Origin of the sequence: Variovorax sp. OK212, assembly GCF_900112425.1 — a bacterium.
Taxonomy (GTDB): domain Bacteria; phylum Pseudomonadota; class Gammaproteobacteria; order Burkholderiales; family Burkholderiaceae_C; genus Variovorax.
In genome coordinates, this window is the sequence record NZ_FOLP01000005.1 from 112,939 (window position 1) to 169,119 (window position 56,181).

53 protein-coding genes and 1 riboswitch (2 of these 54 cut by a window edge) are annotated in these 56,181 nt (G+C 68.4%); of the genes, 34 read left to right on the plus strand and 19 right to left on the minus strand.

The features are described 5' to 3' along the window. Positions 1 to 201, plus strand: partial view of an SDR family oxidoreductase gene (locus BM004_RS17065; RefSeq protein WP_093128840.1) — the 3' end only. Its footprint begins 582 nt before the window's first position; the window shows 201 of its 783 coding nt (coding positions 583-783); its start codon lies off the left edge, out of view; the stop codon is at positions 199 to 201. A gap of 105 nt (positions 202 to 306) precedes the next feature. Here the strand turns inward: BM004_RS17065 and BM004_RS17070 are convergent, their stop codons facing one another. Further along, the gene (locus BM004_RS17070) at positions 307 to 876 is read right to left on the minus strand and encodes an RNA recognition motif domain-containing protein (RefSeq protein WP_093215176.1); all 570 of its coding nucleotides are present in this window, start codon (positions 874 to 876) and stop codon (positions 307 to 309) included. 260 nt (positions 877 to 1,136) lie between these two features. Then, positions 1,137 to 1,302: riboswitch (yybP-ykoY riboswitch) on the plus strand. Between the two features lie 34 nt (positions 1,303 to 1,336). Here BM004_RS17070 and BM004_RS17075 point away from each other — a divergent pair. The 4 genes from BM004_RS17075 (at position 1,337) to BM004_RS17090 (ending at position 4,390) form a co-directional block, all read left to right on the plus strand. Continuing rightward, the gene (locus tag BM004_RS17075) at positions 1,337 to 1,900 is read left to right on the plus strand and encodes a TMEM165/GDT1 family protein (protein WP_093128842.1); all 564 of its coding nucleotides are present in this window, start codon (positions 1,337 to 1,339) and stop codon (positions 1,898 to 1,900) included. A gap of 132 nt (positions 1,901 to 2,032) precedes the next feature. Further along, the gene (locus BM004_RS17080) at positions 2,033 to 3,196 is read left to right on the plus strand and encodes a homoserine O-succinyltransferase MetX (protein WP_093128843.1); all 1,164 of its coding nucleotides are present in this window, start codon (positions 2,033 to 2,035) and stop codon (positions 3,194 to 3,196) included. After that, positions 3,193 to 3,783, plus strand: coding sequence for a methionine biosynthesis protein MetW (gene metW / locus BM004_RS17085; protein ID WP_093128844.1), 591 nt, complete (start codon positions 3,193 to 3,195; stop codon positions 3,781 to 3,783). The genes BM004_RS17080 and metW overlap by 4 nt, the downstream gene beginning before the upstream one ends. A gap of 19 nt (positions 3,784 to 3,802) precedes the next feature. Continuing rightward, positions 3,803 to 4,390 (plus strand): IMPACT family protein, encoded by a 588-nt coding sequence (locus BM004_RS17090; RefSeq protein ID WP_093215179.1) that lies wholly within the window; start codon positions 3,803 to 3,805, stop codon positions 4,388 to 4,390. On the opposite strand, the gene BM004_RS17095 is transcribed toward BM004_RS17090, so the two are convergent. Continuing rightward, the gene (locus BM004_RS17095) at positions 4,335 to 5,300 is read right to left on the minus strand and encodes an ion transporter (RefSeq protein ID WP_093215181.1); all 966 of its coding nucleotides are present in this window, start codon (positions 5,298 to 5,300) and stop codon (positions 4,335 to 4,337) included. The two genes, BM004_RS17090 and BM004_RS17095, sit on opposite strands and share 56 nt — an antisense overlap. Positions 5,301 to 5,414: 114 nt before the next feature. Between BM004_RS17095 and BM004_RS17100 the strand changes: the two genes are divergently transcribed. Continuing rightward, complete coding sequence (locus BM004_RS17100) at positions 5,415 to 5,936, plus strand: bactofilin family protein (RefSeq protein ID WP_093128847.1); 522 nt, start codon at positions 5,415 to 5,417, stop codon at positions 5,934 to 5,936. A 28-nt stretch (positions 5,937 to 5,964) separates the two neighbouring features. Here BM004_RS17100 and BM004_RS17105 read toward each other — a convergent pair whose 3' ends face one another. Next, entirely contained in the window at positions 5,965 to 6,747 is a 783-nt protein-coding gene (locus BM004_RS17105) for a DUF72 domain-containing protein (RefSeq protein ID WP_093128848.1), read from the minus strand. A 92-nt stretch (positions 6,748 to 6,839) separates the two neighbouring features. Between BM004_RS17105 and BM004_RS17110 the strand changes: the two genes are divergently transcribed. Both BM004_RS17110 and BM004_RS17115 read left to right on the plus strand, forming a co-directional pair. Further along, the gene (locus tag BM004_RS17110) at positions 6,840 to 8,351 is read left to right on the plus strand and encodes a M20 family metallopeptidase (RefSeq protein ID WP_093128849.1); all 1,512 of its coding nucleotides are present in this window, start codon (positions 6,840 to 6,842) and stop codon (positions 8,349 to 8,351) included. Beyond that, on the plus strand, positions 8,348 to 9,217 hold the full coding sequence (locus tag BM004_RS17115; RefSeq protein WP_093215183.1) for an alpha/beta hydrolase: 870 nt from the start codon (positions 8,348 to 8,350) through the stop codon (positions 9,215 to 9,217). Before BM004_RS17110 ends, BM004_RS17115 begins: the two co-directional genes overlap by 4 nt. Here BM004_RS17115 and BM004_RS17120 read toward each other — a convergent pair. The 6 genes from BM004_RS17120 to BM004_RS17145 form a co-directional block, all read right to left on the minus strand. After that, positions 9,214 to 10,371, minus strand: coding sequence for an MFS transporter (locus tag BM004_RS17120; protein ID WP_093215185.1), 1,158 nt, complete (start codon positions 10,369 to 10,371; stop codon positions 9,214 to 9,216). The genes BM004_RS17115 and BM004_RS17120 overlap by 4 nt on opposite strands. After that, positions 10,368 to 13,304, minus strand: a complete 2,937-nt coding sequence (locus tag BM004_RS17125; RefSeq protein ID WP_093215188.1) for a DUF4132 domain-containing protein — start codon at positions 13,302 to 13,304, stop codon at positions 10,368 to 10,370. The genes BM004_RS17120 and BM004_RS17125 overlap by 4 nt, the downstream gene beginning before the upstream one ends. Positions 13,305 to 13,446: 142 nt before the next feature. Next, positions 13,447 to 13,908, minus strand: coding sequence for a YidB family protein (locus BM004_RS17130; RefSeq protein WP_218152702.1), 462 nt, complete (start codon positions 13,906 to 13,908; stop codon positions 13,447 to 13,449). Positions 13,909 to 14,009: 101 nt separating this feature from the next. After that, a complete protein-coding gene (locus BM004_RS17135; protein WP_093215190.1) occupies positions 14,010 to 15,380 on the minus strand; it encodes a M20/M25/M40 family metallo-hydrolase in 1,371 nt (456 codons plus the stop codon). Positions 15,381 to 15,525: 145 nt separating this feature from the next. Beyond that, on the minus strand, positions 15,526 to 16,245 hold the full coding sequence (locus BM004_RS17140) for a 16S rRNA (uracil(1498)-N(3))-methyltransferase (RefSeq protein ID WP_093215192.1): 720 nt from the start codon (positions 16,243 to 16,245) through the stop codon (positions 15,526 to 15,528). Positions 16,246 to 16,315: 70 nt separating this feature from the next. Beyond that, complete coding sequence (locus tag BM004_RS17145) at positions 16,316 to 17,458, minus strand: aminoglycoside phosphotransferase family protein (protein ID WP_093215195.1); 1,143 nt, start codon at positions 17,456 to 17,458, stop codon at positions 16,316 to 16,318. Positions 17,459 to 17,698: 240 nt separating this feature from the next. Between BM004_RS17145 and BM004_RS17150 the strand changes: the two genes are divergently transcribed. The 3 genes from BM004_RS17150 to rsmA are packed head-to-tail and all read left to right on the plus strand — an operon-like array spanning position 17,699 to position 22,492. After that, complete coding sequence (locus tag BM004_RS17150) at positions 17,699 to 20,287, plus strand: LPS-assembly protein LptD (protein WP_093128857.1); 2,589 nt, start codon at positions 17,699 to 17,701, stop codon at positions 20,285 to 20,287. Between the two features lie 23 nt (positions 20,288 to 20,310). Continuing rightward, positions 20,311 to 21,720, plus strand: a complete 1,410-nt coding sequence (locus BM004_RS17155; protein WP_093215198.1) for a peptidylprolyl isomerase — start codon at positions 20,311 to 20,313, stop codon at positions 21,718 to 21,720. Positions 21,721 to 21,727: 7 nt separating this feature from the next. Then, positions 21,728 to 22,492 carry a 16S rRNA (adenine(1518)-N(6)/adenine(1519)-N(6))-dimethyltransferase RsmA gene (gene rsmA, locus BM004_RS17160; RefSeq protein ID WP_093215200.1) on the plus strand — a complete coding sequence of 255 codons (765 nt, stop codon included), beginning with the start codon at positions 21,728 to 21,730 and terminating at the stop codon, positions 22,490 to 22,492. 86 nt (positions 22,493 to 22,578) lie between these two features. On the opposite strand, the gene BM004_RS41995 is transcribed toward rsmA, so the two are convergent. From BM004_RS41995 to BM004_RS17175, 4 genes are all read right to left on the minus strand, one after another. Beyond that, the gene (locus BM004_RS41995; RefSeq protein ID WP_177206518.1) at positions 22,579 to 22,725 is read right to left on the minus strand and encodes a hypothetical protein; all 147 of its coding nucleotides are present in this window, start codon (positions 22,723 to 22,725) and stop codon (positions 22,579 to 22,581) included. A 77-nt stretch (positions 22,726 to 22,802) separates the two neighbouring features. Next, positions 22,803 to 23,228 (minus strand): barstar family protein, encoded by a 426-nt coding sequence (locus BM004_RS17165; protein ID WP_093129139.1) that lies wholly within the window; start codon positions 23,226 to 23,228, stop codon positions 22,803 to 22,805. Between the two features lie 50 nt (positions 23,229 to 23,278). Further along, the gene (locus tag BM004_RS17170; protein WP_093128860.1) at positions 23,279 to 23,692 is read right to left on the minus strand and encodes a guanyl-specific ribonuclease; all 414 of its coding nucleotides are present in this window, start codon (positions 23,690 to 23,692) and stop codon (positions 23,279 to 23,281) included. A gap of 183 nt (positions 23,693 to 23,875) precedes the next feature. Further along, positions 23,876 to 26,233 carry an NADP-dependent malic enzyme gene (locus BM004_RS17175; protein ID WP_093128861.1) on the minus strand — a complete coding sequence of 786 codons (2,358 nt, stop codon included), beginning with the start codon at positions 26,231 to 26,233 and terminating at the stop codon, positions 23,876 to 23,878. 189 nt (positions 26,234 to 26,422) lie between these two features. Between BM004_RS17175 and BM004_RS17180 the strand changes: the two genes are divergently transcribed. The 12 genes from BM004_RS17180 (at position 26,423) to BM004_RS17235 (ending at position 45,173) form a co-directional block, all read left to right on the plus strand. Then, positions 26,423 to 27,472 carry an SPFH domain-containing protein gene (locus BM004_RS17180; RefSeq protein ID WP_093128862.1) on the plus strand — a complete coding sequence of 350 codons (1,050 nt, stop codon included), beginning with the start codon at positions 26,423 to 26,425 and terminating at the stop codon, positions 27,470 to 27,472. A gap of 124 nt (positions 27,473 to 27,596) precedes the next feature. Next, on the plus strand, positions 27,597 to 29,078 hold the full coding sequence (locus tag BM004_RS17185; RefSeq protein WP_093215203.1) for a DUF4178 domain-containing protein: 1,482 nt from the start codon (positions 27,597 to 27,599) through the stop codon (positions 29,076 to 29,078). 69 nt (positions 29,079 to 29,147) lie between these two features. After that, positions 29,148 to 29,366, plus strand: coding sequence for a DUF350 domain-containing protein (locus BM004_RS17190; protein ID WP_093128864.1), 219 nt, complete (start codon positions 29,148 to 29,150; stop codon positions 29,364 to 29,366). A 100-nt stretch (positions 29,367 to 29,466) separates the two neighbouring features. Beyond that, a complete protein-coding gene (locus tag BM004_RS17195; protein WP_093215205.1) occupies positions 29,467 to 31,017 on the plus strand; it encodes a polyamine aminopropyltransferase in 1,551 nt (516 codons plus the stop codon). Between the two features lie 6 nt (positions 31,018 to 31,023). Continuing rightward, positions 31,024 to 32,673: an FAD-dependent oxidoreductase gene (locus BM004_RS17200; protein WP_093215208.1), complete on the plus strand. Its 1,650-nt coding sequence runs from the start codon at positions 31,024 to 31,026 to the stop codon at positions 32,671 to 32,673. Beyond that, entirely contained in the window at positions 32,670 to 33,800 is a 1,131-nt protein-coding gene (locus BM004_RS17205; protein ID WP_093215210.1) for a saccharopine dehydrogenase family protein, read from the plus strand. Before BM004_RS17200 ends, BM004_RS17205 begins: the two co-directional genes overlap by 4 nt. A 7-nt stretch (positions 33,801 to 33,807) precedes the next feature. Next, positions 33,808 to 34,287: an SRPBCC family protein gene (locus BM004_RS17210; protein ID WP_256219929.1), complete on the plus strand. Its 480-nt coding sequence runs from the start codon at positions 33,808 to 33,810 to the stop codon at positions 34,285 to 34,287. Further along, the gene (locus BM004_RS17215) at positions 34,284 to 34,658 is read left to right on the plus strand and encodes a DoxX-like family protein (RefSeq protein ID WP_093215215.1); all 375 of its coding nucleotides are present in this window, start codon (positions 34,284 to 34,286) and stop codon (positions 34,656 to 34,658) included. Before BM004_RS17210 ends, BM004_RS17215 begins: the two co-directional genes overlap by 4 nt. Beyond that, on the plus strand, positions 34,655 to 35,131 hold the full coding sequence (locus tag BM004_RS17220) for a DUF2269 family protein (protein ID WP_093128870.1): 477 nt from the start codon (positions 34,655 to 34,657) through the stop codon (positions 35,129 to 35,131). The genes BM004_RS17215 and BM004_RS17220 overlap by 4 nt, the downstream gene beginning before the upstream one ends. 135 nt (positions 35,132 to 35,266) lie before the next feature. Then, entirely contained in the window at positions 35,267 to 41,296 is a 6,030-nt protein-coding gene (locus tag BM004_RS17225) for an alpha-2-macroglobulin family protein (protein WP_093215218.1), read from the plus strand. A 79-nt stretch (positions 41,297 to 41,375) separates the two neighbouring features. Beyond that, positions 41,376 to 43,751, plus strand: coding sequence for a penicillin-binding protein 1C (gene pbpC, locus BM004_RS17230; RefSeq protein WP_256219930.1), 2,376 nt, complete (start codon positions 41,376 to 41,378; stop codon positions 43,749 to 43,751). A 69-nt stretch (positions 43,752 to 43,820) separates the two neighbouring features. Next, a complete protein-coding gene (locus BM004_RS17235) occupies positions 43,821 to 45,173 on the plus strand; it encodes an esterase-like activity of phytase family protein (RefSeq protein WP_093215221.1) in 1,353 nt (450 codons plus the stop codon). 51 nt (positions 45,174 to 45,224) lie between these two features. On the opposite strand, the gene BM004_RS17240 is transcribed toward BM004_RS17235, so the two are convergent. From BM004_RS17240 to BM004_RS42480, 6 genes are all read right to left on the minus strand, one after another. Next, a complete protein-coding gene (locus BM004_RS17240; RefSeq protein WP_256219931.1) occupies positions 45,225 to 45,692 on the minus strand; it encodes a Mor transcription activator family protein in 468 nt (155 codons plus the stop codon). Between the two features lie 20 nt (positions 45,693 to 45,712). Next, positions 45,713 to 46,333 carry a DUF3164 family protein gene (locus BM004_RS17245; RefSeq protein ID WP_093128874.1) on the minus strand — a complete coding sequence of 207 codons (621 nt, stop codon included), beginning with the start codon at positions 46,331 to 46,333 and terminating at the stop codon, positions 45,713 to 45,715. Between the two features lie 70 nt (positions 46,334 to 46,403). Next, the gene (locus tag BM004_RS17250; protein WP_093215223.1) at positions 46,404 to 46,811 is read right to left on the minus strand and encodes a hypothetical protein; all 408 of its coding nucleotides are present in this window, start codon (positions 46,809 to 46,811) and stop codon (positions 46,404 to 46,406) included. Further along, positions 46,808 to 47,047, minus strand: a complete 240-nt coding sequence (locus BM004_RS17255) for a hypothetical protein (RefSeq protein WP_093215226.1) — start codon at positions 47,045 to 47,047, stop codon at positions 46,808 to 46,810. Before BM004_RS17255 ends, BM004_RS17250 begins: the two co-directional genes overlap by 4 nt. Next, positions 47,044 to 47,445, minus strand: coding sequence for a hypothetical protein (locus tag BM004_RS17260; RefSeq protein WP_093215228.1), 402 nt, complete (start codon positions 47,443 to 47,445; stop codon positions 47,044 to 47,046). The genes BM004_RS17255 and BM004_RS17260 overlap by 4 nt, the downstream gene beginning before the upstream one ends. Before the next feature lie 190 nt (positions 47,446 to 47,635). Then, entirely contained in the window at positions 47,636 to 47,851 is a 216-nt protein-coding gene (locus BM004_RS42480; protein ID WP_218152703.1) for a helix-turn-helix domain-containing protein, read from the minus strand. A gap of 167 nt (positions 47,852 to 48,018) precedes the next feature. Here BM004_RS42480 and BM004_RS17270 point away from each other — a divergent pair, with 167 nt between their 5' ends. From BM004_RS17270 to BM004_RS17315, 11 genes are all read left to right on the plus strand, one after another. Next, the gene (locus tag BM004_RS17270) at positions 48,019 to 48,741 is read left to right on the plus strand and encodes an XRE family transcriptional regulator (RefSeq protein ID WP_256219932.1); all 723 of its coding nucleotides are present in this window, start codon (positions 48,019 to 48,021) and stop codon (positions 48,739 to 48,741) included. A 113-nt stretch (positions 48,742 to 48,854) separates the two neighbouring features. After that, positions 48,855 to 49,436 (plus strand): lysozyme, encoded by a 582-nt coding sequence (locus BM004_RS17275; protein WP_093215231.1) that lies wholly within the window; start codon positions 48,855 to 48,857, stop codon positions 49,434 to 49,436. Continuing rightward, positions 49,433 to 50,059 (plus strand): hypothetical protein, encoded by a 627-nt coding sequence (locus BM004_RS42000; protein WP_256219933.1) that lies wholly within the window; start codon positions 49,433 to 49,435, stop codon positions 50,057 to 50,059. Before BM004_RS17275 ends, BM004_RS42000 begins: the two co-directional genes overlap by 4 nt. Next, a complete protein-coding gene (locus BM004_RS17280; protein ID WP_256219934.1) occupies positions 50,056 to 50,325 on the plus strand; it encodes a UPF0500 family protein in 270 nt (89 codons plus the stop codon). Before BM004_RS42000 ends, BM004_RS17280 begins: the two co-directional genes overlap by 4 nt. 163 nt (positions 50,326 to 50,488) lie before the next feature. Continuing rightward, positions 50,489 to 50,968 carry a hypothetical protein gene (locus BM004_RS17285; protein WP_093215233.1) on the plus strand — a complete coding sequence of 160 codons (480 nt, stop codon included), beginning with the start codon at positions 50,489 to 50,491 and terminating at the stop codon, positions 50,966 to 50,968. 71 nt (positions 50,969 to 51,039) lie between these two features. Further along, entirely contained in the window at positions 51,040 to 51,969 is a 930-nt protein-coding gene (locus BM004_RS17290; RefSeq protein ID WP_093128882.1) for a phage tail tube protein, read from the plus strand. A 34-nt stretch (positions 51,970 to 52,003) separates the two neighbouring features. Then, a complete protein-coding gene (locus BM004_RS17295; protein WP_093128883.1) occupies positions 52,004 to 52,354 on the plus strand; it encodes an SAM domain-containing protein in 351 nt (116 codons plus the stop codon). A gap of 17 nt (positions 52,355 to 52,371) precedes the next feature. Then, positions 52,372 to 52,722: a DUF1799 domain-containing protein gene (locus tag BM004_RS17300; RefSeq protein ID WP_218152704.1), complete on the plus strand. Its 351-nt coding sequence runs from the start codon at positions 52,372 to 52,374 to the stop codon at positions 52,720 to 52,722. A 90-nt stretch (positions 52,723 to 52,812) separates the two neighbouring features. Then, entirely contained in the window at positions 52,813 to 55,401 is a 2,589-nt protein-coding gene (locus BM004_RS17305) for a phage tail tape measure protein (protein WP_177206522.1), read from the plus strand. After that, positions 55,398 to 56,024, plus strand: coding sequence for a hypothetical protein (locus BM004_RS17310; protein ID WP_093128885.1), 627 nt, complete (start codon positions 55,398 to 55,400; stop codon positions 56,022 to 56,024). Before BM004_RS17305 ends, BM004_RS17310 begins: the two co-directional genes overlap by 4 nt. After that, positions 56,021 to 56,181, plus strand: partial view of a hypothetical protein gene (locus tag BM004_RS17315; RefSeq protein WP_093128886.1) — the 5' end (the start) only. It continues 457 nt past the right edge of the window; 161 of the gene's 618 nt are visible here — the first part of the coding sequence; its start codon is at positions 56,021 to 56,023; its stop codon lies beyond the right edge, outside the window. The genes BM004_RS17310 and BM004_RS17315 overlap by 4 nt, the downstream gene beginning before the upstream one ends.

Below are 56,181 nucleotides of genomic sequence, written 5' to 3' on the forward strand. Positions count from 1 at the left end.
AACCGCTATGGCATGCCCTTCCTCATGACGGCCGAGGACTTCGCGGCCCAGGCGCTGCGCGCCATCGAGGCGGGCACGAGCTACCGCGTGATCCCGTGGCAGATGGGCGTGGTCGCCAAGATCATGCGCATGCTGCCCAACGCCGTGCTCGACCGCGCCGTGCAAGGGCGCGAGCGCAAGAAGCGCAGCGGCGAAGCCTGAGGGCGCGCCGGACCAAGCGGGGCCTGGCGGGCCGCACGGGCTGCCGGCCATGAAAAAAGGCTCCCGAGGGAGCCTTTCGTCTTTGGGTGCCTGGAAGCGCAGGGCTCAGTAGCCACTGTTGCCGCCGCCATAGCCGCCACCACCACCGCCGCCGCTGCGACCACCGCCGCCACCGCCACGGGGGCCGGCACCGTAGGGGCTGCGGAAACCGCCATCGCCACCACCGCCGCCGCCGCCACTGCGGCCACCGCCACCGCCGCCGTAACCGCCACCGCCGGAGCGGCCACCGCCGCCGCTGCGATCGCCGCCACCACCACCGTAGCCACCACCGCCGCCGCCGTAGCCACCGCCACCACCGCCGCCATAACCGCCGCCGCCACCACCGTAGCCGCCGCCACCACCGCCACCGCTGCGCGGGGGACGTGCTTCCATGGGACGTGCTTCGTTGACGACGACGCTGCGGCCGCCCAGGGGCTGGCCGTTCATGCCGGTGATGGCTGCCTGTGCTTCCGCGTCACTGCCCATCTCGACGAAGCCGAAGCCCTTCGAGCGGCCGGTGTCACGTTCCATCATGACCTTGGCGCTGGTCACTGCGCCGAACTGCCCGAAGGCCTGTTCGAGATCTCCGTCGCGCACCGAGTAAGGCAGGTTGCCGACGTACAGTTTGTTGCCCATCGAGGGACTCCTATAAACACATCAAGAAAAGCGATGGAGTCCCGAAAGCATCACTCAAACGAGAGCCGTCGAGTCGCGCGAAACTGACCGATCACCGAACTGACTCCCGACCAAAATGAAGAGGGAGGCTCGTGCATTATGGGGGAAATATCGAAAATGCAAGCGGGAAATTGCGTCTTGAGGTAGCACCTTCAAAAGTACCTGGAAGCTAGCGCACGCTTACGGTTTGGAGAGGCGCTTTCGATGCGGTGTGTAGAATCCGCCCCGTCATTGGGGAGTAGCCGCCTTCCGATCTGCGAGAAGGGCCCGCGTCAACAGACTTGTCCTGCCCCACACGGGACATGGCGCGTGCAGTGAACATACCTGGCGAGACCTTTGACCATGCAACTTCGGAAAAAAATGGCCGAAGGGTGTTGCATGGTCAATTGCGTCCTTCGGCCTAAGGAACCCCACGTTCATCATGGAAGCTTTTCTCGTTGCAACCGGCGTAGTTGCGCTCGCCGAAATGGGCGACAAGACCCAACTCCTGGCACTCTTGCTCGCGGCCCGTTTCAGGAAACCCTGGCCCATCGTCCTCGGCATCTTCGTTGCCACCATCATCAACCACGCGTTGGCGGGTGCGGTCGGCAACTACATCACGCGCTGGCTCGGGCCCGAGGTGCTGCGCTGGATCCTCGGCGGCTCGTTCATCGCCATGGCCGCCTGGATGCTGATTCCCGACAAGCTCGACGACGACGACGCCCCCGGCGTGTCGAAGTTCGGCGTCTTCGGCACCACCGTGATCGCCTTCTTCCTGGCCGAGATGGGCGACAAGACCCAGATTGCCACCGTCATGCTGGCCGCGCGCTTCACGCACGACTACTTCTGGGTGGTGGCCGGCACCACGCTGGGCATGATGCTGGCCAATGCGCCGGTGGTGTGGCTCGGCGAAAAGATCGTGCGGCGCGTGCCGATCAAGCTGGTGCACGGGATCTCGGCCGCGATCTTCCTGGTGCTGGGCATCATCATGATCATCGGCTGGTAGGCTGCCGATGAGACGGGGCGATATACTGCCCCTCGCGCCGATTTGCTACAGCTTGCGGGCGCTTTATAAATTCAGCTAAAGACAGGCGCGGCAGACCCGGCTCGTTTTTGGCGAGGCCGGGTTTTTTCATTCATGTCGTCGTCACCACCTTTGGTCGTCACCTCGCAGTCGATGCAGTTCGCGGGCCCCCTGGCCTTGCGCAGCGGCGCATCGATCAGCGACTACACGCTCGCCTACGAAACCTACGGCACCCTGAACGCCGAGCGCAGCAATGCGGTGCTGGTGTGCCATGCGCTCAACGCCTCGCACCACGTCGCGGGCGTCTACGAGGGCCAGGCCCGCTCTGAGGGCTGGTGGGACAACATGGTGGGGCCGGGCAAGCCGGTGGACACCGACCGCTTCTTCGTGATCGGCGTGAACAACCTCGGCTCCTGCTTCGGCTCGACCGGCCCGATGCACGTGAACCCCGCCACCGGCCGCGTCTACGGTGCCGACTTCCCGGTGGTGACCGTCGAAGACTGGGTCGACGCCCAGGCCGAGCTGCTGAACGCGCTGGGCATCGAGACGCTTGCGGCCGTCATGGGCGGCAGCCTCGGCGGCATGCAGGCGCTGTCTTGGACGCTGCAGTACCCGCAGCGCGTGCGCCACGCCGTGGTGGTGGCCAGCGCGCCCAACCTCACGGCCGAGAACATCGCCTTCAACGAGGTGGCGCGCCGCGCCATCGTGACCGACCCCGACTTCCACGGCGGCCACTTCTACGAACACGGCGCGATCCCCAAGCGCGGCCTGCGCATCGCGCGAATGATCGGCCACATCACCTACCTGAGCGACGACGTGATGAACACCAAGTTCGGCCGCATCCTGCGTAGCGCCGTCGAAGGTGAGGCTGCGGCGCTCGACTACCGCTATTCCACGCAGGACGTGGAGTTCCAGATCGAGAGCTACCTGCGCTACCAGGGCGACAAGTTCAGCGAGTACTTCGACGCCAACACCTACCTGCTGATCACGCGCGCGCTCGACTACTTCGACCCCGCGCGCAGCCATGGCGGCAAGCTCAGCACCGCCTTCGCGCAGGCCAGCGCCAAGTTCCTGCTGGTGAGCTTCAAGACCGACTGGCGCTTCTCGCCCGCGCGCAGCCGCGAGCTGGTGAAGGCGCTGCTCGACAACCGCCGCAACGTGAGCTACGCGGAGATCGACGCGCCGCACGGCCACGACGCCTTCCTGCTCGACGACGTGCGCTACATGGGCGTGGTGCGCTCCTACTTCGATCGCGTCGCCAAGGAGTTCCAGCAATGAGCGACCTCGACCACCAGCGGCTGATTGCCGAACTCGTGCCGCAAGGCGCGCGCGTGCTCGATCTCGGCTGCGGCGACGGCGCCCTGCTCGACCTGCTGCAGCGCGAGCGCGGCTGCACCGGCTACGGCGTGGAGATTGCCGACGGCAACGTGCTGCAGTGCATCCGCCGCGGCGTCGACGTGATCCAGCTCAACCTCGACGAAGGCCTCGCGATGTTCGACGACGCCTCGTTCGACGTGGTGCTGCAGATCGACACGCTGCAGCACCTGCGCAATGCCGAGGTGATGCTGCGCGAGACCGCGCGCGTGGGCCGCATCGGCATCGTCGCCTTCCCCAACTTCGCGCACTGGCCCAACCGGCTGAGCATCGCGCGCGGGCGCATGCCCGTGACGCGCCGCCTGCCCTACCAGTGGTACGACACGCCGAACATCCGCGTGGGCACCTTCAAGGACTTCGAGGTGCTGGCCGGCAAGAACAACCTGCGCGTGCTCGACGCCTTCGGCCTGCAGGACGGGCGCGGCGTGCGCTGGCTGCCCAACGCGCGCGCCGGCACGGCGGTGTTCAAGTTCGAGCGCGGCGGCGGCTGAGCCGCTCGCTGAACAGGCGATGAGCTTCACGCTCGCCGAGCCGGTCCACAGCGAGCTGCTCATCAAGAAGAGCCGCTTCATCGGCTGCGTGCAATCCGTGCCCGACCGCGCGGCCGCACTGGCCGTCGTGGCGTCGCTGCGCGCCGAGCATCCCGCCGCGGCGCACGTCTGCTGGGCCCTGATGGCCGGTGGCCAGTCGGCCGCCAACGACGACGGCGAGCCCGGCGGCACGGCCGGCCGGCCGATGCTCGAAGTGCTGCGCCACCAGCAGGTCGAAGGCGCGCTCGCAACGGTGGTGCGCTACTTCGGCGGCGTGAAGCTCGGCGCGGGCGGCCTGGTGCGGGCCTACACCGATGCGGTGGCGCAAGCGCTGCTCGGCGCCACGCTCGTGCCGCTGGTGCGCCAGCGCAGCCTGCGCTGTTCGGTGCCTTATGCGCTCGAAGGCCTGGTGCGGCGCGAACTTGCCGCGGCGGGCGCGACGCTCGACAGCGTGCAGCACGGCGACGACGTGGCCTTCGCCTTCTCGCTGCCCGAGCCCGATGCCGACGCCTTCATCGTGCGCCTCGGCGATGCTGCGCAAGGGCGCGCCGTCTGGCCGCGGGAGTGATGCGTTTCGCGGGCACTGCAGGCACCGCGGGCACCTCGGGCCGAGGCGGCGTCAGCCCGAGAATGCCGCGCGGCGGCACCGCTGCCACCACCGTCTCGTCGTCGTCGGGCCCGCGCCGCGCCATCTCGGCGGTCACGATGCCCGTGGGCACCGCGAGCACGCCCCAGCCCAGCAGCATCATCACCGAGGCGATCGCGCGGCCCAGGTCGGTCTTGGGCACGAGGTCGCCGAAGCCCACCGTGGCCATCGTCGAGATGGCCCAGTAGATGGCCACCGGAATGCTGGTGAAACCGTGCTGCGGCCCTTCGACCACGTACATCAGCGTGCCCATCACCAGCACCACCAGCATCACGAAGCCGACGAACACGATGATCTTGCGCCGGCTCGATGCCACGGCCGAGACCAGCGCGCGGTACTCCACCGAGTAGCGTGACAGCTTGAAGATGCGGAACACGCGCAGCAGCCGCAGGATGCGCACGTCGATCAGGTAGGCCATCTCCGGCGCGAGCGCCACCAGGAACGTCGGCAGCAGCGCGAGCAGGTCGATCACGCCGTAGAAGCTCAGCGCATAGCGAAGCGGCTTGTTCACGCAGCACAGCCGCGCGATGTACTCCAGCGTGAACAGAATGGTGAACACCCATTCGAGCGCGTTGAACAGCGGGCGCCACTGTTCGCGGATCGACTGCACGCTGTCCAGGATCACCACCAGCACGCTGGTGACGATCACCGCGATCAGCGCCAGGTCGAACACCAGCCCCGCGCGCGTGTCGGCCTCGAAGATCACCGTGAACAGCGTGCGGCGCCAACCGTGCGCGGGCTTGTCGAAGCGCGAGTCGGTGGCGGACGAGATGGCGCGCATGGCGGGCGCGGCGGGCGCGCCACTGGAAACTTCGGTGTTCGAACGGGTCATGAAGCGCCATTGTCATGTGTCTGCACGACTTATTCGGTTACGCTTCTTGCGCAATGAAGTGCCGCATGCAGTGAGCGCGTTCTTACGATAGTCCCTTTCTTGAGGAGCTCCCCATTGGCTACACAGTCCCCCTTCTTCGGCAAGCGTGATCGAGACACCGATTCGTTGAATTCCCGCCCCGCGCCGCTGGTCGGCGCAGGCACCAATCTCTCGGGTACCCCCGTGAATCCATCGTCGCTGACCGCACAGCAGGGCGGCCTGAACCCCGCAGCCGCTGCTGCACCCGCCGTCAAGGAAGGCGGCAGCAAGCTCACCGTCGGCCCGAACATCAAGCTCAAGGGCGTCGAGATCACCGACTGCGACACGCTCGTGGTCGAAGGCCTGGTCGAGGCCACGATGGACTCGCGCCTGATGCAGATCGCCGAACAGGGCGAGTTCAAGGGCTCCGCGGAGATCGACATCGCCGAGATCCGCGGCGTGTTCGACGGCAGCCTCACGGTGCGCGAGAAGCTCGTGATCCACTCGACCGGCAAGGTCACCGGCAAGATCCGCTACGGCAAGATCGTGATCGAGGAAGGCGGCCAGCTTTCCGGCGAGATCAGCCACGGCACCAAGCCGTCGCTCCAGGCGGCTTGAGTCCAGGCCGCTCGTTGCTGCTTAGGACTTAAGCAGTCGGCGGGGTCCACCCCAGGCGCTCCAGCAAGGCACCGGCCGCGGCCGGTGCTTTTTCTTTGGCGCCGTTGATGAAGTAGACGAACACGTCGCGCTTCCCGGTTTTCTTCGTGGGTGACGTGGTCCAGCCCTGCGCCCGTTCGGCCCACGTGTCCAGCGCCTTCGGGCCGTAGCCCGTCTTGAGCTTGGCGTCGGCCATCATGAGCCGCGCATAGGCGACGTCGCCCTCGGGCTCCTCGAACGACGGAAACTTGTCGGCGTCGGTGAACACCGTCGACACCTTGTGCTTCTTCGCCAGCGCCTGGTAGGCCGGCGTGATGAAGCTCTCGTGCCGCACGTCCATCACGTGCCGCAGCACGCGGCTGCCTTCCTTCCCGGGCAGCAGCGAAAGAAAAGCCTCGAAGTCTTCCGCATCGAACTGCTTGGTCGGCATGAACTGCCACACGATCGGCCCGAGCTTGTCGCCGAGCTCGGCCACGCCGCTGTCGATGAAGCGCTGGATCGACTCGCCCGCGCCCGCCAGCAGCTTGCGGTTGGTCGAGAAACGCGAGGCCTTGAGCGAGAACATGAAGTCGGCCGGCGTGTCGTCGTGCCACTTCCTGAAAGTCTCGGGCTTGAAGGTGCTGTAGTAGGTGCCGTTGATCTCGATGGAGCTGACCTTGCGGCTCGCGTAGTTCAACTCCTTCGCGTGCGCGAGCCCCTTGGGATAGAAGTTGTCGCGCCAGGGTTCGTAGGTCCAGCCGCCAATGCCCACCTTGATGTCTGCCTTGCTCACATGACCCTCCGGGTTGAGATCGCCCGCACTCTACGCGCGGTCGCCTCAAGGCGCAAAATGCATTTTTTCGTCCACCCGCGGAGAACCCCCCGATGAACGCCCCCCTGCACCGCGAAATGCCCGCCGGCACGCTCGACGCCGCGCGCGCCCTGTCTGACGTCACCGCCCGATGGGACGGCGACATCGTCAAGCAACTCACCGACTACATCGCCATTCCCGCCAAGTCGCCCGGCTTCGACAAGGACTGGTCGGCCAACGGCTACCTGGAGACCGTGCTGCGCAACGCCGCGGCCTGGGTCGAGGCGCAGAAGGTCGAAGGCCTGAAGCTGGAAATCGTGCGCCTCGAAGGCCGCACGCCGGTGCTGTTCTTCGAAGTGCCGGCCACCGGCACCGACATGGGCGAGACCGTGCTGATGTACGGCCACCTCGACAAGCAGCCCGAGTTCACCGGCTGGCGCAACGACCTCGGCCCCTGGACGCCCAAGTACGAGAACGGCCTGCTCTACGGCCGCGGCGGCGCCGACGACGGCTATGCGGTGTACGCCAGCATCGCCGCGCTGCAGGCGCTCAAGGCCCAGGGCGCGGCGCACCCGCGCATCGTCGGCCTGATCGAGACCTGCGAGGAAAGTGGCTCCTACGACCTGCTGCCCTACGTCGACGCATTGCGTCCGCGCCTGGGCAACGTCGAGCTGGTGATCTGCCTGGATTCCGGCGCCGGCAACTACGACCAGCTGTGGCTCACCACCTCGCTGCGCGGCATGGCCAGCGGCACGCTCAAGGTGGAAGTGCTGACCGAAGGCATCCACTCGGGCGACGCCTCGGGCCTGGTGCCCTCGAGCTTCCGGATCATGCGGCAGGTGCTCGACCGCCTCGAAGACAGCGCCACCGGGCGCCTGCTGCCCGCGAGCTTCCACTGCGAAGTGCCGGCCGACCGGCTGGCGCAGGCCAAGGCCACCGCCGCGATCCTCGGCGAAGAGGTCTACAAGCGCTTCCCGTGGGCGCACTACGACTGCGGCGGCTCGACCATGTTCGCGCTGCCCACCACCACCGACCCGGTGGAAGCGCTGCTCAACCGCACCTGGAAGCCCACGCTGTCGGTGACCGGCGCCGAAGGCTTCCCGGCGCTGAAGGACGCGGGCAACGTGCTGCGCCCCTACACCGCGTTCAAGCTGTCGCTGCGCCTGCCCCCGCTGGTCGATGCGGCCGAGACGGTGCAGAAGCTCAAGGCCCTGCTCGAAGACAACGCGCCCTACCAGGCCCGCGTGACCTTCGAGAGCAGCGGCGGCGCCACCGGCTGGAACGCGCCGACCATCACGCCGTGGTTCGAGAACGCGCTCAACAAGGCTTCGCAGGCGCACTTCGGCGCGTCGTGCGGCTACATCGGCCAGGGCGGCACCATTCCGCTCATGAACATGCTCAGCGCCGGCTTCCCCAAGGCCCAGATGATGGTCTGCGGCGTGCTCGGCCCGAAGAGCAACGCGCACGGCCCGAACGAGTTCCTGCATGTGCCCTACGCCAAGAAGCTGACGGCGGCCGTGGCCGAGGTGATCGCCGCCCTGCCGGTGGCGCACCGCGCCGCTGCGTCGGAGCCTGTCGCGGCTTGAGCGAGCCCCAGCCTCTGCCCTTGCCGCAGCGCGTGTCGCTGTCCACCCCGGACGGCGAGACGCTGGCGCTGCGCCGCCTGCCGGCGCCCGGCGCGGCAAGGGCCGCCATCGTGGTGGTGCACGGGCTCGGCGAGCACGCGGGCCGCTACCACGCGGTGGCCGAATGCCTGCACGAGTGGGGCTTTGCCGTGTGGGCGCACGACCACCACGGCCACGGCGAATCGAGCGGCGCGCGCGGCGGCCTGCCGAGCGAACTGCGGCTGGTGGACGACCTCGCGCTGGTCGTCGACGATGCGCGCCGCCTGAACCCGGGCCTGCCGCTGGTGTTGCTCGGCCACAGCCTCGGCGGGCTGGTCGCGGCGAGCCTGGTGGCGCGCGGCGTGCGGCCGGTCGACGGGCTGGTGCTGTCGTCGCCGGGACTCGACCCGGGCCTGAGCGGTTTGCAGAAGGCGCTGCTCGCGGTGCTGCCGCGCATCGCGCCCAACCTGCGCGTGGGCAACGGGCTGGACGACAACTACCTTTCGCACGATCCGGCCGTGGTGCAGGCCTACCGCGACGATCCGCTCACGCACGACCGCATCGGCAGCCGCCTCGCGCGCTTCCTGGCGAGCGAGGGCGCCACGGTGCTGCAGCGCGCCGCAGCCTGGCCCGTGCCGACCCTGCTGCTTTACGCGGGTGACGACCGCCTCGTGGTGCCGGCCGCCAGCCGTGCTTTTGCCGAGGCCGCCGCGCCCGGCGGCAGGGTCGAAGCGCACCGCTTCGACACCCTGTACCACGAGATCTTCAACGAGCTCGACGCCGAGCCGGTCTTCGCCGCCCTGCGGGGCTGGCTCGACCGGCGATTCCCGGCGGCCTCCCCGATCTAGATGGCGCGCTTGCGCGCCAGCCACAGCAGCGCCGCGCCCGTCAGCACCACCGGCACCAGCGAGCCGAAGTTCAGCAGCCGCCAGCCCTGCGTGGTCACCAGCACGCCCGACGCGAACGAGGTCACGGCCAGCGTCGCGAACACGCAGAAGTTGAGCGCGCCCTGCGCGCGGTCGCGTTCCTCGGCGGTGTACGCCGTGAGCGACAGCGTGGTGCTGCCGGTGAACAGGAAATTCCAGCCCACGCCCAGCAGGCACAGCGCCACGATGAAGTGGTGCAACTCCACGCCCGACAGCGCCACGGCGATGCACCCGAGGTTGAGCACCAGCCCCACGCCCATCACCGGCAGCGCGCCGAAGCGGCGGATCAGGTGGCCGGTGAAGAAGCCCGGCGCGAACATGCCGATCACGTGCCATTCGAGCACCAGCGCGGCGTCGGAGAACGGCAGGCTGCAGATTTGCATGGCGATCGGCGTGGCGGCCATCAGCAGGTTCATCACGCCGTAGCTGAGCGCGCCCGCGGCGGCCGCCACGATGAACACCGGCTGGCGCATGATCTCGCCCAGCGGCCGTCCGCCCGCGGCTTCCTTGCGCGTGGCGGCAGCCGGGAATTCGATGAAGCGCATCACGGCCATCGACAGCAGCGCCACCGCGGCCAGCGCCACGTAGGCGCCCGCGAACGGCACGGCAAAGGCTTGCCGCGTGGCCGCCGCGAGGTTGGGCCCGGCCACCGCGCCGATCAGCCCGCCGGCCATCACCACCGACACCGCCTTTTCGCGCCACGCCGGCGCCGCCAGCTCGGCCGCGGCGAAGCGGTAGAGCCCGGCGTTGGCGTTGTAGTAGCCCGCGACCACCGTGGCGAAGCACAGCAGCCAGAAGTTCCTGGTGACCGCCGCGTAGCAGCACAGCAGCGCCGAGGCCAGCGCCACCGCCAGCCCGATCTGGAACGAGCCGCGCCGCCCGAAGCGTTGCTGCGTGCGCGCCACCAGGCCGGTGGTGAGCGCGCCGCCCACCACGTAGCCCATCACCGGCAGCGTGGCCATCCAGCCGTGCGGCGCAATGCCCAGCCCCACCAGCCCGTTGATGGCGATGAAGGTGACGTTGTTCGTGAGGAACAGGCCCTGGCAGATGGCGAGCAGCCAGAGGTTGCGGTTCATGCGGCGTCCCGGATCACGCGCTGCAGGTCGCGCTCGATCTCGCTGAAGGCGATGGGCGCGATGTCGCCCAGCGTGCCGCCGGCCTTGTCGGTGCCGTCCAGCGCCACCGCGCGCACGGTCTGCAGCGTCTTGCCGTCGGGGATGTCCTGCACGAACCAGCCTTCCTCCAGCTGCACGCACAGGCGCCGCCCGCCGGGCAGCGCCTTGTTGAAGCTGTCGACCATGCCGCCCTCGCCCACCTCGCGCAGCCAGCCGCGCGCCTCCAGGCCCATGAGCCCGGCGTTCGACACCTGGCGGCCGGCCCACTGCGGCAGGTCGCGGCGCGTGCGCAGCGCCTCGTCGAGCGCGAAGGTCTGGCGCGTCAGCTGCTCGAAGGGCTGCATGATTTCGTAGTCGGCCAGCACCGCGCCCCAGGCGGCGGCCAGCGACGGGTCGAGCGCCGCGAGTTCCAGCGGGTGCGGCAGGCCGATGCGCGCGGTGCCGGGCAGCTTCACCGGGTCGTCGTGCAGGTCGGTCAGCTCGCCTTCTGCGCTGAGGCGGAAGCTGGCTTCGAGCCGGTTGGACGCATCGAACAAGCCCCACACCAGCGGCCGGCTGAACACCCGCAGCACCGGATGGTTGGCGAAGAAGGGCACGAACTCGCCGGCGCCCCAGCGGCGTTGCGCGCACATGGCCGCTTCGAGCCGCTTGAGCTGCGTGGTGGTGACGGTCTTGGCCAGCTTGCGCAGGTCCCGCAGTTGGGCGGTTGCGGTGGCGGCCTTGCCGGGCTCGTCGTTGGCGCCGGGCTTGGGCAGCGTCTTCAGGGGCTTGCCCCTGGCGTCGTGCACCACGGGCTGGAAGTGGTCGTCCATGCGCACCTCGAAGCTGCGCGGGCCGAAGTCGAGCGTGAGCCGCGCGCGCGCGTCCAGGCCCAGGTCGGGCACGGTGCGGTCGGCCAACTGGTCGAGGCTCAGGCCGCGCTGCTCGGCCACCTCGCCGAGCATGCGGTCGGCGCGGGTGCGCAGGTCGTCGTAGCGGGTCTGGCGCGCGAGTTCGGCCAGGTGCATCAGGGCGGCGTCGCTGCCGATGTCGCCGAGCATCGCCATCGCGTCGTAGGCGCGCACGCGGTCGAGCGCGGCGCGCCACTGGCGCAGCAGGCCGTAGAGCTGGCGCGCGGTTTCGTCGTCGCCCAGGCGGCCCTGCAGCGTGAACATCCAGCGTTCCTTGCTCGGACGGCCGTTGCCGATCCACCAAGCCAGCAGGGCCCGGCCGAAGCGGGCGAGCGAATCGGGCGCGAGCGTCTCCAGCAACGCGGGCAGGCCCGGGTAGGGCGCGTCGGCGCGGCCGAGCATCATCGCCATCAGCACGTCGGGCACGCAGGCTTGCGGCAGCGCGTGGCCCTTGCCTTCGCCGTTGTTCAGCACCAGCCGAGGCAGCGCCGCGAGCGGCAACGCCTTGGGCAGCACGGGCAGCACGTCGGGCAGCAGGTCTTCGGGGGCGATGGCCAGCAGCTGCGCCACGGCCTGCGCGGCTTCCGTGCCGTAGGCCAGGGCCTGGCTGCGCACGGCGTCGGCATGGCCTTCTTCATGCAGCCAGCGCAGCGCGGCCTGGGCGGCTTCGTGCGCGGCACCGGGTTCGCCCAGGGCGGTTGGAATGAGTCCGCGCGCGGCGGCGTCCGGGTAGCGGGCCAGCCAGTCGCCGGCCTCGCCGCGCACCCAGCGGTTGGTGTGGAAGCCCTTGGCGATCCAGTCGGCGAGCTGGTCCCACTCGACGACCGAGGTCAGCTCGAACATCGCGCGCGACCCCTGCCGGAGGTAGCGCGGCAACGCCGGCAGCAGGGCCACGCCGAAGTGCCGCAGCATCGGGCGGATGCGCGTGGCGTCGCCCACGTAGAGCGGCATGGCCGGGCCGTGCGTGAGCACGCCGACGGCCAGCGCCACGGGCAGTTGCCAGAGGTATTCGGAGACGGTCCAGGCTTCGGCGGGTGGTTTGCCGAAGTCGCCGGGCGTGATGGCGCGCCCGGCCGCCACCGCCTCGATGCATTCGGCGTGCATGCCGAGCATCCACAAGGCCTTGCGCACGGTGTCGCCGTGTTGCACCGCCGCCGGTGCCGCGGGCTGCTTGCGCGCGAATTCGCGTATCCAGTCGTCGGAGCGCTCCCGCGCGACGCGCACCTCCTGCGCCAGCCAGTCGGCCGACTCGGCCGCGCCCTGCGTGGCCTGCACGTACTGCGGCGGCGGCAGGTCGTTCCAGTGCAGCACCGCGGTCTGCTGCAGCGGCTGCAGGGCCAGCGTGGGCACCACCGGCAGCGCCTGCCGGTTCTTCCACGGCGGGTGCCGCAGCAGCGCGGGCCAGGCCTCGGGCGCCGCGTCGGTCACGCCGTCGGAGCCGTCTTCCTGCAGCCGCGCGAGGGTCTTGCGCTGGGCGTCGTCGCAGGCGGCTTCGAGCGGCGCCTGCCATTCGGGGTTGGCGGCCAGCAGCTCGAGCACGAGCGCGGCGCCGGCCTGGTGGCGCGCGGGGTTGGCCGAGAGCAACTCGCGCAGCACGAACATCGGCCAGCGCGCGGCCTGCTTGGCCAGCGCGTTCTTGCAATCGATCTGCTTGACCTGCGTCACGAAGAAGCGCACCACGGCCTCGTCGTGGATGGCCAGCAGGTCGGTCACGGCCTCCTTGTGCGGGGACGGCTCGAAGAACAGCTCGGCCGCCGCGGCGCCGTGCATCTCGAGCATGCGCAGCCGCGCCGCGCGTGGCGGGTAGAAGCTGGCGCGGTGGCGGCGATAGAAGTCCAGGCTGTCGGCCAGGTTGCGCTCGGCGGACAGCAGGCCGCCGCAATGGCCGCAGGCCCGGTCGTTGAACCGCGCGAGCGCCTCGCGCATGCCCTTGGACCAGCGGACGGTGCCGTCGGGCTGCGCCGCCAGACCTTCCTCCGCCTTCGATTTGCGACCCACCGCCATGCCACGCTCTCCCTCGAATTGATGCGAGCGGCATTGTCGGCCAATGCGTCGGGCGGCGCGGCGGACCGGGCGCGGTGCAAAACGACGGGCAAAAAAAAGCGCCCTCGCGGGCGCCCGAATTCTCGAAAGAGGCTGCAGCCGTTCAGGGCTGCTTGCCTTGGAGCAAGCTGCTGAGCGAGCCCAGCAGGTCGTCGTGGTTGCCGACGCCCTGCTCGGGCACCTGGCCGTGCGGCGTGAGGTGATCGATCAGCGCCGGCAGCATGGTGGCGAGCATCGGCAGCAGCGTCTGCGCGTTGATGCCGAGCTTGGCGGCGATCGCGGCGATGGTGTCGCCGCCCAGCGCGTTCTGCAACTGGTCGCCCGAGACCGGCTGGTTTTCTCCCTTGCCGATCCACGAGCCGATGACATCGCCCATGCCTGCTTGCTCGAACTTGGTGACCAGCCCTCCCAGGCCGCCTTGTCCACCGTTGTTCGCCAGCAGGCCGCCCAGTGCGCCGGCCAGGCCGCCGAGATCGCCCAGCCCCCCGAGCCCTCCGCCTTGCGGCTGCTGCTGTTGTGCAGCGCCTCCCAGCACTTGACCGAGTACCGAATCGAGCAATCCCATGGCCGTTTCCTTGGTGTGTGACAGAACCGACAGCATTGTTAAATGCCGCGGACCTTAAGGGGAAAGTTGCACAGCCACTTTCAGACTGGCAACGTGACAAATTACTTGGTACGCGCTGTGCGTTTGGGCAGGAGTGCGGGGCTGACCCCTTGCACCCCCACCAGACCGAGCACCGTCACCAGCGAATTCTGCGCGCCTTTCCAGCCGTCTGTCACGTCGATGGACTCGGCGAGCGAATGGGCTCCCGAGGCCTTGCCCCCGCCGCCGACGATGATGGCCGGGATGCCCAGCGAGATCGGCACGTTGGCGTCGGTGCTGCCGCCGCGCAGCAGCGTCCGGTGGCCGAAAGCCGCGTTGGCGCGCGTGGCGGCCTCCACGATCACCGAGTCGGCCGGCGTGCGCCCGCCGGGCCGGTCGCCGATGAGCTTGGTGCTGGCGCTCAGCGAGGTCACGCCCCAGCGCTTGTTTTCCTCGACCACGGCTTCGTCGATGGCGGCCAGGATCTTCTTCTCGGCCTCGAGCAGCGAAGCCATGTCGTCCGAGCGGATGTCGATGGCCATGCGCGCGTCGGGCGCGATGGTGTTCACCGAGGTGCCGCCGCCGACCGTGCCCACGGTGAAGGTGGTCTTGGGGAAGCTCGGCGTGCGCACGTCGGCGATCTTCGCAATGGCGCGGCCCATGCCGTGGATCGCGCTGGGCACCAGGCCGAAGGCGCCGAAGCTGTGGCCGCCCGGGCCCTGGAACGTGACCTCATAGCGGTGGCTCGCGGTGCCGAGCACCAGCACCGAGCCAGCCGGCGAAGGCTCCAGGCCGACCATGCCGTCGATGTCGAGGTGCTCGTTGAAGATGGCCTTCATGCCGCGCAGGTTGCCGAGCTCTTCCTCGCCGACGTTGCCCACGAACAGCAGGTCGCCCACGGTCTGCACCTTGTTGTCGTTGAGCACCTTGAGCCACGACAGCAGCACGGAAAGCCCGCGCGTGTCGTCGGCGATGCCCGGCGCGTAGAGCCTGCCGTCGCGCTCCTTGACCTTCACGTCGGTGCCGGCGGGGAACACCGTGTCCAGATGCGCCGAAACCACCAGCAGGGGGCCGCCGCCGGTGCCCTTGCGCAGGCCGACCACGTTGCCCTCGGCGTCGATCTTGGCGTGGCTCAGGCCCAGCGCCTTCATGCGGGCGAGGAAGGCCTCGGCGCGCCTGTGCTCCTTGAAGGGCGGCGCCTCGATCTCCGTGAGCGTCTTCAGGTCTTCGACCGAACGCTCATGGTCGGCCTTGACCGCGTCCAGCAGCTTCTGGATGGCGGGCGAAGCCATCAGCTGCGCGTAGGCCCTGTCGACCTCGGGGCTGACCTGGGTGGGCGTGGGCGCGACGGGCGGGCTTTGCGCCAGCGCGCCCTGGGCGGTGCACAGCGCGGCAAGAACGAGGGCGACGGAGGTCGTGTGGGCAAGGCGCCGAGCGCCTGGCAAGCGGGGCATGGGGCAAAAGTCCTTCTTTTGTCTTAAAGAAGTAACGATTGTTTCTCATGCTGTACGCGCGCGCGTCGCGGAAAACACCGCCTTTTCGGTCCCAGTTCGGCCATTGGCCGAGCGATTTGACCCGATTTGGCCGATCCGGCCGAAATCAGAGGCCGGCGAGCGACACCAGCGCAGCCAGTGCCGCGGTTTCGGCGCGCAGCACGCGCGCGCCGAGGGTGACCGGCGCGAAGCCGCGGGCGATGGCCTGCTGCTCCTCGGTGCCGCTCAAGCCGCCTTCGGGGCCGCTCAGCACCAGGGCGCCCGCGTTGTCCGCCGCCTGCACGCTGGCGATGCCGCGCGTGCCCTCAGCCAGGCTCAGGATGAGGCGCACCGCGCCGGCCTCGGCCTGCGCCTCGACCCAACCGGCGAACGGCTCCACCGGGTGGATCACCGGCACGCGGTTGCGCCCGCACTGCTCGCAGGCCGCGACGGCAATGGCTTCCCAGTGCGCGCGTTTCTTCTCGGCGCGTTCGCCCGACAGGCGCAGCACGCCGTGCGCGGTGGCCAGCGGCTGGATGCTCGCGACGCCGAGCTCGGTGGCCTTCTCGACCAGCCAGTCCATGCGCTCGTTGGCCGGCATGCCGACCGCGAGGTGCACGGCGCGGGGTGCCTCGCGCTCCACAGGCAGGTGCGCGCCGACGGTCACGGCGACGTCGCTGCGGCCCATGCGCTCGACCGTGGCCGCGTACTCGCCGCCCGCTCCGTCGAACAGCGTGAGCGCGTCGCCGGGCTGCATGCGCAGCACCTGGACGTGGCGCGCGGCGCCGGGCGGCAACGCCAGGCTGGCGCCGGCGGTCAGCGGCACGGAGCAGTGAAAACGGGGCATGCTATCAATTCAGTAGCGACGTGCGCACGTGTGACGTGCGCATGAGCGGTTTTTCAGAGGTGTTTTTGGTTCAGACCCGGCCGTAGGCAAAGCCCGTGAGCGCCGACGTGCCTTCGATCTCGTCGATCACGCGCACCAGCGGCGTCAGTTCCATGTACCGGCCGGCGGTGGCGCGGATGTAGGCGATGAAGCGCGGCGTGTCGGCCAGGTACTTGGGCTTGCCGTCGCGCAGCGTCAGCCGCGCGAAGATGCCGGCCACCTTCAGGTGCCGCTGCAGGCCCATCCACTCGACCGCGCGGTAGAACGCGCCGAAATCCTCGTCGACCGGCAGGCCGGCCTTGCGCGCCGCGGTCCAGTAGCGGATGGTGATGTCGAGCACGAACTCCTCGTCCCAGCTCAGGAAGGCGTCGCGCATCAGGCTGGCGATGTCGTAGCTGATGGGACCGTAGACGGCGTCCTGGAAGTCGAGCACGCCGAGTCCACCGAGCCCGCCGAGCCCGCCGTGCCCGCCGTGCCCGTCGAGAGTTTGGCCGTTGCCGACCATCAGGTTGCGCGGCATGAAGTCGCGGTGCACGTAGACGCTGGGCGACGCCAGGTTGCTGTCGACGATCAGCTTGAAGCTGCGGTCCAGCCGCTCCTTCAGCTTGCCTTCGACGGCGACGCCGCGGTGGCGGCCGATGTACCACTCGGGGAACAGCGACAGCTCGCGCTCGAGCAGCGCGCGGTCGTAGGGCGGCAGCACGCCGGGCCTGGACGCCAGCTGCCACTTGATCAGCGCGCCGATGGCCTGGTCGTAGAGCGGGCGGCTCGCGTCGGGCCGCGCCGGGTCGATCACGTCCAGCATGGTCTGGCGGCCGAGGTCGTCGAGCAGCAGGAAGCCGTTGGCGCGGTCCCAGTCGAGCACCGTGGGGGCCAGCACGCCGGCGCCGGTCATCAGCTGGGCCACCTGCACGAAGGGGTCGCTGTTTTCCTTGTCGGGCGGCGCATCCATCACGATGCGCGTGGGGGCCGCGGGGTCGGTGGTGTCGACGCGGAAATAGCGGCGGAAGCTCGCATCGGCCGAGGCGAGGCGCACGGTGTCGGGCAGCAGGCCCTGGACAGGCGCGAGGCCGGCCAGCCAGGCCCGGAACGCGTCGGCGCGTTGCGGATCGGTCCAGAGAATGGTCTCGGCGGGGCTCGGGGCCAAAGAGGCGGGGGGCAGGGGTGCTGTCATGGATAATCGATTCTACAAATCCGCCTGGCGCGGCATCCCCTCGCGGCCGGCTTCCGGCCGGGCCGGGTTGCTGCCGGCCCCTGCAACCCGCCGGCCTGCCGCGCCGTCCCCCCCGACGATCCTTCGTTCCGAACCGATGCCTACGACCCAACGCCCTCACGCTTGGCACCTTGTGCGCTCGCTGCAGCTTTCCCGCGGGGAGTCGCCGGCTTCCCTCGGAACGCCCGGGCGGGACGCCTGATGAGCCGACGCGTCCGACGTGCCGCCCCGCGGCGCTCCAGCCCGCCGCTGCCGCTCGCCCTGCTGTCTCTGGCCCTGATGCATGTGCATGGCGTGTCCGCCCAGCCGGCCGGCAACCTCGAAGGCCCGCTCACGCTGAAGCGCACGCCGCTGCTGACCGAAACGCTGACGCCCGCCGAGCGCGGCCAGATGCCCAGCCTGGTCACCGGTGACCGCATCTCCGGGCGGCCCGACCTCGAGACCGTGGTCGAAGGCAACGCCACGTTGCGGCGCGGCCCGGTGTCCATCACCGCCGACCGCCTCGAGTACTACCAGCCCGACGACCGGGCCAAGGCCACGGGCAACGTGCGGGTCAACCAGGGCGGCAACATCTACGAAGGCCCCGAGCTGCAGCTCAAGCTCGAGACCTTCGAGGGCTTCTTCAACAACGTGCGCTACCAGTTCCTCGTGAACGAAGCGCACGGCGAGGCCAAGCGCATCGACTTCGTCGACGCCAACGTGTCGGTGGCGCGCGAAGCCACCTACACCACCTGCCGCCGCGAAGACTTTCCTGGCTGGATGCCGGCCTGGATGCTCACCGCCGCCACGCTGACCACCGACACCGAAGAAGACGAAGGCGTCGCGAAGAATGCGCGCCTGAGCTTCATGGGCATCACCACGCCGCCGTTCCCCAGCGTGAGCTTCCCGCTGTCGAACGAGCGCAAGAGCGGCCTGCTGCCGCCCACCATCGGCATCGACAACGTCAACGGCATCGAGATCGCGCAGCCGTACTACTGGAACATCGCGCCCAACCGCGACGCCACGATCACGCCCACGGTCATGAGCAAGCGCGGCGTCAACTTCAGCAACGAGTTCCGTTACCTCGAGAAGGAATACAACGGAACCGTCCGCTTCGACCTGATGGGCGGCGACCGGCTCGTGGGCCAGCGCTACAACGAACTGCGCACGAGCCAGCTGCAGCAGCTGGCGAATGGCGAGATCCAGGCCAAGGATCTGACCAGTGCGCCTGGAAGCAGCAAGCGCTGGGGCCTCTGGCTCACCCACCACCAGGATTTCGACGCCAAGGCGCTGGGCCTGGATTCGCTGGCGGCCAACATCACCATCAACCGGGTGAGCGACAACGACTACTGGCGTGACTTCACGCGCACGCCGTCGCTCACGCAGCGCCAGTTGGGCAATGACGCGTCGCTCAGCTGGGTCAAGGGTGACTGGAGCGGCAGCATCCGTGCGCTGAAGTACCAGAACCTGCAATACAACCTGTCGCCGATCGTTCCCGCGTACGACCGGATGCCGCAGATCACGGCCAACTACAGCAAGTACGACTGGCACGGTTTCGACGTGTCGCTGAACCTGGACTACACGCGTTTCCGGGTCAACACGATCCTGAGCGGCCAGCCAGGTTTCGACATCAATCAACAGTCGCAGCCCGACGGCGATCGCGCATCGGCGGTTGCCTCGATCAGCCGCCCGTTCATCACGCCAAGCACGTTCGTCATTCCCAAGCTGATGCTGAACGCGGCCTCGTACAACTACTACGTGCCGCAGGCGGACATTCCGAAGCTGACGATCAACGGCGTGCAGTACGTCGGCGGCATTCCCTACAACCCGAATTCGCTGTATTTCTTCCCGACCTCCAGCAACCGGACGGTGCCGACCTTCAGCCTGGACAGCGGCCTGATCTTCGAGCGCGACGCCAGTTACTTCGGCCGCGCCTTCCGCCAGACGCTGGAGCCGCGCGCGTACTACGTCTACACGCCGTACCGCAACCAGAGCATGCTGCCGAACTACGATTCGGCGGCCAACGACTTCAGCTTTGCGACCATCTACACCGAGAACGCGTTCTCGGGCGGCGACCGCGTGTCGGACACCAACGCACTCACGCTCGGCGTGACCTCGCGCCTGATCGATCCGGCCACCGGCGTCGAGGCGGCGCGCTTCGGCATCGCGCAGCGTCTGCGCTTCAGCGACCAGAAGGTCACGCTGCCCGGCGGCACGCCTGTCACCGACCGCGCCAGCGACCTGCTGGTGGGCGCCCAGATCAACTGGACGCCCAAGTGGAGCCTGGACACGGTCGTGCAGTACAACCCCGACACCCGCCGCTCGGAGCGCTCGGCCATCAGCGCGCGCTACAACCCCGAGCCGTACCACAACCTGAGCGCGGCCTTCCGCTACCAGGCGCCCACGACCCCGACGGCGACCGACGGCAACAAGTCCATCGACGTGGGCTGGCAATGGCCCGTCAACGACCTGTGGGGCGACAAGGGCAAGAACCTCGGTCCCGGCAAGGGTCAGGGCGGCGGACGCTGGTATGCGGTCGGCCGCCTGAACTACAGTCTGCAGGACAAGAAGCTCACCGACGGCGTGCTGGGCTTCGAGTACGACGGCTGCTGCTGGATCGGCCGCGTGGTGCTGCAGCGCATCACCACGGGCCAGGTCACGGCGAACACCCGCATCATGTTCCAGCTCGAATTCGTCGGGTTCTCCAGCATCGGCTCGAGCCCGATGCAGGCCCTGCGGCAGAACATCCAGCGCTACGAACCCCTGCGCCAACCCGGCGAGGCGCCGAGCCGCTTCACCAATTACGACTGAGTCGATCGACAGAGCCCAGAGCCATGAAACACATCCGTTCCATCATCACCCTCGGTTGCCTTGCGGCAATGGCTGCAACGGCGGGTGCGCAGGGCTTCCGCTCTGGCAGCGGCATCACGGACATCATGCGCGCCGGTCCGCGCCTCGGCCCGCCGGCGGCGCGCCCCCCCGCGGCCGCGCCTGCCGCGGCGCCTGTGCAGCGCTCGGCCGAGTTCATCGTCGCCCTGGTCAACTCCGAGCCGATCACCAACACCGAGGTGCTGACCCGCGTGGCGCGCCTGGTGAAGGAAAACCCCGACGCCGAGCGCGTGCCCCGCAATGAACTCACGCGGCTCGTGCTCGATCGCCTGATCACCGAGCGTGCGCAGCTCCAGCTCGCCAAGGAAGGCGGCATCAAGGTCGACGACGTGGCGATCGACCAGGCCGAGCAGACCGTGGCGCGCCAGAACGAGATCAGCATGACCGAGCTGCGCCGCCGCGTGGCCGCCGAAGGCATCTCGCTGAAGGAATTCCGCAACGACCTGCGCGACCAGCTGCTGCTCACGCGCCTGCGTGACCGCGAAGTCGAGGCCAAGGTCAAGATCAGCGATGCCGAGGCCGACGAGTACCTGCGCGACCAGCGCAACCAGGCCGTCAAGAACGTCGCGCTGGAAAACCTCAACCTGGCGCAGATCCTGGTCGCCGTGCCCGAGAACGCCACCGACGCCCAGATCGCCACCGCGCAGCAGAAGGCGCAGGGCCTGGCCCAGCGCGCCCGTTCCGGCGAAGATTTCGCCAAGCTGGTGCAGGACAACTCCGATTCGCCCGACCGCGCCAACGGCGGCGCCATCGGCATGCGCAGCGCCGACCGCTACCCCTCGCTGTTCGTCGAGGCGACGCAATCGACGGCCGTCAACGGCATCGCGGGTCCGGTGCGCTCCAGCGCCGGCTTCCACGTGTTCAAGGTGCTGGCCAAGGCGCAGATCGGTTCGGGCGATGCCACCGTCACGCAGACGCAGGTGCGCCACATCCTGCTGCTGAACGATCCCAAGCGCACCACCGCGCAGGCGGTCGCGCAGCTGGCGGAATTCAAGCGCCGCGTGCAGGCCGGCACCGCCGATTTCGCCGGGCTGGCCCGTGACAACTCGCAGGATGCGAGCGCCAAGGCCGGCGGCGACCTCGGCTGGTCGCGCCCCGGCCAGTTCGTGCCCGAGTTCGAGGAGGCCATGGACCGGCTTACGCCGGGCCAGATCAGCGATCCGGTGGTGTCGCGCTTCGGCGTGCACCTGATCCAGGTGGTCGGCCGCCGCGATGCCAAGCTCAGCCAGGGCGAGCAGCGCGAAGCCGCGCGTGCCGCGCTGCGTGAACAGCGCATCGAGGAAGCCTTCAGCACCTGGGTGCAGGAAGTGCGTGCCCGCGCGTACGTCGAGTACCGCGAACCACCGCAGTCCTGATTCCCTGATGGCACATATCGCCCGGAAGCGGTTCGGACAGCATTTCCTGTCCGACGGCGGGATCATCGATGCGATCGTGCGGGAGATCGCCCCGCAGCCCGGCGACGCCATGGTCGAGATCGGCCCAGGGCTCGCGGCGCTCACGCAGCCGCTGGTCGAGCGGCTCGGCCGGCTCACCGTGATCGAGCTCGACCGCGACCTGGCCAAGCGCCTGCGCGACCATCCGCAGCTCGACGTCATCGAGTCCGACGTGCTCAAGGTCGACTTCGCCGAGGTGGCCGGACGCTTCCCCGGCAAGCCGCTGCGCGTGGTCGGCAACCTGCCCTACAACATCTCCACGCCCATCCTCTTTCACCTGCTGGACTGCGCCCATCTCGTGGCCGATCAGCATTTCATGCTGCAGAAAGAGGTGATCGACCGCATGGTGGCCAAGCCCGCCACGTCGGACTACAGCCGGCTGAGCGTGATGCTGCAGTGGCGCTACGACATGGAAAACGTGTTGTTCGTGCCGCCCGAGAGCTTCGATCCGCCGCCGCGCGTGGACAGCGCCGTGGTTCGCATGGTGCCGCTGGCCACGCCGCCGGCCGTCGATGCCGCGCGGCTGGGCGAAATTGTGCAGGTTGCCTTCAGCCAGCGGCGCAAGCTGCTGCGCCACACGCTGGGCAAGTGGCTGCAGGAGCACGGCTTCTCGGGTGATTTCGACACCCAGCGGCGGGCCGAGGAAGTGCCCGTCGACGAATATGTCGCGTTGGCACAATCCGTCGCCCCATGAAAAAAGCCCGTCACAGACGGGCTTTTTTCATGGGGGTTGCGAACTCGTTCGAAGAACCGCTCGCAACGGGCGTTGCCTGATGGTGCTCAGGCGGCGGCGAGCCAGTAACCCGCGTTGAAGGGGCTGCTCATGCGCAGTGCCAGCGGCGACACGTCGACCAGTTTGTCGGTCGGCATCTTTTCGCCTGCCGGCTCGGTGCTGGCGGTAGCTGCTGCTGCGTTGGTGTTGTTCACTTCGATGCCGTCGAGGGTTTCAGCTTTCGGCTGAGCCTCGTTCGCCCGTTCTGCTTGGCTGGTAGATGCAGAACGGGCTACAGAAAAGAATAGAAGCACCGGAACGGGACCTTGCGGTCGCCCCAGTAGTCCGAGGCGTCGCGGAAGATGTCGAGCAGTTGCTCGCGCGCTTCCTTGTCGAACTTGGCGTTGGCCGGAATCTGTTCCAGGACGATGACGAAACCAGGCTGCGGGCCCGATTTATGCAACGGGTCCGTCATGCAGTCGTACAGCGCGTCGAAATTCTTCCCGAAATGGGACGGGAACGTGAACTGCTGCGCAATCAGGTCGAGCACGTCCTGTTTGGTCTGGGCGTTGCCCAGGTTGGCGTACAGGAAGTGCTGGCCGGCTGCGTTGGCAGCGTCCTGCAGGTCGTTCACGCGGAACGCGCGGATCGATTGCACGATGTTCGGGCGTACGGCACGAAGGGATAAAGTCATCTCCGCTGGTCTTTCCATAGTCATCATCATTTCTTCGGGGCGCTTCGGGGCGCCGCTCAGGTCGTTTTCATCGCTCATGGCGCAATCCGTCTGAAACTCGCGTAATGGTCTGCCGTGTACCAGCAGGCCTCGGGCGTGGTGCGTTGTTCACCGCCGCAAACGATCCGTTGTGCACCACGATTGCGCGAGCCCGGTGTCGTCACCGTGTACTCGCGGTAGTGGCCACGCCGGGCCGGCGGCAAGATACGTTCGCGATTGCCGAAAACCGAGCCGTCCTTGTCGTACCGGAAGGGGCCACCGTCGAGGATGGCTCGATAGGTTCGCTGGCCCTGAACCGGCAATTCGGACAGTGCAATCGTTCCTTCGTTGGACGTTTTCCCGGTGCCGAACCATCCGCGGGCCTCGGCCCCGGTCGTCAACGCCGCCAGCATCAGGCCGGTGAGCGCAAACTTTGTGACAGAGGACGTGATCGAGGCGTAAGCCGCCATGGGGCACCACAAGAGAAAAGAGCGGGGGTTCCGAATCGGCGATCAACCTCGGGGTTAACCCGCAAATTCAAGCCCGCGAGTGTGCACCACGCTGGCGAAAATAGCAAGCGACTGCCCAAAGTTTGAGCAGTCGCAGGGGCTTCGAGTGGCGCTTTAAGTTGGCGGCCACTCTCGCCGAAGGGCCTATCTTTCGGCGTTTGCGTCAGCCACTGTCAAGGCTGTCATGTTGACGATGCGTCGAACAGTGGCACTGGCCGTGAGAATGTGCACAGGTTTGGCCGCGCCGAGCAGAACCGGGCCGATCGCGATGTTGCCGCCTGCCGCCGTCTTGAGCAGGTTGTACGAAATGTTGGCCGCGTCGATGTTCGGGAATACCAACAGGTTGGCGTCGCCGGCCAGTGCGCTGTGCGGCATGACGACCGCGCGCTGCTTGCTGTCGAGCGCCACGTCGCCGTGCATTTCGCCGTCCACCTCGAGCCAGGGCGCCTGTATGCGCAGCAGTTCGAGGGTCTTGCGCATCTTGATGGCGCTGGGCTCGTTGCTGGTGCCGAAGTTCGAGTGCGACAGCAGCGCGGCCTTCGGCTTCAGGCCGAAACGCATCATTTCCTCGGCCGCCATCGTCGTGATCTCGGCCAGTTCCTCGGGCGAGGGGTCGTAGTTGACGTGCGTGTCGACCAGGAACACCTGGCGGTCGGGCAGCAGCAGGCCGTTCATGCAGGCGTACACCGGCACGTCCTGCGGCGTGCTTTCGCAGCCGCCGGGGCGCTTGCCGATCACCTGGTCGATGTAGTGCAGGTGGATCAGCGTGGTGCCCCAGGTGCCGCAGATCATGCCGTCCACCTCGTCCTTGTGCAGCAGCATCGCGCCGATCAGCGTGAGGCGGCGGCGCATCTCGATCTTCGCGACCTGGGCGGTGATGCCCTTGCGCTCGGTCATGCGGTGATAGGTCTGCCAGAAGTCGCGGTAGCGGTGGTCCTGCTCGACGTTGACGATGTCGTAGTCGAGTTCTTCCTTCAGGCGCAGGCCGAACTTCTCGATGCGCTGGGCGATGATGGCCGGGCGGCCGATCAGCGTCGGGCGCGCCAGGCCTTCGTCGACCACGATCTGCGCGGCGCGCAGCACGCGCTCTTCCTCGCCCTCGCAGTACGCCACGCGCTTCTTGGCGGCGCGGCGGGCCGTCTCGAAGATCGGCTTCATCGTGGTGCCCGAGGCGTAGACGAAGCTCTGCAGCTTGTCGCGGTAGGCGTCCATGTCCTTGATCGGACGCTGCGCCACGCCGCTTTCCTCGGCCGCCTTGGCCACGGCCGGCGCGATCTTCATCATCAGGCGCGGGTCGAAGGGCTTCGGAATCAGGTATTCGGGGCCGAAGGACAGCTTTTCACCGACGTAGGCAGCGGCCACGCGCTCGCTCTGCTCGGCTTGCGCCAGGTCGGCAATGGCGTGCACCGCCGCGATTTCCATCTCGTCGGTGATCGTGGTCGCGCCCGAGTCGAGCGCGCCGCGGAAGATGTACGGGAAGCACAGGACGTTGTTGACCTGGTTCGGGTAGTCGGTGCGGCCGGTGGCCATGATCACGTCGTCGCGCACCGCGTGGGCGTCTTCGGGCGCGATCTCGGGGTTCGGGTTGGCCAGCGCGAAGATCACCGGCTTGGCCGCCATCTTGGCGACCATGTCGGCCTTCAGCACGCCGCCGGCGGACAGGCCCAGGAACACGTCGGCGCCGACGATCACTTCCGACAGCTTGCGCATGTCGGTCTTCTGCATGTAGGCGCGCTTGTCGTCGTCCATCAGCTCTTCGCGGCCTTCGTAGACCACGCCGGCCAGGTCGGTGACGAACACGTTTTCACGCTTCAGGCCCACCTTCAGCAGCAGGTTCAGGCAAGCCAGGGCCGCGGCGCCCGCGCCCGAGGTCACGAGCTTGACCTCGGCGATGTTCTTGCCCGCCACCTTCAGGCCGTTGACCATGGCCGCCGCCACGGTGATGGCCGTGCCGTGCTGGTCGTCGTGGAACACCGGGATCTTCATGCGCTTGCGCAGCTCGCGCTCCACGTAGAAGCAGTCCGGTGCCTTGATGTCTTCCAGGTTGATGGCGCCGAAGGTCGGCTCCAGCGACGCGATGATTTCCACCAGCTTGGCGGGGTCCTTCTCGTCGATCTCGATGTCGAACACGTCGACGCCCGCGAACTTCTTGAACAGGACGCCCTTGCCTTCCATCACCGGCTTGGAGGCCAGCGGGCCGATGTCGCCCAGGCCCAGCACGGCGGTGCCGTTGCTGATCACGCCGACCAGGTTGCCGCGCGAGGTGTACTTGAACGCGTTGGCCGGGTCCTTGACGATTTCCTCGCAGGGCGCGGCCACGCCGGGCGAGTAGGCCAGCGACAGGTCGCGCTGGTTGACCATCTGCTTGGTCGCCGCGATGGCGATCTTGCCGGGGACGGGAAACTCGTGGTACTCGAGGGCGGCACGGCGCAGTTCGGCGCGTTTGTCTTCGGGCGTGGGAGTCGAGGACGTCGAGGGGGTCGAGGGGGTCGAATCGGACATGTGCCTGTAGCTCCTGGTGGCGCTTCTTCTGGGGGCGCCGATTGTAGACCTCGCTCGGAAGGCCTTGCGCAGAGGCCATACGCCGCATGGTGGGGTCGAGCATGACTAAAAGCACGGGCCCGGCGTCAAGTCGCTGTGGCAATATGCACAGTTCGGACAAAACCTGAAAAAACCTCGAGAGGAGCGACCATGGCGCTGATGGATTTCATCAAGAAACAGTTCATCGACATCATCCAGTGGACGGAGACCGGCGATGGCACGCTGGCCTGGCGTTTCCCGATGGCGGAGATGGAAATCCAGAACGGCGCCTCGCTCACCGTTCGCGAATCCCAGGTGGCCGTCTTCGTCAACGAAGGCAAGGTCGCCGACGTGTTCGGCCCCGGCATGTACAAGCTCACGACGCAGACGCTGCCCGTGCTCACGTACCTGAAGAACTGGGACAAGCTCTTCGAGTCCCCCTTCAAGAGCGACGTCTACTTCTTCAGCACGCGCCAGCAGGTCGACCAGAAGTGGGGCACGCCCCAGCCGATCACCATTCGCGACAAAGACTTCGGCGCCGTGCGCCTGCGGGCCTTCGGCAACTACAGCTTCCGCATCGGCGACGCCAAGCTGTTCCACACCGAAATCTCGGGCACGCGCGACATCTACAGCGTGGCCGACCTCGACGGCCAGCTGCGCGGCCTGGTGCTGCAGAACATCAGCAACGCCATCGCGTCCAGCGGCGTGCCCTTCCTCGACCTCGCGGCCAACCAGATCCAGTTCGCGCAGGCGCTCGCCGCCCAGCTGGTGCCCGAGTTCGAGAAGATCGGCATCAAGCTCGAGAACATCACGGTCCAGAACGTCTCGCTGCCCGAAGAACTGCAGAAGATCCTCGACCAGAAGATCGGCATGGGCATGGTCGGCAACGACATGGGCAAGTTCATGCAGTACCAGACGGCGCAGGCGATCCCCAAGTTCGCCGAAGGCGCGGCGGGCGGCGGCGGCATTGCCGGCGACGCCATGGGCCTGGGCGCCGGCGTGGCGCTGGGCCAGGTGCTGGCGCAGAACCTCGCGCAGGGCCTCAGCCCCAACGTGGCCGCGCAGGCCGCCGCCACGCAGCAGCAACCGGCCGTGGCCGTGGTGAGCCCCACCGACGTGATGACCACGCTCGAGAAGCTCGGCGAGCTCAAGACCAAGGGCATCCTCACGCAGGAAGAGTTCGACGCCAAGAAGGTTGAGCTGCTCAAGAAGCTGGTCTAACCCCCAGGCTTCGCGCGCTTCGTGTCGCTCCTCCTCCCCCCTGGCAGGGGGCGATACCGGCGGCCCGGCTTAGCCGGCTCAACGGTGTCCCCCGCTTCGTTCGTCGTTTTTTCCGCAGCGCACCATGGCTGAGGAAACCGGCAACCAACGCTACTACCGCGCGCCCTGCCCCGGCTGCGGCGCGCCCGTCGAATTCCGTTCGGCGCAATCGACCCACGCGGTCTGCCCGTACTGCCAGAGCACCGTCGTGCGCCAGGGCGAGACGCTCGCGCGCACCGGCAAGATGGCCGAGCTGTTCGACGACTTCAGCCCGCTGCAGCTGTTCGCCGCCGGCCGCATCCAGGACAAGCCGTTCACGCTGATCGGCCGGCTGCAGTACACCTACCCGGGCGGTCGCTGGACCGAGTGGATCGCCGCGCTCGACGCGGACCGCACCGGCGTGCTCAGCGAGGACAACGGCGCCTACGTGTTCGCGCTGCCCTTCGACATCCAGCGCGCCGCGCCGCCGTGGAACGAGTTGCGCGTGGGCGCCACCACCGCCTTCGCCGGGCAGAGCTACACCGTCACCTCGAACGAGCAGGTCGCGCTGACCTCGGCGCAGGGCGAACTGCCGCATCTGCCCGAGCTGGGCAAGTCGTTCGCCATGGTCGAGCTGCGCAACGACAAGGGGCTGGTGCTCAGCCTGGACTACGGCACCGCGCCGCCCACGGCCTACCTGGGCCGCTCGGTGCAGCTGGACGACCTGCAGCTCACCGGCCTGCGCGACGAATCCGCCAAGGACGAGAAGGGCCGCAGCTTCAACTGCCCCAACTGCGGCTCGCCGGTCACCGTCAACCTGGCCGACAGCAAGACCATCACCTGCCGCTCGTGCAGCAGCATCATCGACCTGTCGCAGGGCATCGGCGGCGAGCTCAAGCACGCCACGCAGAACGAGCCCGTACGCCCGCTCATCGCGCTGGGCAGCATGGGCCAGCTGCAGGGCGTGCAGTGGCAGGTGGTCGGCTTCCAGCACCGCATGGGCAGCGAGCCCGGCGACGACGAGATGTTCGGCTGGGACGAGTACCTGCTCTTCAACAAGAAGCGCGGCTTCAGCTTCCTGGTGGACGCCGAGGACGGCTGGAGCATGGTCAAGCCGACCACCGGCGCGCCGGTGATGGCCGAGAACGGCAGCAGTGCCACCTACCTCAGCAAGCGCTACCAGCAGCAGTACGCCTACAACGCCGAGACCACCTACGTGGCGGGCGAGTTCTACTGGCAGGTCGAGCGCGGGCAGAAGACCTTCAACCGCGACTTCGCCAGCGGCGGCGCGCTGCTGTCCATGGAGCGCTCGGCCAACGAGCTCACCTGGTCGTCGGGCAGCAAGATCGACAGCGGCGCCGTGGCCACCGCCTTCAAGCTGGACACCAAGAAGGACATGTTCAAGCGCGGCGACGCGCTGCCCGTGAGCGCCGCCTCGGGCATGGGCTGCGGCACCATCATCCTGATCGTCGTGGTGATCATCATCGTGCTGATCATCCTGAGCACCTGCAGCGGCGGCTCGTCGGGCGGCTCGCGCAGCTCGGGCGGTTCGTATGGCGGTTACTCGAGTGGCGGCGGCCACAAATGACGGCGAAGATGTCCACCGCAGGCGTCACGTTTTTCGCGATGTCTCTCATTACTACGACTGGAGGTCCCCATGGGATTTGAATGGCTGAAACCGGGCGTGGTCCTCGGATCGCTCGTGTACGCGCTGATCGGCGTGATCATCTTCTGGCTCTGCTTCCTGATCATCGACAAGATCACCCCCTATGACCTGTGGGGCGAGATCGTCGAGAAGCAGAACGTCGCGCTGGGCCTCGTCGTCGCGGCGATGAGCCTGGGCATCAGCATCATCGTTGCCGCGGCGATCCACTAGCCTGCCGGCCTTGCCCCTCGCTTCGCTTCGTGTCGTTCGCCATCCCCCGCGGGGGAGGCGCGGGCCGCCTCGGGGCGGCTTGGCGGCGACCGCCTGATCCATGGACATTCCAAACAGCACGGCGTTGCCGCCCAAGGGGCCGCAACCCGTAGAGATCGCGCTGCTCGCCAGCGTCTTCGTGGTCGCGGCCTGCGGCCTGGTCTACGAACTGAGCGCGGCCGCGCTGAGCAGCTACCTGCTCGGCGACTCGGTGCTGCAGTTCAGCACCATCATCGGCACCTACCTGTTCGCCATGGGCGTCGGCTCGTGGCTGTCGCGCTATTTCGACCGCCAGCTGCCCGCGCACTTCCTGCGCATCGAGCTGATGGTGGCGCTCATCGGCGGCGCGCTGCCGGCCATCCTGTTCCTGGCCAACGCCTACGTGCCCAGCGCCTTCCGCCTGCTGCTGTACGGCCTGGTGATGGTGGTGGGCACGCTGGTGGGCCTGGAGATCCCGCTGGTCATGCGCATCCTCAAGCGCAACATCGTGCTGAAGAACCTGGTGTCGCAGGTGCTCACCTTCGACTACCTCGGCGCGCTCGCGGTGTCGGTGGCGTTCCCGCTGATCCTGGTGCCGCAGCTCGGCATGATCCGCACCGGCCTGCTGTTCGGCTTCATGAACGCGGCCGTGGCCGTGTGGGCGCTGTGGCTGTTCCGCCATGAGTTGCGCCGCGTCGGCGCGCACGCCATGGCCTGCTTCCTGGCGCTGGCCGCGCTGGTCGCGGCCTTCGTGTGGGCCGACCACATCACCACGCTGGCCGAGGACAAGTTCTACCAGGACCGCATCGTCTTCAGCGCCACCTCGCCCTACCAGCGCATCGTGGTCACGCGCGGCCTGCTGGGCCACCGCCTGTTCCTGAACGGCAACCTGCAGTTCGCCGAGCGCGACGAGTACCGCTACCACGAGGCGCTGGTGCACCCCGTGATGGCCGCGCAAGGCGCGCCGAAGAAGGTCGCCGTGCTCGGCGGCGGCGACGGCATGGCGGTGCGCGAGATCCTCAAGTACCCGTCGGTCGAGTCGGTCACGCTGGTGGAGCTCGACCCGAACATGACCCAGCTCTTCACCACGCACGAGACCCTGGCCGCGCTCAACGGCCATTCGCTGTCGTCGCCCAAGGTGAAGATCGTCAACACCGACGCCTTCCAGTGGCTGCAGCAGCCCGGCGACATGTTCGACGTGATCGTGGTCGACTTTCCGGACCCGACCAACTTCGCCATCGGCAAGCTCTACACCAACAGCTTCTATTCCCTGCTCGAGAAGCGCCTGTCGGCCAGCGGCTACGCCGTGATCCAGACCACCTCGCCGCTGGTGGCGCGCAAGAGCTACTGGACCGTGGCGGCCACCATCGAGTCGGTCGGCCTCACGGCAACGCCGTACCACGCGCACGTGCCCAGCTTCGGCGAGTGGGGCTACATCATCGCGAGCCGCCGGCCGTACCGCATGCCCGACGCGCTGCCCTCGGGCCTGCGCTTCCTGTCGCCTTCCACGCTGCCGCTGATGTTCGACTTCCCGCTCGACATGGCGCGCGTGCCGGCCGAAGTGAACCGGCTGTCCAACCAGACCCTTGTCACCACTTACGAACAGGAGTGGGGCAAGGTGATGGCGCACTAGCCTCCCATGCAACGGCGCGAATTCCTCGGCGTTGCGGCGGGTGCGGCAGGCGCGCTCGCGCTCGCCGGCTGCGAGTCGCCGCCACCTCCCATCGAAGGCGGCTTCACCGGCATCGACGTGGCGCGCGGCCACGCGATGCGCGACGGCGCGCTCAAGAGCTCGCAGCCCGCCACCGTGAAGCGCACGCGCGTCGTCATCGCGGGCGGCGGCGTCGCGGGGCTGGGCGCCGCGCGGGCCTTGCGGCTCGCGGGCATCGACGACTTCACGCTGCTCGAACTCGAAGACGCCGCCGGCGGCAACGCGCGCGGCGGCAGCGTCAACGGCATTGCCTGCCCGCTCGGCGCGCACTACCTGCCCGTGCCCGGCGACGACGCCCGCGAGGTGCAGGACCTGCTCGAGGAGCTCGGCCTGCGCCGCCGCGTGGCGGGCCGCTGGGAGTACGACGAAGTCACCCTCTGCCACAGCCCGCAGGAGCGCCTGTTCTTCCGCGGCGAATGGCAGGACGGCCTGCTGCCCGTGCACGGCGTGGGCGAGCCCACGCTCGCGCAGTACCGCCAGTTCGCGCAGCGCATCGACGCCCTGCAGCACGCCGCGCACTTCGCCATTCCCACGCTCAAGGTCGCCGTCACGCCCGAGCTGCTGGCGCTCGACGCCCTCACCTTCGCCGGCTGGCTCGACAGCGAAGGCTTCAGCGACGCGCAGCTGCGCTGGTACCTCGACTACTGCTGCCGCGACGACTACGGGGCCGGCATCGCGCAGGTGTCGGCCTGGGCCGGCATCCACTACTTCGCGAGCCGCCACGGCTTCCATGCGCCCGGCGACCCGACCGGCAGCGTGAACGACGCGAGCCCCGAGCGCGACGGCATCCTCACCTGGCCCGAGGGCAACGGCTGGCTCACGAAGCAGCTGGCCAGGCCGCTCGGCGAGCGCCTGCGCACCGGCCAGGTGGTCACGCGCATCGCCGAGGTGCGCGGCGGCGTCGAGGTCGACGCGTGGGACGCGGCCACGAAGTCGCTGGTGCGCTGGCAGGCCGAGCGCTGCATCGTCGCGCTGCCGGTGTTCATCGCCGCGCGCGTGGTGGAGAACCCGCCCGAGGTGCTGAAGACCGCCGCCGCGCACGTGCGCTACGCGCCCTGGCTCGTGGCCAACGTGCACCTGCGCGGCCCGCTGGCCGACCGGGCCGGCGCCGCGCCGAGCTGGGACAACGTGATCTACGGCACGCGCGGCCTCGGCTACGTCGATGCGCGCCACCAGTCGCTCGACCCCACGCCGCGCGGCACCGTGCTCAGCTGGTACCGCCCGCTGGGCCCGAGCGGCTACGACACGGCAGACGGGCGCAAGCTGCTGCTCGAGCGCCCCTGGACCGGCTGGCGCGACGAGCTGCTGGCCGAGCTGTCGGTGCCGCACCCCGACCTGCCTTCGCTGGCCACGCGCATCGACATCACGCGCTACGGGCACGCGATGTCCATTCCCCGGCCGGGCCTGCTCGCGCAGATCGGCCCGCAGCGCACCGCGCCCGACGGCGCGCACCGCGGCAGCGTCGTCGCGGGGCGGCTGTCGTTCGCGCACGCGGACTGGTCGGGCTACTCCATCTTCGAGGAGGCGTTCACGCGCGGCCACGTCGCGGGCACCGGGGTGGCAGGGGTGGCGGCGTGAAGACGCTGGTGCTCGGGGGCTACGGCAACTTCGGCGCGCGCATCTGCCGCGCGCTGGCCGCGGACCCCGCCATCGAGTTGCTGGTGGCCGGACGCGACGCGCAGCGCGCCGCGGCATTCGCCGCGTCGATCGGCGGCAACGCGCGTGGCGTGCGCATCGACGCGCAGGCGCCCGGCTTCGCCGGCAGCTTGCGCGAACTGGGCGCGGAACTCGTGATCCACACGGCGGGCCCGTTCCAGAGCCAGGACTACCGCGTGCCGCAAGCCGTTGCAGAAGCCGGCGCGCACTACATCGACCTGGCGGACGGCAGGCGCTTCGTGTGCGACTTTCCGGCGGCGCTCGACGCGGCCTTTCGCGCCGCGGGCCGCACGGCGGTGAGCGGCGCGAGCACCGTGCCCGCGCTGTCGTCCGCGGTGGTCGACCATCTCGCGGCCGGCTGGCAAGGCATTTGCAGCATCGACATCTGCATCGCGCCGGCGCAAGGCGCGCCGCGCGGCGTGGCCACGCTGGCCGGCGTGCTCGCCTACTGCGGCGAGCCGATCCGCGTCTGGCAAGGCGGCCGATGGACCGAGATGCCCGGCTGGGCCGGCCCGGTGAAGGTCGCGTTCGCGCGCATGAAGCCGCGCCGTGGCGCGCTGTGCGACATCCCCGACCTCGAGCTTTTTCCGTCGCGCTACGCCGGCGTGCAATCGGTCATGTTCCGCGCCGCGCTCGAAGTCGGGCTGGCGCAACGCGCCTTCGCCGTCATGGCGTTCATGCGCCGCATCGGCCTGCTGCCCGCGCCGCAGAAGCTGGCGCCGCTGCTGCATTCGGCCGGCCGCGTGTTCGACGCGCTCGGCACCGCGCTCGGCGGCATGGTGGTGCGCGTCGAAGGCACGGACGCGCAAGGCAAGGCCGCACAGCGCGCCTGGCACATTGCCGCCGACGACAACCACGGCCCCGAGATCCCGTGCATGGCCGCCATCCTGCTGGCGCGCCGCCTTGCGCGTGGTGAGCCACTGCCGGCCGGCGCGCACGCCTGCGCCGGCCTGCTCGCGCTGCCCGCATTCGAACCCGAGTTCGCCCGCTGGGGCATGGTGACAGACGTGGTCGAAGAGAACCCGCGCAATGGCACACCGTCGCTTTGAGTTCGACATGCCGGCACCGTCCGGCGTGGTGTTCGACACCTTCCACTATCACCTCTGGCGCGCACGCTGGGACTCGCTGGTCGGCCAGGCACGCGTGGTGGGCGGCGCGCCCTGCCCCTTCGTCGGCGCGGAAACCGAGAACACCGGCGGCGGCCTGCTGCGTGGCCTGTCGATGCGCACGCGCTTCGTCACGTTCGACCGGCCGCACGTGGCGGCCGCGACGATGGTCGGCCGCTCGTTTCCCTTCAGCCGCTGGGCCGCGTCCATGCGGCACCGCGACACCGCGCCGGGGCACTCGGTGCTCATCTATGTCTACACCATCGAGTCGGGGCCGCGCGCCTTGCGCTGGCTGATGGAGCCGGTGGTCGCATGGGTCTTCGCGCGGCAGACGCAGCGCCGGTTCGCGCGCATGCGGACGTTCCTTGCCGCGAACGCGCACGAGGTCGCCGAGTGGCAACGCGCGCAGCAAGCGGGCAGCGCGGCATGACGGGCCCCGGCGACGACCGCCTGCTGCGCTGGAGCCTGGTCGCCGTCTGGCTGTTCACCGGCATCGCCAGCCTCATCGAACTGAACGGCCAGAGCCGCGAGGTGCTGGCCGCGGCCGGCATCGCATCGCCGCCCTGGCTGGTGCAGTGGCTGATCGCCGGCGGCGCCGCGGCGGACCTCGCCATCGGCCTCGCGCTGTGGTGCCGGCCCGGCCGCGCGAGCTACGCCTGCGCCCTCGCGCTGATGGCCGTCATGACCCTCGTGGCGACCGTGCTGCAACCGGGCCTGTGGCTGCACCCGCTCGGCCCGCTGCTCAAGAACCTTCCCATTGCCGCCGTGCTCTGGCATCTCCATCGACGCGCCGCGCCATGAACACCTACCTCGTCCTCAAGTGGCTGCACATCGTCTCCAGCGTGCTCATGGTCGGCACCGGGCTGGGCTCGGCGTTCTACATGTTCTTCACCAACCGCAGCGGCAGCGTGCCCGCGCAGGCCGTGGTCAGCCGGCTGGTGGTGCGGGCCGACTGGTGGTTCACCACGCCCACCGTCATCCTGCAGCCGGCCACCGGCTTCGCGCTGGCGCACATGGCGGGCTGGCCGATGTCCACGCCCTGGCTCGCCGTGTCGCTCGCGCTGTTCGTGTTCGCGGGCATCTGCTGGCTGCCGGTGGTGTGGCTGCAGATCCGCATGGCGGCCCTTGCGGCGCAGGCGCACCGCGAGGCCACGCCGCTGCCACCGCTCTATGCGCGCTACCAGCGCTGTTGGGAGTTGCTCGGCTACCCGGCATTCGTCGCCATGGTCGTGGTGTTCTATCTGATGGTGAACAAGCCGCAGCTGGCGTTCTGACGTTCCGATTCACGGCGCGGCCCTGCCGGCAGTGGGCCTTGTGCAGTTTTCACGAAGACTTCACACACGGCGCCAGCGCTTCACAGACAGTCCGCACACTCGCGGACGCCAACAAAAACACAGTGGGGAGCATCCATGCTTCAAGTCGCCAATCGAAAACTCGCGTCGCTCAGCGACGTGCTCTTCACCGGACTGGGCCGCGTGCTCGGCTTCCTGCGTCCGGTGGCCCGCGGGCTCATCGGTTCCTGGCGACCCCCGGGGTGGCTGCGCATCGCAGGCGCGTTCGTGCTGCTCGGCTTGCAGTGGCTGCAGCAGCGCCTGGCCTGGCTGGTGTTGCTCCTGCTGCTCGTGCTGGCCGGCTGGATGGCCAGCCCCTCCGTGTTGAAGTGGTGGCACGGCCTCACGCCTGACCGCGTGGAGCCCGTCGTCGCCACCGCGAAGACCGAGCCGCCGCAGCGCACGCAGATCGAATTCGACCGGGGGCCCAACCCCTTCGTCATGACCTTCTCGGCTTCGGTGGCGCCCATTGCGCGCATCGGCCAGGAAGCGACCGGCGTCACCATCGAGCCCACCATCGCCGGCCGCTGGACCTGGACCCAGCAGAACCGCCTCGAATTCCTGCCCGCGCAGGACTGGCCCATCGGCCAGCCGTACAAGGTGCAGCTCGCCAGCGGCGCGCTCGCGCCGCACATCGAGATGGCACAGCGCAAGTACGAGTTCACCTCGACCGAGTTCACCGCGCAGATCGCCGCGGCCGAGTTCTACCAGGACCCGGTGCAGCCCAACGTGCGCCGCGCGCTGTTCCAGCTGCGCTTCTCGCACCCCGTGAACACCGCCGAGCTCGAGAAGCGCCTGGTGCTCACCTACGACCAGGCCTGCAGCAGCTCGTTCTTCGGCGTGGGCAAGTGCGCGAGCGAGAAGTTCACGGTCAGCTACGACAAGCTGCGCCTCAACGCCACCCTGCAGTCGGAGCCGCTGTCCATCCCCGAGAAGACGCGCCCCGTGGTGCTGAGCCTCACGGCCGGCGCGCTCGCGCAGAAGGGCGGCCCGGCCCTGCGCAACGACCAGTCGCGCGCGGTCGACATCCCCGGCCTCTTCAGCCTGAGCATCGCCAGCATCGACCCCACCATCGTCACCGGTGAAAACGGCGAGCCCGAGCACGTGATGCACGTCACCGCCTCGATGCCCGTGCACGAGCGCGAAATGGCGCGCGTGGTGCAGGCCTGGCTGCTGCCCGCCACGGAAGAAGCCAAGGGCAACAAGGACGACAGCGACGAAAAGTTCGACTGGTCGGCCGACCCGGCGAAGGTGACCGACGCGGTGCTGCGCCGCGCGAAGAAGCTCAACCTGCAGCCCATTGCCGGCGAGCGCGAGGTGAGCGACATGGTCAGCTTCCGTATGCCGCAGGCCGAGGGCGGTCGCTACCTGCTGGTGCGCGTGGCCAAGGGCCTGAAGACGCCCGGCGGCTACCAGCTCGGCGCCGCGCGCCAGGACGTGCGCCTGCTCAAGACCTTCGCGCCCGAGCTCACCATCATGAGCCAGGGCTCGCTGCTCGCCTTGTCGGGCGAACGCAAGCTGCCGATCCTCGTGCGCGACCTGCCCGGCATCCGCCTGGAAATCGGCCGCCTGCTGCCGCAGCAGCTGCAGCACCTGGTGACGCAGACCAGCGGCGACTTCTCGCACCCGCAGTTCTACGGCGGCCTCACGTCGGACAACCTGGTCGACCGTTTCCAGAAGGAGATCCCGCTCAGCATTCCCGCCGGCAAGGCGCACTACGAGACCGTCGACTTCGCCGAGTACCTGCGCAGCGACGTGGCCGACCGCCGCGGCGTGTTCCTGCTCAAGGTGCAGGGCTACGACCCGCAGGCCAAGAAGAAACCGGAAGGCAATGCCGAAGAAGGCCAGTCCGAAGACGAGCAGCAGCAGGCGCAGTCGTCCGACGAAGAGGGCAATGCGGACGGCAACGGCGAAGGCGGCGACCCCGCGCAGCAGATCGACCAGCGCCTGGTGCTCGTCACCGACCTGGGCATCGTCGCCAAGAAATCGCTCGACGGCACGCGCGACGTGTTCGTGCAGAGCATCGCCAGCGGCCAGCCCGTGGCCGGCGCGCTGGTGGAGGTGTGGGGCCGCAACGGCATGATCGTCGCGTCGCAAGCCACCGACGCAACCGGCGCCGCCAAGCTGCCCAACCTGGCCGGCTACCAGCGCGAGAAGACGCCGGTGGTGCTGGTCGTGCGCAAGGACGGCGACCTGAGCTTCCTGCCCTTCAACCGCAACGACCGCACGCTGGACATCTCGCGCTTCGACGTCGGCGGCCTGCGCGCGGCCGGCGTGCCCAACCAGATGACGGGCTACGTGTTCAGCGACCGCGGCATCTACCGCCCCGGCGACACCATGCACATCGCGATGCTGGTGAAGGCCGGCAACTGGGCCACCTCGCTGCGCGACCTGCCGCTCGAAGCCGAGATCATCGACGCGCGCGGCCTCAGCGTGCGCCGCGAGAAGCTCAAGCTCGGCCCCGGCGGCGCGGCGGAAATCGCCCACACCACGCAGGACACCTCGCCCACCGGCAACTACACCGTCAACCTCTACCTGCCGCGCGAATCCTCGCCCGGCGCGCCCGAGGTCGAGGGCCTGCTGATCGGCAGCACCACGGTGAAGGTGCAGGAGTTCCTGCCCGACCGCACCAAGGTCACGGCCAAGCTCAGCAGCGAAGCCGCCGAAGGCTGGGTCAGGCCGAAAGACCTGAAGGCGCTCGTCGACGTGCAGAACCTGTTCGGCACGCCCGCGCCCGACCGCAAGGTGGAAGGCACGCTCACGCTGAGCCCCGGCTTCCCGGTGTTCCGCGCGTTCACCGACTACGCCTTCTTCGACCCGCAGCGCGCCTCCGACAAGCAGGTCGACGACCTGGGCAGCGTGCAGACCAGCGCCGAGGGCAAGGCCGAGTTCGACCTGCGCCTGTCACGCTTCGACGCCGCCACCTACCAGGTGCACGTGCTGGCCAAGGCCTTCGAGCCCGAGGGCGGGCGCAGCGTGTCGGCCGAGGCGCAGACGCTGGTGAGCGACATGCCCTACCTCGTGGGCGTGAAGGTCGACGGCGACACCAGCTACGTGAGCAAGGGCGCCGCGCGCAACGCCACCGTGATCGCCATCGACCCGCAGGCCAAGAAGACGGCCGTGGCCGAGCTGAAGCTCGAGCGCGTGGAACGCAAGGTGCTGTCGGTGCTCATCAAGCAGGACAACGGCCTGTACCGCTACGAGTCGCGCCGCAAGGAAGTGGTGCTCGACGAGAAGCCCTTCGCCATTGCCGCCGCCGGCAACAACGTGGCGCTGGACACCGGCGCGCCCGGCAACTTCGCGTACGTGGTGCGCAACGCGCAAGGGGTGGAGCTCGGCCGCGTGGAATACAGCGTGGCGGGCAACGCCAACGTGTCGCGCTCGCTCGACCGCAACGCCGAGCTGCAGCTCACGCTCGACCGCAAGGACTACGAGCCGGGCCAGGAGATCGCGGTGAGCATCCGCGCGCCGTACGTGGGCGCGGGCCTCATCACCATCGAGCGCGACAAGGTCTACGCGCATGCGTGGTTCAAGACCGACAAGACCGCCTCGGTGCAGAAGATCACGCTGCCCAAGGGCTTCGAGGGCACGGGCTACATCAACGTGCACTTCGTGCGCGACCCGGCCTCCGACGAGGTCTACATGAGCCCGCTGTCGTACGGCATCGTGCCGTTCGCCACCGCGCTCACGCAACGCACCGCCAACCTGCAGCTCACGAGCACCGAGCTGGTGAAGCCGGGGCAAACGGTGAAGATGAAGCTCACCAGCGACAAGCCCACGCGCGCCGTGGTGTTCGCGGTGGACGAAGGCATCCTGCAGGTGGCGCGCTACAAGACGCCCGACCCGCTGAAGCACTTCTTCCAGAAGCGCGCGCTCGAAGTGGGCACGCTGCAGACGCTCGACCTGATCCTGCCGGAGTTCAAGAAGCTCATGCAGGGCGCCGCGCCCGGCGGCGACGGCGAAGGCGAGCTCGGCAAGCACCTGAACCCGTTCAAGCGCAAGCGCGACAAGCCGGTGGCCTACTGGTCGGGCCTGGTGGACGTGAACGGCAGCCGCGAGTTCAGCTACACCGTGCCCGAGAGCTTCAACGGCAGCCTGCGCGTGATGGCCGTGGCCGTGAACGACGAGACCACCGCCGCCAAGACCACGCGCACCGTGGTGCGCGGCGACATGGTGATCCTGCCGAACGCGCCGCTGGCCATGGCGCCCGGCGACACCGTGGAAGTGGGCGTGGGCCTGGCGAACAACATCGCGGGCTCGGGCAAGGACGCGCCCATTGCGCTCACCCTCACCGCCTCCGGTGGCCTCGAGGTGGTGGGCGACGCCACGCAGACGCTCAAGGTCAACGAGCGCGGCGAAGCCAGCACCAAATTCAACGTGCGCGCCAAGCCGGGCGAGCAGGCGGTGCTGGGGTCTTCCGCGCTGGTGTTCACATCGACGCACAAGAGCTTCAGCGCGCGCCTGTCGACCGAGGTGAGCGTGCGGCCGGCGTCGCCCTTCGTCACGCTGGTGCAGGCGGGCAGCTTCCAGCGCGCGGGGGAGCTGAGCAGCAAGGCCGACCTGTACCCGAACTTCCGCCAGAGCGACGTGGCCGTGTCGGCCGCGCCGTGGGCCTTTGCCACCGGCCTCATGCAGTACCTGGAGGCCTACCCGCACGGCTGCACCGAGCAGATCACGAGCCAGACCTTCCCGGCCGTGCTGCTCGCGGGCCGCCCCGAGCTGGTGAAGGAAATGGCGCGCGGCCGCACGGCCGAGCAGGGCCCGCTGTCCGAGGCGCGCAAGACCTTCGAGCGCTACCTGGCGCAGCTGCGCGCGCGGCAGACGGCCGACGGCGGCTTCTCGCTGTGGCCCGGCGCCGGCACCGACGCCTTCGCCACGCTGTACGCCGTGCACCTGCTGGTCGAGGCGAAGGACCACAAGCTGCCCGTGCCGCAAGACCTGCTGCAGCAGGCCAATGCCTACCTGCAGGGCTGGCTGGGCAGCGGCGACAGCTCGCTCGACGGCTGGCGCCAGCGCACGCAGGCGGCCTACCTGCTGACGCGCCAGGGCATCATCGCGCCGGCCGCGCTGGCCAACCTGCGCGAAGCCTGGCGCACGAAGAAGGCGCAGGGTTGGAACGACGACCTGGGCGCCGTGTACCTGGCCGCGAGCTACCAGCTCGTGAAGCAGGAGCAGGTGGCCAACGAGCTTCTCGACCCGGTGTGGAGCGACCTGCTCGCGCGCACCGAGAAGAAGCAGCGCCGCAACGTGTGGGGCGCCTACTACGACCCGCTGGTGCACGACAGCATGACGCTGCACCTGGTGGGCCGCCACTTCCCCGCGCGCCTGAAGACGCTGAAGCCCGCGGTGTGGGAAGGCATGGCCGGGATGGTGCGCGACGGCTGGTACAACAGCCTGTCGTCGGCCTCGATGCTGCTGGCGGTCGACTCGTACTTCGAGGCCGTGGGGCAGAACGCCGAAGGCAAGCTCACGGCGAGCGCCGTCAATGCGCAAGGCCAGGCCGCCGCGCTCGCGCTGGGCGCGGTGAACCCCATCACCCGCGCCGCCGTGCCGGCCGGCACGGCCAAGCTGAAGCTGTCGAACGACAGCGACTTCAACCTCTACTACAGCTGGGCCGAACAGGGCTTCGAACGCAACGTGCCCGCCACGCCGGTGAACCAGGGCATGGAGATCTCCCACGAGGTGCTCGACGCCAAGGGCAACCCGGTCACCAAGGTGAAGCTCGGCGAAGAGGTCACGGTGCGGGTGCGCGTGCGCAGCCTGGAGCGCGCGCAGATCAACGACGTGGCGCTGGTCGACGTGCTGCCCGGCGGGCTGGAGCCGGTGTTGAACGCGGTGGGCGACGACGACGATGCCGATGCCGATGCGCCGATCTGGAAGAAACGCCTGGGCGGCGGCGGTTCGTGGAAGGTGCAGTACGCCGACATCCGCGAAGACCGCGTCGTGTTCTACGGCGGCGTGGGCAAGGACCTGCTCGAGGTGACCTACAAGGCGCGCGCCACCAACGTGGGCGACTACGTGGTGCCGGCGGCGTATGGCGAGGCGATGTACGACCGGCGCGTGTTCTCGCGCTCGGCCGGTGCGCGCTTCCAGGTGGTGGGCAATTGAAAAAAAAGCAGGTGACCTTGCTTGTCCCCTCTCCCCTCTCCCCTCGGGGAGAGGGTCAGGGTGAGGGCTCGGCCTTCGTATGACCACCGTGCCTGATTCGTCGCCGCTGCCCTCACCCCAACCCTCTCCCGCAAGCGGGAGAGGGAGCAGCAGCCGGGGAAGGAAGGCGCTGATCACCCTCGCGGTCTTCGCCGCGTTGCTCGCCCTGCTGCGGCTCTGGCCGCACGCGCAACTCAGCGAAACCGTCGGCAGCTCGCGCGCCGTCTACGCGCAAGGCGGCGAGCTGCTGCGCCTCACGCTCGCGGGCGACGAGCAGTACCGCCTGTGGGTGCCGCTCGAACGCATCTCGCCCACGCTGGTCGACGCGGTGCTGCTGTACGAAGACCGCCGCTTCCACGCGCACCCCGGCGTGAACCCCGCCGCGCTGGCACGCAGCGCGTGGCGCATTGCCAGCGGCGAGCGCCGCCAGGGCGGCTCCACGCTCACCATGCAGCTGGCGCGCCGCGTGTACGGCATCGACAGCCGCACGCCCACCGGCAAGGTCGCGCAGATCTTCGCCGCGCTGTGGCTGGAGGCGCGCTTCAGCAAGCACGACATCCTCGAGGCCTACCTCAACACCGCGCCCTACGGCGGCAACATCGAAGGCGTGCAGGCCGCGAGCCTCATCTACTTCCGCAAGGACGCCGTCAAGCTCAGCCTGCCCGAGGCGCTGACGCTCGCGGTGATTCCGCAGAACCCCGTGAAGCGCATCGCCGAGCGCGGCCGCAACGCCGAGCTGCAATCGGCGCGCGAACGCCTGTGGGCGCTGTGGGCCGAGCGCGACCCGACCGCGAAGCAGCACGCGCCCGATGCGCAACTGGCGCTCTCGGCACAGTCGCGCGGCAGCCTGCCCTTTCTCGCACCGCACGCCACCGACATGCTGCTCGCGCAGGAGCGCGGCGTGCAGGAGGTGCGCACCACGCTCGACCTGCGCATGCAGGCCACGCTCGAGCGCGTGATGGGCCAGTACCTGCGCACGCATGCCGACGTGGGCATGACCAACGCGAGCGCGCTGCTGCTCGACGCCTCCACCATGCAGGTGCGCGCGATGATCGGCTCGGCCGACTTCCGCAACGACGCCATTGCGGGCCAGGTCAACGGCGTGCTCGCCAAGCGCTCGCCGGGCTCCACGCTCAAGCCCTTCATCTACGCGCTCGCGCTCGACCAGGGGCTGCTGCACCCGAGAACGATGCTGAAGGACGCGCCCACCTCCTTCGGCCCCTACACGCCGGAGAACTTCGACCACCGCTTCGCCGGCCCCTTGTCGGCGCAGGAGGCGCTCATTCGCAGCCGCAACATTCCCGCGGTGGCCGTGGCGGCGAAGCTCTCGCGGCCGGGGCTCTACGACTTCATGCGCCTGGCGGGCGTGCAGAAGCTGCAGAGCGAATCGCACTACGGCCTGGCGCTGGTGCTGGGCGGCGGCGAGGTCACGCCCGAGGAGCTGGCAGGCATGTACGCCACGCTGGCCAATGGCGGCATCTCGCAGCCCATTCGCTACACGCAGCCCGCGCCCGACGAGCGCCCGGTGCAGCCGCTGCGCCTCTTGAGCGAAGAGGCCTCCTTCATCACGCTCGACATGCTGCGCCACACGCCGCGCCCCGACACCACGCTGCCCGCGCGCCCCGCCATCGCATGGAAGACGGGCACGTCATGGGGCTTTCGCGACGCGTGGACGGCCGGCGTGTTCGGCCGCCACGTGCTGGTGGTGTGGGTGGGCAATTTCGATGGCAGCAGCAATCCCGCGCTGGTGGGCGTCGATGCGGCCGCGCCGCTTTTCCTGCGCATGGTCGATGCGCTGCGCGCCGAGCGGCTCGACCCCGGCGAGGTGGTGTCGCGCCAGCCGCCCGACCTGCGCCAGGTCGAGGTGTGCGCGGCCACGGGCGGCCTGCCCGACGCGCTGTGCCCGGTGCGCGCCATGACGTGGTTCATCGCCGGCAAGTCGCCCATCCAGGTCAGCAACCTGCACCGCGCGGTGTGGGTCGACGAGACCACCGGCAAGGTGGTGTGCGGCCCGCAGCCCAACGCGCGCCAGCAGGTGGTGGAGCAATGGGGCAGCGACATGCGCCGCCTGTTCCGCCAGGCCGGCCTGCCGCGCGCGAGCGCGCCGTCCGACGGCTGCGAGAACGATGGCAACGCGCCCGAGGGCGCGCCGCTCATCACCTCGCCGCTGCGCGGTGTGCGCCACACGCTGCGCGTGAAGAAACCCGAGCCGCTGGTGCTGCGCGCCGAGGCCGCCGCCGGCACGCAGACCGTCTACTGGTTCGCCGACGACGCGCTCATCGGCCGCGCCGCGCCGGGCGAAGGCATCACGTGGATGCCCGACCTTGCGGAGTCGGGCCGGCGCTACGTGCTGCGCGCGGTCGACGACCAGGGGCGCGCCGAATCGCGCGAGGTCACGGTAGACATCGCACCCTGAACGGATGTCATGGGCGCGTCATGCCTGCCCGGCATGGTCACGCGTTTTCGACTTGGAACTTTCCCGCCCATGACGCGTCTCGCCTCCCTTTCTTTCATCGCCCTGGCCACCGCGCTCGCCTGCGGCAGCGTGACGGCGCAGACCGCCTTCCCCGCCACGCTCGCCGGCCACGCCGTGCTGCCCGCGCAGAGCTTCGTGGCCGCGCCGAAGGACGCGCCGGCCGACCTGCAGGTCAGCGGCAAGTTCACCACGGCCAAGCGCGTGGAGGCGATCGGCTCGGTCGAGGGGCTTTCGGCCGGACGCGGCACGGGCGTGTCGGTGCCCTTCAAGGGCCAGCCGCTGCAGGGCCACTCGGGCATCAAGAAGATGGACGACGGCTCGTTCTGGATCCTCACGGACAACGGCGCCGGCGCCAAGGCCAACTCGCCCGACTTCATGCTCTACCTGAACCACTACAAGGTGGACTTCAAGAGCGGCAAGTTCAACCGCCTGGAGACCGTGTTCCTGCACGACCCCGACAAGAAGGTGCCGTTTCGCATCGTCCATGAAGGCACAAAGCAGCGCTACCTGACGGGCTCCGACTTCGACCCCGAGAGCTTCCAGTTCGCCGGCAGCGCGCTGTGGATCGGCGAGGAGTTCGGCCCCTTCCTGATCAAGGCCGACCTCAAGGGCAAGGTGCTCGCGGTGTTCGACACGCTGGTCGACGGCAAGGCCGTGCGCTCGCCCGACCACCCGGGCGTGACCACGCCGGGCGCGCCCGGTGGCGCGGTCGACTTCCAGATCAAGCGCTCCAAGGGCTTCGAGGGCATGGCTTCTTCGAAGGACGGCAGCAAGCTCTACGCGCTGCTCGAAGGCCCGGTGTGGAACGCGGAAGCCAAGGACTACGAGCGCGTGGAAGGCAAGGAAGCGCTGCGCGTGCTGGAGTTCGACGTGGCCACCGAGAAGTGGACCGGGCGTCATTGGAAGTACGTGCTGGAAGCCAACGGCAACGCCATCGGCGACTTCAACATGATCGACGCCACCACGGGCCTGATCATCGAACGCGACAACGGCGAGGGCACCAGCGACAAGGCCTGCCCCGAAGGCCAGAAGCGCACCGACTGCTTCCACGACATCGCCAGGTTCAAGCGCGTCTACAAGGTCGAGCTGAGCGACGCGAACGTGGGTGGTGCGGCGCGCAAGATCGGCTACATCGACCTGCTGAACATCGCTGACCCCGACAAGCTCGCGCGCAAGCCGCTGAACGACGGCGTGCTGAAGTTCCCGTTCTTCACCATCGAGAACGTCGACGTGGTGGACGCCACGCACATCGTGGTCGGCAACGACAACAACCTGCCCTTCTCGAGCAGCCGCGAGCCGAACAAGGCGGACGACAACGAGCTGGTGCTGCTGGAAGCCGGCGCGCTGCTGCAGGCGAAGTAAAGAGCCAGGCACGGCGGCCGGGCCTGCGAGCCCGGCCGCCGTTTTCGCTTTCTAGTACGCGATGTCCGCGACGATGCGGGCCACCTGCCGTTCGACCAGGCGGTGCTCCGCGGCAAGCGCGCGCACCGACTTGCCGGTGCTGAAGTCCGTGCGGATGCGCTCGTTGCGGATGGCATCGAACGCGCGCTGCGCCTTGGGCAGCACGAAGCGCAGCCCGGTGCCGTCGATGGCGTACTCCGCGCTCAGCGCGCGCAGCTTGTCGAAGCCGATCAGCCCCGCAATCGGGTGCTCCGGCGTCGGGTGGGCCGGAATGTAGATGCGCAGGCCGCCGTAGCGCTCGATCAGGCGCAGGGTGGCGGGCAGCCCGATCAGCCGCACGAACTCGCGCAGCCGGGGCGGCAGCAGTTCGCTTGCCAGCTCGCTTGCCAGTGCGGTGACCGCCTGCCGCAGGCCGGTGCCTCCTTGCCGGTACGGCGGCGGCAGCCCCGGCGCGATCCTGTTCGGTGGAAAGGGTGTCATGGCGATGAATTCCGGTGGGCTCATGCGGCGGCCACGTCCAGGTTGATGGGCGTGTACTCGCCCGTGGCGTCGTCGCGCTCGTAGAAGCGGATGTAGGGCTTGGTGCTCGCGATCTTCATGCTGTCGCCGATCGCCTTCATGGCCTGCTGCCACTTCTCGTCGGCGATGTCGTGGCGGCGCAGGCCGAGCACGCGCGCGGTGCTGATCTTTCCCTGCTGGTCGACCTGGAACGCGTCGTTCACCAGCACCTTGATGTTGGCGTTGCTGCCCCTGCTCCAGCCCTGGATGCATTCGTCGATCAGCGCTTTGGCGGCCTGCAGGCGCTCGTCGAAGACCACGGTGTCCTGCATGCGGCGCTCGACCTTGTGCTTGCCGTCGAAGCTCAGCAGCGTGACGTTGCCCTTCTTGCCGCCCTTTTTCACGTCGTAGGCGGCCAGGCTGCGCTCGATGAACTCGTGCACCGCATTCATGGCCGACAGCTTGAACCCGATCAGCGCCGCGCTCTGCCGGCGCGCCTGCTCGCAGAGTTCGCTGACCACGGCGTGGCGGTCCTTGTCGATCGGCTTGATCTTCGACACCGGGATCAGTGCGTCGTTGGCGTCTTTCCAGTAACCCGGGTGGTGTGCGATGGCTTCTTGCATGGAATGTCCTCTCAGGAGTTGACGTTGTCGTTGGCGTTGTTGTGGTCCGAAGGCGCTGGCGCGGCGCCGCTCATCGCGATGCGCCCCAGTAGCCGGAGCGCTGGCCCAGCAGCAGGCTCGGAATGCGGGCGAAGTCCATCGCGCCGGGCCGCACGACCGTGGCGGCTTCGGGCGCGTAGACGCTGCTGTCGAGCCGCAGCACGCGGCGCGCCGCCGCGATGCGGCCGGCCAGCGGTGCCGGGCCCTGCTTCCAGCACGCACGGCCGCCGACCGCCACGCTGTGCACGTGGCCGCCGTCCGCCAGCCGGGCCAGTTGCTGCCGCAGGGCCGTGCTGCCGGGCTCGGGCCGGTAGCCCGCGACGCGCTGGGCCAGCATGCGTTCGAGTTCCTTGGCCGAGGCCGCCTCGTGCGTTTCGAGGTGCGAGGCCACGGCGCGGCGGACCTCGCCGGCCAGCGCGTGATCGGGTGTCGTGCTCATGCGCGGGCCTCCTCGTGGGCCGCGGGCGCGCCGAAGGTGTCGAGCACACGGCGCGCGATGCGGTCGGTGCGGGCCTTGCCCGCGCCGTACTTGCCGCTGGCGTTGAGCACCTGGCTCACCGCGGCGGGGCTCAGGCGCAGCTGCGCGGCGACCTCGGAACGCAGGCGCTGCGCACAGGCCGCCTGCAGCAAGGCGAACCAGGGCTCGCTCATGTACGCGGGGGGCACGCCGGTCATCGGGCTTCTCCTCGCGGCGCCGGCGGCGTGGCGCCGATGTCGCGCAGCAGCGCATAGCGCTTCATGCCGTCGACGCGGCGCGCATCGACGCGCACCGCCTGCGGGCATTGCCGCGACCAGGACAGCAGCAGCGCGCCGGCCTGGCGGCGGCCCAGCGCCATGCCGTTGTCATCGCCGGCGTGCGTATCGACCAGCAACGCGGCGGCCTCGTCGGCCGTCAGCGCGCGGCGAATGCGCAGCAGGTTCCACAGGCGGGTGGCGAACGGATCCGCGTTGCACACCACCGCGTCGGGCGCGGCCGTTGGAGCGGGCGGCTCGCCCTGCGCCGCTTCGGCGCGGCGCTCCGACAGCGCCATCAGCGCCTTGGCGACGAACCATTCGGACATCGTGTTTTCCATCAGGCACCTCCCGCCGGGCGCGCTTGGCCCCTGGATTCGACAAAGCCTTTTTTCACCGTACATTCCTCCTCGCTTGTGGCACTGCTCAGTTCACTGGCACGCCCGGTGACGGCTGCAACCGCCATCGGGCACTCTTCGACACTTTTCTTTTCCACCGGCCCGCGACGCGCCAGGCCGTTCGGATTGCGCGTCAGCGCGATGCCCCTGTTGCGCGGCCGCTGGTAGCGGCCCGGCCAGATGGCTTCGGGGACGAGCCCAATGCACGCGCCACGATGTGCTCCGCCGCAACCCACGGTCGGTGCAGAACCTCGTTGATATGCGCGTATCCGTGTTGTTTTGCCAACTTGGACAGGTTGGTTCCCCTCATTTCCAGTGCTGCTTTAACCTGGGCAGGGTGCCAATCCATCGAAATATCTCGTTTCGTGTCGATGGGATTGATTGTGCACACAAATCAGGTTTTCACAATCAAGAAGAACATGAAAACGAATATTTACTTTGCCTTCGACACGATGTGGGTTGTAAAAAGACCTCGTGGTGTCTAGGATGTGCGCGTTCGCACAAATCAAAGTTATCGTGACGCCGCAAATCAACACCCCACCCGACGATGACCATGTGAAGACCCGCGTCGGCGAACTGGCGCTCGCGCAAGGCGCGCGGCTGCGCGACCTGCGCAAGCAGAAGGGGCTCACCATCGACGACCTCGCGCAGCGCAGCGGGCTTCACTTCAATACGGTGGGCCGCATCGAGCGGGGCGTCAGCGACGCCAGCCTCGAGCAGCTCTATGTGATGTCGCTGGCGCTCGGCGTCGATCCGTCGGAGCTCAACCCCTTCCAGCCGGCCCAGCCGCCGAACCAGCTGTCGAGCGGGCTGGACGACGAGGTCTTCGTGCTGGTCGAGCTGCTCGACGTGCGCGTGAGCGCGGGCAACGGCGCCGTCAACACCTCGCAGGAACACATGGGCCGCTTCGCGTTCAGCCGTTCATGGATGGCGCGCAAGGGCGTGAAGCCGGCGCACGCGCGCATCGTTCATGCGCGCGGCGACTCGATGGCCGACAAGATCAACAACGGCGACATCCTGCTGGTCGACACCGCCACCAAGTCGCTCGACCAGGACGGCGTGTACGTCATCCAGCTCGACGGCCACGACTACGTGAAGGTGCTGCAGCGCGACTTCTCCACCGGCGGGCTGCAGATCATCAGCTACAACCCCGCGTACAAGCCGCAGGTGCTGAGCGCCGAGCAGGCCGCGGAGCTTCACATCAGCGGCCGCGTCGTCTGGCACGGCGGCGAGATCTGACGCGGCGCAACAAGCGCAACAAGCACCGCAACCCAGGGAGCCGCGCTTCCTGAACAAGGGGCCGGCTCATGTCGGCCTCAGTCGTTCGACCCCTTCGCCCGACCATTCGGGACATGGGCAACGACATCTCTCGAACCTCCTTCTTCCAGCGGCCGCGGCGGCGCGCGCGTGAGCGCGGCGAAGCACCCCGGCAGCTGCTGGCCGTGCTCGCGCTCAGCGCGGCGGGGCTGATCGGCATCGTCGCGCGCGAGGGCTACAGCGACAAGGCCTACCCCGATCCCGTGCACGGCACGGCGGTGCCGACCATCGGCTTCGGCACCACCGGCGGCGTGCGCATGGGCGACACCACCACACCCGTGCCCGCGCTGCAGCGCGCGTGGCGCGACGTGCAGACCTACGAGAGCGCGCTCAAGCAATGCGTGAAGGTGCCGCTGCACCCGTACGAGTACGACGCGTACGTGAGCCTGGCCTACAACATCGGCGCCTTCAACTTCTGCACCGGCGGACAGAAAGGCCGCACGTCCACGCTCGTGCAGCGCCTGAACGCAGGCGACTACACGGGCGCCTGCGACGCCATCCTCGGCTGGAAGTACGTCGGCAAGACCGACTGCTCCGCGCCCGGCAACAAGACCTGCGCCGGCATCTGGAAAGACCGTCTCCAGCTGCACGCGCAGTGCACGGGGAATGCGCCATGACCCCGATGGGCAAGGCCGGGGCGGCCCTGGTCGTGGGTGTCGCGGCCGCGCTGCTGCTCGCCGCCGCCGCGTCCGCCATCCACGGTGCCGGCCGCATGCAGGAACGCGCGGCCTGGCAGCAGAAGGAAGCACGGCGCGCGGCGCAGATCGCCAGCGACATGCAAGCCGAGTACGAGCGCGGACGCGCCGCTTCCGGCCGATACCAGCTGGGCGCAAGCGCCCTGCAAGCCAGCTATCTCTCCCTCGAAGGACCGACCCATGAACTGCGCCGGCGCATCGCCCTCGTTCTTCCCCCTGCCGGCCGGGTGCGGCACGACAGTCCCGTGCCGCATGCCGTGCCTCAAGCCGTGCCGGATGCCGCCGAGCCGCACGACGCTGGCGGCGGCCCTCATCGCCTCAGCCTTGCTGCTGTGTGGATGTGGAACAGCGCCCTTGCGGGCACCGACGTACCCGCAGGCGCCTGCGGACTTGCTGACACCTCCGGCGAGGCCTGTGCTGCTGATGCCGGCCTCACGGTCGAAGACGCCTGGACCAACCACGACATCAACGCGAAGTCATGCGCCGCGGACCGGCTTCGGCACCGCGCGCTGATCGAGTTCCTTACAGAAAGACCCACCCCATGAGCGAACCCCACGTACGCACGCAGGAGCTGTTGCTGCTCGGCCAGATCCACGGCCTGGTGCAGGCCCTGAAGGACGGGCAGGACCAGCAGAACCGCCGCATGGACAGCTTCGACACGCGCTTCGACGCACTCGACGGCCGGCTGCGTTCGGTCGAGCAGCGCGCCGCGATGTTCGGCGCCGCCTCGGGCGGCGCCATGGCCATCGGCACGGCCTTGCTCGCCGAGGCCATCAAGCAGTGGTTTCGCAGCGGCCCCGGCATCAACTGAAGCGCGGGGCCGGCAGATGTCGGCCTCAGCCATCCGGGCCTTCGCCGCGACAGTTCATTCACCAACCAACGAAGCGACAGATGCACTTCCAGAACCGCAAGCGCTCGACCTCCCGCACAACCCACACAACCCGCACAACCCGCACAACCCACGGAGCCCTGGCATGAGCCGTCTCGACACCCTTCGCAGCGCCATCGTGCAGACGCTGAACGCCGTGCCGCAGATCGGCCGCGTGCACGACCGCGAACGCTCGCTGGCCGACGAAGCCGCGCTGCGCGCGCTCTACCTCTACGACCTGCCGGCCGGCGGCCAGCAACTGCGCGGCTGGTGGCTGCGGCGCACCGCCACCGAAGAGCGCAGTGTCGACACCGCCCGCGCGATGAGCGTCGACAGCTGGACCCTGCAGGGCCACCTCGCGTTCGACGACGCCGCCGCTTCCGAGCTGGTGCTCGACGCGCTCGTCGAAGACATCCGCGACGCCGTGCGCGGCGATCCCACCTTCGGCGGCGCATGCGCCACCGGCCCGCTCACCGACGACAAGCGCACCGACGGCGTGCAGGTCGACGGCACCGGCCTCGTCACCTTCTGCGGCGTGCGCTGTCACGGCGTCGCGCTGCAGTTGCGGACCTGGCGCTACCTCTGACTGCCCATCGACGGGCAGCTCTTTTCCCTTCGACAACCCAAGCAACCAACCAACCAACGGAGAACGCCGACATGGCAAAACTCATGCGCAAGATGGCCATCCTGGCCAAGGCTGAAACGGTACGCGGTACCGACGCGGCGCCCACCGGCGCGGCCAATGCGATCCTGGTCAGCGAAGTCACGCTGACGCCCATCGAGGGCGACGTGGTCCAGCGCGACAACGTGCGTCCGTACTTCGGCTCGCGCGGCTCCGTGCTGGTCACGCAGTACAGCAAGATCGCGTTCTCGGTCGAGATCGCGGGCGTCGCCGCCGCCGGCGACGTGCCGGCATATGCCACGCTGATGCGCGGCTGCGCGATCAGCGTGATCTCCGCGCCCGGCGTCAGCACCACCTTCGCGCCCGCCACCGACGCGCTCGAGTCGCTCACCATCTACGGCAACGTCGACGGCACCGTCTACAAGATGACCGACGCGCACGGCAACGTGAAGGCCACCATCAATGCCAAGGGCATCCCGAAGTGGCAGTTCGAGTTCACCGGCCTGTTCGTGCCCGCCGAAGACGCGCCGCTGCCCGTGGCCGACTACACCAGGTTCATGGACCCGCTGGGCGTGAACAAGGCCAACACCACGCTCGCGCTCGACGGCCTCGGCGTGGCCGCCAACGCCTTCAGCTTCGATGCCGGCAACACCGTGATCAAGCGCGACCTGATGACCGTGGACGCGGTCGACATCACCGCGCGCGTCTCGACCGGTTCCGTCACCTTCGAGAACACCTCGATCGCAACCAAGGACTGGATCGGCATGGCGCGCGCGAGCCAGCGCGTGAACCTGATGCTCAAGCACGGCCAGGGCGCGACCAATGTCGTGGAGTTCGTGTCGCCGCATGCGCAGATCGGCAAGCCGACCTTCAGCGACGTCGACGGCGTGCAGATGATCACCGTGCCGCTCGAGTTCGTGCCCACCGGCGGTGGCAACGACGAGTGGCTGATCGTCGTTCGCTGAGCTTCGCGGCACGCAACCAGAGGAACACACAGAGATGCCCCAGAAACTCAAGATCGCCATCAAGCCGACCTTCGTCGCACCGGTCGTGATGCGCGTGCCCGGCGACGGCCAGATCGAGGAAGTGCGCTTCAGCGCCGTCTTCAAGCGCCTGACCAAGTCCGACAACGACACCCTGCAGTCGCGCCTGGAGGGGCGCAACCTCACCGACAGGGAACTGCTCGACATGGTGCTAGCCGACTGGAAGGAGCTGGAGGGCGACGACGGCGCGCCGTTCATCTGCACCACCGAGAACCGCGCGGCGGCGGTGGAGGAGTGGCCGTCTTTCGAGGCCGCCATTGCCTACAGCTACTTCGAGCATGCCTACCCGGCCGCGGTAAAAAACTGAGAGGCGCCGCGCGCCTTGTGCTCGGAGCAGGGCATCGCGTCCACGACGAGCTGGACGACGATCTCCGCAGCCAGTGCGCGTCGCTCGGTCTCGACCCGACCCGGCTCGTCTCTTCGACGGCCAACGGCGGCGGCCCGCCACCCTTCGAGCTATGGCCCGAACACCAGGAAGCATTCGAGGTGTTCCATGCCTGCCGAACGCAGTGGCGGGTCGTCGCGGGGGCGGCAGGCGCGTGGTTCCAGGGGCTGGACTTCGGCGCCGTCGACGTCGCCATGAAGCGCCTGGGCATCGCGCGCTCACGCCAGCGCGAGGTGTTCCTGCAGCTGCAGGTGATGGAAGACGAAGGCATCGCGGTGCTGAACGTCTAGCGGCATCGCGAGGCCTCAGGCCATCGAAGAAGCATGGGGCCGGCAGATGTCGGCCTTATTTTTTTCTTAGCTCAAACGGACCATACAGACATGGCTGCAACACAACAAATGGCGATTCAGATGACGATGAACGCGTCGTCGGTGAATGCGGACCTCTCTCGGGTCGTCAACGAATTCGGGAAGTTCATCGACGAAATTTCAAGCGGCGCGAGCCGGGCCGAAGAGGCCAAGACGAAAGCTGCAACTGCAGCCAAGGCGGCCCAGGAGAAGGCCGCGAACGCCATCAAGGAAGTTTCCTCCTCGGTCGACAGCCTGTACGCCAGCATCCAGAGCGGAAAGTCGCCGCTCAGCGCTTTGGCGGAAGACGGTTCGAAGTTGGTGTCTTCGCTCGGCGGCGTCGGAGCGACGTTGAGTGGCGTCGCCGGTTACGTCAAGAACATCGCGACGCCGTTCAACCTGGCGACCCGCGCCGTGACCTTGCTGACCGAGGCGTATGTCGAAGGCAGCAAGGAAGCCGTGGCCTACGCCAAGGCGAAGACGATGACCGGCAACTACGTTGGCCTCACGACCGACCAGCTCCAGACCAAAGCCGTGGAGATCGCCGGCACGCAAGGCACGCAGGCCAAGGCCGCTGAGGCCATCACAGCGGTGGTCAGCACCGGCAGGATCGGGGGCAGTGTCGTGAGTGAGGTGGCTGGTGCGACGGCTGAAATGAACCGTGTGCTGGGCACCTCGATCAACGAAGCAGTCGAGAACTTCGTCAAGCTTTCCGACGAGCCGTCCAAAGCTTCGGTCAAGCTCAACGAAAGCTATCACTACCTGAGCGCAAGTACCTACGAGCGCATCGTCTCCCTGGAGAAACAAGGAAAGACAGAGGAGGCGGCGGCGCTCGCGCAGAAGACTTTCGCCATCGCGATGAAAGAGCGCACCGCCGAGGTCGTCGCCAATCTTGGCAGTCTTCAACGTGGTTGGCTGAGCGTCACGGGGTTCGCGCAGAAGGCCTGGGACGCCATGCTCAATGTCGGGCGTCCGGTCACGCTTCAGAAACAGATCGAAGCGGCCCGCAAGGAGATTGCCGATATCGACGTCATTCAACAAGGCGGGGGTTTTGTCAGCAACGGAGGCGGTGCGGCTTTCGGGCGAGGCAAAGCCGGCGCGAAGCTGGATCAGGATCGAGATATCGCCGTCGCCAGGTTGGCGACTCTCGAGGAGAGTCGAAGGATCGCGTCGTCGGGCGCATTGAACAAGGCGGACGAAGTTCGCCGGCGAGATGCAGGTCTCGCCAAGAGCGTCAAGGCCAACGAAGAGAAGGGGGATGCAAAGCGCAAAGTTGGAGCAGGCGCTTCTGGCGTCGGTCGCGCCGAAGACGAAGGTCTTCGACTGAGCATCGAAGCTGTCCGCGAAGACTACAACGCCAAGGCGCGAGTCACCGCCGAAGGTTTCAAGAACATCGACAGCCTGCGCAAGCGCGACCTGCTCGACGACTATGCGGTCGTCCGCCAGAAGCGAGACCTGCGCCTGAAGGATCTGAAGGACCAGAACGACGCCATCCAGGCGGAACTGCGTTTGCTGGGCTCCAAGAAGGGCTCGGCCGCCGACAGGCAGAAGCTGGAGGCTCGCTCGAGAACCGTCGAGCAGCAACGCGGATTCGTCAATGACGAGACCGAACGCGCCTACGCGGAGATGGATGCGACGCCTCGGAACGCGGTGCTCAAGACTTCGCAGCAAGCCACCGACAGGATCCGCGAGCAGACGCGCGCGCTGGAGGAACAGAACGCCGTGTTTGGCTTGTCCAAGGACGAAATCCAGAAGCTGAACATCGCGCAGCTCGAGCGACAGGTCATCGAACTGGATGCAACCGAGAGTGTCGATCCTGCCTATATCCAGTCTTTGCGTGATCGTTTGAAGGCCGAGCAGGACTTGCGACAAGTCACTCAGAAATCCGAGGGCCTGAAGACCGCTGAAGAGAAGCAGAAGAAAGAAAAAGACACGAACAAGGAAGCGTCGAAGAAGATGTCTGCCGACATCGGCGGCGTGTTCCGCGATGGGTTCGTGAATCTGTTGGAGGGCGGTGGTCAGAGTGCGATCGACAAGATGGGTGAATCCCTCAAGAAGAAGCTCACCGCGTCGGTTGCCGACGCGCTCTACGAAGCGACGTTGAAGCCGGGCGTCGAGGGGTTCTCCAACTGGCTCTCCGGTGCGATCAAGGGAGTCTTCCCGAGCGGCGGTAGCAGCAGCGGCGGTAGCAGCAGCGGCGGTGCAACGGGTTCCGACTCCAGCGGAAGCTGGATCGGCAGCGCCGTGAGCGCCGTGCTCGGCTTCTTCGGCGTCAAGAGTGCCAACGGCAACGTCTTCGCCTCCCCCGGTCTGCATGCCTACGCCAACAGCGTGGTCGGAAAGCCCACGTTCTTCCCGTTCGCCAACGGCATCGGCCTCATGGGCGAAGCAGGCCCCGAAGCCATCATGCCCTTGCGCCGCGGCTCCGACGGCCGCCTGGGGGTCAGTGCGCCAGGCGGTGCGAACAGCGTGCCGACCATCCAGTTCGCGCCCTCCAACGTCTTCCACATCGACGCCCGTTCCGATCGCGGCGCGGTGATGGCCGACATGCAACGCCTGCTCGCGGAAAACAACCGCGGGCAGATGGAACAACTCAAGCGCGTGAAGGTGCTCCCCCAATGACTATCGTGACACTTCCGTCCGACCTGCCGGTCAAGCGGCAGGACTTCGGCCTCCAGGTCTTCGACCTGACTTTCAGCAACAGCGAATCGGGTTCGATGCAGGTGGCCGTGCTCGGCCCCGCGCGCCGCACCTGCGCGCTCGTGAGCGAGGAGCGCATTCCGCTGATGCGGGACGCCGCCGCCTGGCGCGCCCTGGTGCATTCGATGCGCGGCCAGGTCAACGTGCTGGCCGTCCACGACATGCTGCAGCCCGTGCCGCGAGGCACGGCACGCGGCGCGTGGACCGCGACGCCGGCCGCGGCCGGCGCCTCCGGGCTGACGATTCGCCTGGGCGCCTCCGAAGCGGGCAAGACCCTGCTGCAGGGCGACTGGATCGGCGTCAACCAGGGCTCGAACCATCGCCAGATGCTGCACGTCCAGTCCGATGCCGTGGCCGATGCGGCCGGCCTGATCACGGTGCAGTTCGAGCCCGTGCTGCGCACGCCGGTGGTGGCGGGCAGCACGGTCGTCTGGGACCGCCCGACCTGCCTGATGCGGCGGGTCGACACCAAGACCACCTGGGCCTCGGAGTCGCGCACGCAAGGCGGCTTCAGCCTGGACCTGATGGAGTCGTGGGAACAATGACCATCCAGACCAGCTCCGGCTTTCAAGCAGCCGCGCGCTCCCAGACCTACGGCCAGCTGGCCCTCGTCGAGCTCAAGCTCCAGAGCGGCACCGCGCGCTTCACGAACTGGCCGCTGACGCTCCAGCTGATGGGCCAGACGTGGCAAGGCGTGGGCAA

Coding starts and splice junctions, on each gene's coding strand:
- BM004_RS17070 (WP_093215176.1), bottom strand. CDS start 876: ATGGGCAACAAACTGTACGTCGGCAACCTGCCTTACTCGGTGCGCGAC.
- BM004_RS17075 (WP_093128842.1), top strand. CDS start 1,337: ATGGAAGCTTTTCTCGTTGCAACCGGCGTAGTTGCGCTCGCCGAAATG.
- BM004_RS17080 (WP_093128843.1), top strand. CDS start 2,033: ATGTCGTCGTCACCACCTTTGGTCGTCACCTCGCAGTCGATGCAGTTC.
- metW (WP_093128844.1), top strand. CDS start 3,193: ATGAGCGACCTCGACCACCAGCGGCTGATTGCCGAACTCGTGCCGCAA.
- BM004_RS17090 (WP_093215179.1), top strand. CDS start 3,803: ATGAGCTTCACGCTCGCCGAGCCGGTCCACAGCGAGCTGCTCATCAAG.
- BM004_RS17095 (WP_093215181.1), bottom strand. CDS start 5,300: ATGACCCGTTCGAACACCGAAGTTTCCAGTGGCGCGCCCGCCGCGCCC.
- BM004_RS17110 (WP_093128849.1), top strand. CDS start 6,840: ATGAACGCCCCCCTGCACCGCGAAATGCCCGCCGGCACGCTCGACGCC.
- BM004_RS17120 (WP_093215185.1), bottom strand. CDS start 10,371: ATGAACCGCAACCTCTGGCTGCTCGCCATCTGCCAGGGCCTGTTCCTC.
- BM004_RS17125 (WP_093215188.1), bottom strand. CDS start 13,304: ATGGCGGTGGGTCGCAAATCGAAGGCGGAGGAAGGTCTGGCGGCGCAG.
- BM004_RS17130 (WP_218152702.1), bottom strand. CDS start 13,908: ATGGGATTGCTCGATTCGGTACTCGGTCAAGTGCTGGGAGGCGCTGCA.
- BM004_RS17135 (WP_093215190.1), bottom strand. CDS start 15,380: ATGCCCCGCTTGCCAGGCGCTCGGCGCCTTGCCCACACGACCTCCGTC.
- BM004_RS17140 (WP_093215192.1), bottom strand. CDS start 16,245: ATGCCCCGTTTTCACTGCTCCGTGCCGCTGACCGCCGGCGCCAGCCTG.
- BM004_RS17145 (WP_093215195.1), bottom strand. CDS start 17,458: ATGACAGCACCCCTGCCCCCCGCCTCTTTGGCCCCGAGCCCCGCCGAG.
- BM004_RS17150 (WP_093128857.1), top strand. CDS start 17,699: ATGAGCCGACGCGTCCGACGTGCCGCCCCGCGGCGCTCCAGCCCGCCG.
- BM004_RS17155 (WP_093215198.1), top strand. CDS start 20,311: ATGAAACACATCCGTTCCATCATCACCCTCGGTTGCCTTGCGGCAATG.
- rsmA (WP_093215200.1), top strand. CDS start 21,728: ATGGCACATATCGCCCGGAAGCGGTTCGGACAGCATTTCCTGTCCGAC.
- BM004_RS17165 (WP_093129139.1), bottom strand. CDS start 23,228: ATGACTATGGAAAGACCAGCGGAGATGACTTTATCCCTTCGTGCCGTA.
- BM004_RS17170 (WP_093128860.1), bottom strand. CDS start 23,692: ATGGCGGCTTACGCCTCGATCACGTCCTCTGTCACAAAGTTTGCGCTC.
- BM004_RS17175 (WP_093128861.1), bottom strand. CDS start 26,233: ATGTCCGATTCGACCCCCTCGACCCCCTCGACGTCCTCGACTCCCACG.
- BM004_RS17180 (WP_093128862.1), top strand. CDS start 26,423: ATGGCGCTGATGGATTTCATCAAGAAACAGTTCATCGACATCATCCAG.
- BM004_RS17185 (WP_093215203.1), top strand. CDS start 27,597: ATGGCTGAGGAAACCGGCAACCAACGCTACTACCGCGCGCCCTGCCCC.
- BM004_RS17190 (WP_093128864.1), top strand. CDS start 29,148: ATGGGATTTGAATGGCTGAAACCGGGCGTGGTCCTCGGATCGCTCGTG.
- BM004_RS17195 (WP_093215205.1), top strand. CDS start 29,467: ATGGACATTCCAAACAGCACGGCGTTGCCGCCCAAGGGGCCGCAACCC.
- BM004_RS17200 (WP_093215208.1), top strand. CDS start 31,024: ATGCAACGGCGCGAATTCCTCGGCGTTGCGGCGGGTGCGGCAGGCGCG.
- BM004_RS17210 (WP_256219929.1), top strand. CDS start 33,808: ATGCCGGCACCGTCCGGCGTGGTGTTCGACACCTTCCACTATCACCTC.
- BM004_RS17215 (WP_093215215.1), top strand. CDS start 34,284: ATGACGGGCCCCGGCGACGACCGCCTGCTGCGCTGGAGCCTGGTCGCC.
- BM004_RS17220 (WP_093128870.1), top strand. CDS start 34,655: ATGAACACCTACCTCGTCCTCAAGTGGCTGCACATCGTCTCCAGCGTG.
- BM004_RS17225 (WP_093215218.1), top strand. CDS start 35,267: ATGCTTCAAGTCGCCAATCGAAAACTCGCGTCGCTCAGCGACGTGCTC.
- pbpC (WP_256219930.1), top strand. CDS start 41,376: ATGACCACCGTGCCTGATTCGTCGCCGCTGCCCTCACCCCAACCCTCT.
- BM004_RS17235 (WP_093215221.1), top strand. CDS start 43,821: ATGACGCGTCTCGCCTCCCTTTCTTTCATCGCCCTGGCCACCGCGCTC.
- BM004_RS17240 (WP_256219931.1), bottom strand. CDS start 45,692: ATGACACCCTTTCCACCGAACAGGATCGCGCCGGGGCTGCCGCCGCCG.
- BM004_RS17245 (WP_093128874.1), bottom strand. CDS start 46,333: ATGCAAGAAGCCATCGCACACCACCCGGGTTACTGGAAAGACGCCAAC.
- BM004_RS17250 (WP_093215223.1), bottom strand. CDS start 46,811: ATGAGCACGACACCCGATCACGCGCTGGCCGGCGAGGTCCGCCGCGCC.
- BM004_RS17255 (WP_093215226.1), bottom strand. CDS start 47,047: ATGACCGGCGTGCCCCCCGCGTACATGAGCGAGCCCTGGTTCGCCTTG.
- BM004_RS17260 (WP_093215228.1), bottom strand. CDS start 47,445: ATGGAAAACACGATGTCCGAATGGTTCGTCGCCAAGGCGCTGATGGCG.
- BM004_RS42480 (WP_218152703.1), bottom strand. CDS start 47,851: ATGGATTGGCACCCTGCCCAGGTTAAAGCAGCACTGGAAATGAGGGGA.
- BM004_RS17275 (WP_093215231.1), top strand. CDS start 48,855: ATGGGCAACGACATCTCTCGAACCTCCTTCTTCCAGCGGCCGCGGCGG.
- BM004_RS42000 (WP_256219933.1), top strand. CDS start 49,433: ATGACCCCGATGGGCAAGGCCGGGGCGGCCCTGGTCGTGGGTGTCGCG.
- BM004_RS17280 (WP_256219934.1), top strand. CDS start 50,056: ATGAGCGAACCCCACGTACGCACGCAGGAGCTGTTGCTGCTCGGCCAG.
- BM004_RS17285 (WP_093215233.1), top strand. CDS start 50,489: ATGAGCCGTCTCGACACCCTTCGCAGCGCCATCGTGCAGACGCTGAAC.
- BM004_RS17290 (WP_093128882.1), top strand. CDS start 51,040: ATGGCAAAACTCATGCGCAAGATGGCCATCCTGGCCAAGGCTGAAACG.
- BM004_RS17295 (WP_093128883.1), top strand. CDS start 52,004: ATGCCCCAGAAACTCAAGATCGCCATCAAGCCGACCTTCGTCGCACCG.
- BM004_RS17305 (WP_177206522.1), top strand. CDS start 52,813: ATGGCTGCAACACAACAAATGGCGATTCAGATGACGATGAACGCGTCG.
- BM004_RS17310 (WP_093128885.1), top strand. CDS start 55,398: ATGACTATCGTGACACTTCCGTCCGACCTGCCGGTCAAGCGGCAGGAC.